The 57671-nt window shown below is 43.8% G+C and carries 51 protein-coding genes (2 of these 51 running past the window's edge); 29 read left to right on the top strand and 22 right to left on the bottom strand.

All coding sequences use genetic code 11. The features are described from left to right. Positions 1-1818, top strand: partial view of a methyl-accepting chemotaxis protein gene (locus AB4180_RS03930; protein ID WP_012600268.1) — the 3' portion only. It extends 54 nt beyond the left edge of the window; only the last 1818 of its 1872 coding nucleotides appear in the window; its start codon lies beyond the left edge, outside the window; its stop codon occupies positions 1816-1818. Between the two features lie 147 nt (positions 1819-1965). Here AB4180_RS03930 and AB4180_RS03925 read toward each other — a convergent pair whose 3' ends face one another. Both AB4180_RS03925 and ppiC read right to left on the bottom strand, forming a co-directional pair. Further along, positions 1966-3351, bottom strand: a complete 1386-nt coding sequence (locus AB4180_RS03925; protein ID WP_102249391.1) for an alpha-amylase family glycosyl hydrolase — start codon at positions 3349-3351, stop codon at positions 1966-1968. A gap of 283 nt (positions 3352-3634) precedes the next feature. Continuing rightward, a complete protein-coding gene (ppiC, locus tag AB4180_RS03920) occupies positions 3635-3916 on the bottom strand; it encodes a peptidylprolyl isomerase PpiC (RefSeq protein WP_277869273.1) in 282 nt (93 codons plus the stop codon). 280 nt (positions 3917-4196) lie between these two features. Here ppiC and AB4180_RS03915 point away from each other — a divergent pair, with 280 nt between their 5' ends. Beyond that, the gene (locus AB4180_RS03915; RefSeq protein ID WP_102249392.1) at positions 4197-5111 is read left to right on the top strand and encodes a chemotaxis protein; all 915 of its coding nucleotides are present in this window, start codon (positions 4197-4199) and stop codon (positions 5109-5111) included. Positions 5112-5164: 53 nt separating this feature from the next. Here the strand turns inward: AB4180_RS03915 and hutZ are convergent, their stop codons facing one another. From hutZ to hutW, 3 genes are all read right to left on the bottom strand, one after another. Next, the gene (gene hutZ / locus AB4180_RS03910) at positions 5165-5695 is read right to left on the bottom strand and encodes a heme utilization protein HutZ (protein ID WP_012600265.1); all 531 of its coding nucleotides are present in this window, start codon (positions 5693-5695) and stop codon (positions 5165-5167) included. Positions 5696-5836: 141 nt separating this feature from the next. Beyond that, a complete protein-coding gene (hutX, locus tag AB4180_RS03905; protein ID WP_017097072.1) occupies positions 5837-6358 on the bottom strand; it encodes a heme utilization cystosolic carrier protein HutX in 522 nt (173 codons plus the stop codon). 49 nt (positions 6359-6407) lie between these two features. Then, on the bottom strand, positions 6408-7817 hold the full coding sequence (hutW, locus tag AB4180_RS03900; RefSeq protein ID WP_017097073.1) for a heme anaerobic degradation radical SAM methyltransferase ChuW/HutW: 1410 nt from the start codon (positions 7815-7817) through the stop codon (positions 6408-6410). A 160-nt stretch (positions 7818-7977) separates the two neighbouring features. On the opposite strand from hutW, the gene AB4180_RS03895 reads away from it, so the two are divergent. The 6 genes from AB4180_RS03895 to AB4180_RS03870 all read left to right on the top strand — a co-directional run bounded on the left by AB4180_RS03895 (position 7978) and on the right by AB4180_RS03870 (position 12862). Next, positions 7978-8739, top strand: coding sequence for an energy transducer TonB (locus AB4180_RS03895; RefSeq protein ID WP_029223823.1), 762 nt, complete (start codon positions 7978-7980; stop codon positions 8737-8739). A 2-nt stretch (positions 8740-8741) separates the two neighbouring features. After that, complete coding sequence (locus AB4180_RS03890; protein ID WP_012600261.1) at positions 8742-9443, top strand: MotA/TolQ/ExbB proton channel family protein; 702 nt, start codon at positions 8742-8744, stop codon at positions 9441-9443. Next, on the top strand, positions 9440-9853 hold the full coding sequence (locus tag AB4180_RS03885; RefSeq protein ID WP_009845734.1) for a biopolymer transporter ExbD: 414 nt from the start codon (positions 9440-9442) through the stop codon (positions 9851-9853). The genes AB4180_RS03890 and AB4180_RS03885 overlap by 4 nt, the downstream gene beginning before the upstream one ends. A gap of 175 nt (positions 9854-10028) precedes the next feature. Continuing rightward, positions 10029-10919 carry a hemin ABC transporter substrate-binding protein gene (locus AB4180_RS03880; protein ID WP_017097074.1) on the top strand — a complete coding sequence of 297 codons (891 nt, stop codon included), beginning with the start codon at positions 10029-10031 and terminating at the stop codon, positions 10917-10919. A gap of 123 nt (positions 10920-11042) precedes the next feature. Next, positions 11043-12080 carry an iron ABC transporter permease gene (locus AB4180_RS03875; RefSeq protein ID WP_029223824.1) on the top strand — a complete coding sequence of 346 codons (1038 nt, stop codon included), beginning with the start codon at positions 11043-11045 and terminating at the stop codon, positions 12078-12080. Then, positions 12080-12862, top strand: a complete 783-nt coding sequence (locus AB4180_RS03870) for a heme ABC transporter ATP-binding protein (protein ID WP_102249393.1) — start codon at positions 12080-12082, stop codon at positions 12860-12862. The genes AB4180_RS03875 and AB4180_RS03870 overlap by 1 nt, the downstream gene beginning before the upstream one ends. A 387-nt stretch (positions 12863-13249) precedes the next feature. On the opposite strand, the gene AB4180_RS03865 is transcribed toward AB4180_RS03870, so the two are convergent. Beyond that, the gene (locus tag AB4180_RS03865) at positions 13250-13711 is read right to left on the bottom strand and encodes a TetR/AcrR family transcriptional regulator (RefSeq protein ID WP_009845738.1); all 462 of its coding nucleotides are present in this window, start codon (positions 13709-13711) and stop codon (positions 13250-13252) included. Between the two features lie 529 nt (positions 13712-14240). On the opposite strand from AB4180_RS03865, the gene AB4180_RS03860 reads away from it, so the two are divergent. Next, on the top strand, positions 14241-14540 hold the full coding sequence (locus tag AB4180_RS03860; protein WP_009845739.1) for a YfcZ/YiiS family protein: 300 nt from the start codon (positions 14241-14243) through the stop codon (positions 14538-14540). A 36-nt stretch (positions 14541-14576) separates the two neighbouring features. On the opposite strand, the gene AB4180_RS03855 is transcribed toward AB4180_RS03860, so the two are convergent. Next, positions 14577-14879 (bottom strand): YnjH family protein, encoded by a 303-nt coding sequence (locus AB4180_RS03855; RefSeq protein ID WP_012600256.1) that lies wholly within the window; start codon positions 14877-14879, stop codon positions 14577-14579. A gap of 101 nt (positions 14880-14980) precedes the next feature. On the opposite strand from AB4180_RS03855, the gene AB4180_RS03850 reads away from it, so the two are divergent. Further along, positions 14981-15580 carry a hypothetical protein gene (locus AB4180_RS03850; protein ID WP_017102755.1) on the top strand — a complete coding sequence of 200 codons (600 nt, stop codon included), beginning with the start codon at positions 14981-14983 and terminating at the stop codon, positions 15578-15580. Between the two features lie 146 nt (positions 15581-15726). Here AB4180_RS03850 and AB4180_RS03845 read toward each other — a convergent pair whose 3' ends face one another. Then, positions 15727-16833: a 1-acyl-sn-glycerol-3-phosphate acyltransferase gene (locus AB4180_RS03845; RefSeq protein ID WP_029223825.1), complete on the bottom strand. Its 1107-nt coding sequence runs from the start codon at positions 16831-16833 to the stop codon at positions 15727-15729. A 175-nt stretch (positions 16834-17008) separates the two neighbouring features. Here AB4180_RS03845 and AB4180_RS03840 point away from each other — a divergent pair, with 175 nt between their 5' ends. Next, positions 17009-17635 carry an AraC family transcriptional regulator gene (locus AB4180_RS03840; RefSeq protein ID WP_102249394.1) on the top strand — a complete coding sequence of 209 codons (627 nt, stop codon included), beginning with the start codon at positions 17009-17011 and terminating at the stop codon, positions 17633-17635. A 115-nt stretch (positions 17636-17750) separates the two neighbouring features. On the opposite strand, the gene AB4180_RS03835 is transcribed toward AB4180_RS03840, so the two are convergent. Together AB4180_RS03835 and AB4180_RS03830 are read right to left on the bottom strand one after the other, a co-directional pair. Further along, a complete protein-coding gene (locus AB4180_RS03835) occupies positions 17751-18254 on the bottom strand; it encodes a hypothetical protein (protein ID WP_102249395.1) in 504 nt (167 codons plus the stop codon). 22 nt (positions 18255-18276) lie between these two features. Continuing rightward, the gene (locus tag AB4180_RS03830) at positions 18277-18798 is read right to left on the bottom strand and encodes a nicotinate-nicotinamide nucleotide adenylyltransferase (protein ID WP_102249396.1); all 522 of its coding nucleotides are present in this window, start codon (positions 18796-18798) and stop codon (positions 18277-18279) included. Positions 18799-18907: 109 nt separating this feature from the next. Here AB4180_RS03830 and nadE point away from each other — a divergent pair, with 109 nt between their 5' ends. Then, the gene (gene nadE, locus AB4180_RS03825; RefSeq protein ID WP_102249397.1) at positions 18908-19738 is read left to right on the top strand and encodes an ammonia-dependent NAD(+) synthetase; all 831 of its coding nucleotides are present in this window, start codon (positions 18908-18910) and stop codon (positions 19736-19738) included. Positions 19739-19845: 107 nt separating this feature from the next. Here the strand turns inward: nadE and AB4180_RS03820 are convergent, their stop codons facing one another. Then, on the bottom strand, positions 19846-21687 hold the full coding sequence (locus AB4180_RS03820) for a hybrid-cluster NAD(P)-dependent oxidoreductase (protein WP_102249398.1): 1842 nt from the start codon (positions 21685-21687) through the stop codon (positions 19846-19848). A gap of 218 nt (positions 21688-21905) precedes the next feature. On the opposite strand from AB4180_RS03820, the gene AB4180_RS03815 reads away from it, so the two are divergent. The 4 genes from AB4180_RS03815 (at position 21906) to AB4180_RS03800 (ending at position 25825) form a co-directional block, all read left to right on the top strand. After that, positions 21906-22064 carry a YqaE/Pmp3 family membrane protein gene (locus AB4180_RS03815; protein WP_008215717.1) on the top strand — a complete coding sequence of 53 codons (159 nt, stop codon included), beginning with the start codon at positions 21906-21908 and terminating at the stop codon, positions 22062-22064. A 192-nt stretch (positions 22065-22256) separates the two neighbouring features. Continuing rightward, positions 22257-23285, top strand: coding sequence for a dihydroorotase (gene pyrC, locus AB4180_RS03810; RefSeq protein WP_012600249.1), 1029 nt, complete (start codon positions 22257-22259; stop codon positions 23283-23285). Between the two features lie 171 nt (positions 23286-23456). Beyond that, positions 23457-24674 (top strand): GGDEF domain-containing protein, encoded by a 1218-nt coding sequence (locus tag AB4180_RS03805; RefSeq protein ID WP_241909256.1) that lies wholly within the window; start codon positions 23457-23459, stop codon positions 24672-24674. A 224-nt stretch (positions 24675-24898) separates the two neighbouring features. Then, entirely contained in the window at positions 24899-25825 is a 927-nt protein-coding gene (locus AB4180_RS03800; RefSeq protein ID WP_102249399.1) for a M14 family metallocarboxypeptidase, read from the top strand. Positions 25826-26026: 201 nt separating this feature from the next. Here AB4180_RS03800 and AB4180_RS03795 read toward each other — a convergent pair whose 3' ends face one another. Together AB4180_RS03795 and AB4180_RS03790 are read right to left on the bottom strand one after the other, a co-directional pair. After that, the gene (locus tag AB4180_RS03795) at positions 26027-27634 is read right to left on the bottom strand and encodes a BCCT family transporter (protein ID WP_102249400.1); all 1608 of its coding nucleotides are present in this window, start codon (positions 27632-27634) and stop codon (positions 26027-26029) included. Positions 27635-28128: 494 nt separating this feature from the next. Beyond that, entirely contained in the window at positions 28129-28701 is a 573-nt protein-coding gene (locus AB4180_RS03790) for a malate synthase (RefSeq protein WP_102249401.1), read from the bottom strand. A gap of 467 nt (positions 28702-29168) precedes the next feature. Between AB4180_RS03790 and AB4180_RS03785 the strand changes: the two genes are divergently transcribed. Further along, positions 29169-30596 (top strand): NAD-dependent succinate-semialdehyde dehydrogenase, encoded by a 1428-nt coding sequence (locus tag AB4180_RS03785; RefSeq protein WP_102249402.1) that lies wholly within the window; start codon positions 29169-29171, stop codon positions 30594-30596. 229 nt (positions 30597-30825) lie between these two features. On the opposite strand, the gene AB4180_RS03780 is transcribed toward AB4180_RS03785, so the two are convergent. After that, entirely contained in the window at positions 30826-33009 is a 2184-nt protein-coding gene (locus AB4180_RS03780; protein ID WP_102249403.1) for a malate synthase G, read from the bottom strand. 155 nt (positions 33010-33164) lie between these two features. Further along, complete coding sequence (locus AB4180_RS03775) at positions 33165-34118, bottom strand: LysR family transcriptional regulator (protein WP_009845781.1); 954 nt, start codon at positions 34116-34118, stop codon at positions 33165-33167. 141 nt (positions 34119-34259) lie between these two features. Here AB4180_RS03775 and AB4180_RS03770 point away from each other — a divergent pair, with 141 nt between their 5' ends. Both AB4180_RS03770 and AB4180_RS03765 read left to right on the top strand, forming a co-directional pair. Next, the gene (locus AB4180_RS03770; protein ID WP_102249404.1) at positions 34260-35858 is read left to right on the top strand and encodes an isocitrate lyase; all 1599 of its coding nucleotides are present in this window, start codon (positions 34260-34262) and stop codon (positions 35856-35858) included. A gap of 216 nt (positions 35859-36074) precedes the next feature. Next, a complete protein-coding gene (locus AB4180_RS03765; protein ID WP_009845783.1) occupies positions 36075-36653 on the top strand; it encodes a hypothetical protein in 579 nt (192 codons plus the stop codon). A 122-nt stretch (positions 36654-36775) separates the two neighbouring features. On the opposite strand, the gene AB4180_RS03760 is transcribed toward AB4180_RS03765, so the two are convergent. After that, positions 36776-37168, bottom strand: coding sequence for a cystatin domain-containing protein (locus AB4180_RS03760; protein WP_102249405.1), 393 nt, complete (start codon positions 37166-37168; stop codon positions 36776-36778). A gap of 428 nt (positions 37169-37596) precedes the next feature. Here AB4180_RS03760 and luxM point away from each other — a divergent pair, with 428 nt between their 5' ends. Continuing rightward, entirely contained in the window at positions 37597-38784 is a 1188-nt protein-coding gene (gene luxM / locus AB4180_RS03755) for an acyl-homoserine-lactone synthase LuxM (protein ID WP_102249406.1), read from the top strand. Further along, the gene (locus AB4180_RS03750) at positions 38781-41438 is read left to right on the top strand and encodes a response regulator (protein ID WP_102249407.1); all 2658 of its coding nucleotides are present in this window, start codon (positions 38781-38783) and stop codon (positions 41436-41438) included. Before luxM ends, AB4180_RS03750 begins: the two co-directional genes overlap by 4 nt. 43 nt (positions 41439-41481) lie before the next feature. Here the strand turns inward: AB4180_RS03750 and AB4180_RS03745 are convergent, their stop codons facing one another. Then, complete coding sequence (locus tag AB4180_RS03745) at positions 41482-42408, bottom strand: LysR family transcriptional regulator (protein WP_102249408.1); 927 nt, start codon at positions 42406-42408, stop codon at positions 41482-41484. 130 nt (positions 42409-42538) lie between these two features. Here AB4180_RS03745 and AB4180_RS03740 point away from each other — a divergent pair, with 130 nt between their 5' ends. The 4 genes from AB4180_RS03740 to AB4180_RS03725 all read left to right on the top strand — a co-directional run bounded on the left by AB4180_RS03740 (position 42539) and on the right by AB4180_RS03725 (position 47561). After that, positions 42539-43327: a hypothetical protein gene (locus AB4180_RS03740; RefSeq protein WP_009845788.1), complete on the top strand. Its 789-nt coding sequence runs from the start codon at positions 42539-42541 to the stop codon at positions 43325-43327. A gap of 106 nt (positions 43328-43433) precedes the next feature. Then, entirely contained in the window at positions 43434-44945 is a 1512-nt protein-coding gene (locus tag AB4180_RS03735) for a DUF1214 domain-containing protein (RefSeq protein WP_102249409.1), read from the top strand. Positions 44946-45162: 217 nt separating this feature from the next. Continuing rightward, the gene (locus AB4180_RS03730) at positions 45163-46494 is read left to right on the top strand and encodes an MFS transporter (RefSeq protein WP_102249410.1); all 1332 of its coding nucleotides are present in this window, start codon (positions 45163-45165) and stop codon (positions 46492-46494) included. 185 nt (positions 46495-46679) lie between these two features. Further along, positions 46680-47561 (top strand): DMT family transporter, encoded by an 882-nt coding sequence (locus AB4180_RS03725; protein WP_102249411.1) that lies wholly within the window; start codon positions 46680-46682, stop codon positions 47559-47561. Here the strand turns inward: AB4180_RS03725 and AB4180_RS03720 are convergent. Next, positions 47548-48738: a GGDEF domain-containing protein gene (locus AB4180_RS03720; protein WP_102249412.1), complete on the bottom strand. Its 1191-nt coding sequence runs from the start codon at positions 48736-48738 to the stop codon at positions 47548-47550. The two genes, AB4180_RS03725 and AB4180_RS03720, sit on opposite strands and share 14 nt — an antisense overlap. 596 nt (positions 48739-49334) lie before the next feature. On the opposite strand from AB4180_RS03720, the gene AB4180_RS03715 reads away from it, so the two are divergent. Then, positions 49335-50123 (top strand): phytanoyl-CoA dioxygenase family protein, encoded by a 789-nt coding sequence (locus AB4180_RS03715; protein WP_009845792.1) that lies wholly within the window; start codon positions 49335-49337, stop codon positions 50121-50123. Between the two features lie 119 nt (positions 50124-50242). Then, on the top strand, positions 50243-50584 hold the full coding sequence (locus AB4180_RS03710) for a hypothetical protein (protein ID WP_017081414.1): 342 nt from the start codon (positions 50243-50245) through the stop codon (positions 50582-50584). Positions 50585-50730: 146 nt separating this feature from the next. Here the strand turns inward: AB4180_RS03710 and AB4180_RS03705 are convergent, their stop codons facing one another. Further along, positions 50731-51942, bottom strand: coding sequence for a radical SAM protein (locus AB4180_RS03705; RefSeq protein WP_009845794.1), 1212 nt, complete (start codon positions 51940-51942; stop codon positions 50731-50733). A 30-nt stretch (positions 51943-51972) separates the two neighbouring features. Next, positions 51973-52248: a hypothetical protein gene (locus AB4180_RS03700; RefSeq protein WP_009845795.1), complete on the bottom strand. Its 276-nt coding sequence runs from the start codon at positions 52246-52248 to the stop codon at positions 51973-51975. Positions 52249-52444: 196 nt separating this feature from the next. Here AB4180_RS03700 and AB4180_RS03695 point away from each other — a divergent pair, with 196 nt between their 5' ends. Beyond that, positions 52445-53431, top strand: coding sequence for a zinc-dependent alcohol dehydrogenase family protein (locus tag AB4180_RS03695; RefSeq protein ID WP_009845796.1), 987 nt, complete (start codon positions 52445-52447; stop codon positions 53429-53431). 84 nt (positions 53432-53515) lie between these two features. Here the strand turns inward: AB4180_RS03695 and AB4180_RS03690 are convergent, their stop codons facing one another. Together AB4180_RS03690 and AB4180_RS03685 are read right to left on the bottom strand one after the other, a co-directional pair. Then, a complete protein-coding gene (locus tag AB4180_RS03690; protein ID WP_009845797.1) occupies positions 53516-55696 on the bottom strand; it encodes a bifunctional diguanylate cyclase/phosphodiesterase in 2181 nt (726 codons plus the stop codon). An 18-nt stretch (positions 55697-55714) separates the two neighbouring features. Next, the gene (locus AB4180_RS03685; protein WP_232281795.1) at positions 55715-56575 is read right to left on the bottom strand and encodes a phosphate/phosphite/phosphonate ABC transporter substrate-binding protein; all 861 of its coding nucleotides are present in this window, start codon (positions 56573-56575) and stop codon (positions 55715-55717) included. A 551-nt stretch (positions 56576-57126) separates the two neighbouring features. Between AB4180_RS03685 and AB4180_RS03680 the strand changes: the two genes are divergently transcribed. After that, a protein-coding gene (locus tag AB4180_RS03680) for an ABC transporter ATP-binding protein (protein WP_102249414.1) crosses the window boundary here: on the top strand, positions 57127-57671 show its 5' portion. 154 nt of this gene lie beyond the right edge of the window; the window shows 545 of its 699 coding nt (coding positions 1-545); the start codon lies at positions 57127-57129; its stop codon lies off the right edge, out of view.

The raw sequence follows: 57671 nt of genomic DNA, 5'->3' as shown, positions 1-57671 counted from the left end.
GTATCATTGCTTTCAATACAGCAACTTTACACCGTAAAAAGTGCTGTAGAGAACCACGTCAATGCAAGCCTGAAAGAGATGGTCTCTGGGATTAAGAACACCGTAGCATCAGAGATGAATGCTAAAAAAGCACTGGCTCAGTCGACGACTGAAGTCATCGAAATCAACCCTCAAGATCGTACATACGTTCAAAACATCCTAGAAAAGCCAAAACTTAAAGGCAGCTTTCTCGCGGTTGGTTTTGGTTATGACGCAAACGGTTTCGTTATTGAAAATGATGATGGTTGGGAAGCTGGCCCGGATTACGACCCACGAATCCGCCCTTGGTTCATTGATGCTAAGTCCAAAAACAGTTTAGTTGTTACCGACCCTTATGTGGACGTATCAAGCAAAAAAGTCATCATTTCAATTGGTACGCCAGTGCAAGAAAACGGCCGTTTCACTGCAGGTATGTTCTACGACCTAGAACTAACCAACCTTGCGACCTTGGTAAACCAAGTGAACTTGTTTGACGCGGGCTACTTATTCCTAGTCACTGCCGACGGCACGACGATTGCTCACCCTAACGCTAAGAACAATGGCGAAACGCTATCAAGCTACCTGCCACAAGCGACTATTCGCGAGGGATCTCAACAAATTGAAGTCGACGGTAAAAAGTTCCTAGTGAACTTCACTCACATCCCAAGTGAAGATTGGTACATTGGCGCAATACTTGATGAAGAGATCGCATTCCAAACGGTTGAAGATCTGAAAAACAGCTCGATAATCTACTCTTTAATTGCGGTTATTCTCAGCATCATTGCATTAACCGTCCTTATTCGTGTGTTAATGCGCCCGCTTGAGACGCTTAACCAAGCCATTCAAGATGTTGCGAGCGGACAAGGTGACTTAACTAAACGTCTAGATACCAATACAGATAAAGAGTTCTCTGACCTTGCGAAAGGCTTCAACACCTTTACTGAAAACCTGCAAAATCAAATCATTCAATCCAAAGCGATTGGTGTTGAGATTAAACGTGGCACTGAAATCACAGTAAAAGGCGCGGGTGAGTCAGCGAATGCGATGAATACTCAGCTGCAAGAGCTTGAACAGCTAGCCACCGCAATGAACGAGATGGCCGTTACCGCAACGGAAGTAGCAAACAACGCTCAAGGCGCAGCCGCCGCGGCTCGTGAAGCTGACGATGCGACACTAGACGGTACATCTGTAGTAAGTGACACGACTCAAGCGATTGATAACCTTTCAGCACGTATCGACCAAGCGGTTGCAGAAGTACAAGTACTTGAATCAGCAACAGCAAATATCGAGACGATTCTTAAAGTAATCAACGATATCGCAGACCAAACCAACCTACTTGCATTGAATGCTGCTATTGAAGCGGCGCGTGCTGGTGAATCGGGCCGTGGTTTCGCTGTCGTTGCCGATGAAGTTCGCACACTAGCGCAACGTACTCAAGAATCGACCACAGAGATCCGCAACATGATTGAGCAGCTCCAAGCGGGTGCAAGCTCTGTATCTAACGCGATGAATCAAAGTAAAGACACAGCCACTGACGCCGTTGAACGCGCTCAGCAAGCGAACTCTTCACTTGACCGCATCCGCGACGCGATTCAGCGCATCTCTGATATGAATATTCAGATTGCTTCAGCAGCTGAAGAGCAGAGTTTAGTAGCGGAAGAGATCAACAACAACACAGTTAAGATCAAAGACCTTTCAACACAGGTATCGAACGCAGCTCAAGACGCAAACACAGCAATGCAGGTTCAAACTGACAATGTTCGCCAACAAGACGAACTATTAAACAAGTTTACGGTTTAACCGCCTTACCGTTTAGCTAACACCCTGTTTAACTAACACATTGTTTAGTAAGCAATAAACAGCTTTAAATAAAAACCCCACTTACTGGCAATCAGTAAGCGGGGTTTTCTTTGCAAAATTTGCTTTCTAACTCGTAACAGGCTCGAGCTAATTGGTCGTCAGCATCATGCACTGGTTGGATTCAACCTTAATAGTTAAGTCCTTACCAACACATTCGAACACTTCGCCAGACAACAGATCCGTCACAGCGCCTGTCCAATTTAATGAAGCCGTCTTGCTTCGTTTCGATTTATTAATCACCACAATGCCTTTATCGCCACGAACAAACACCAACAAGTCATCATTGGCTTCAACCACCCGCATCGCTTCGCCATGAACATGGTTATGGAATTGAATCATGTTTTTCATGTAAGGCGCTTGCCAGTCGTTCAGCCAACGAGGTTGGCCGCTCTTGTCCAGAATACCGCTGGTGCTGAGTTCACTGTAAACAAGTGGCACACCGCCATCTCGTCCAAGAATAAAGGCGTGAGCTAATTGCTCGTCGACTTCATCCATCACATGTTCCAAAAACACCTCGTTATTTGGAATGTCATGAGTGACAGCAAAAGTGATCGCTCGCATATTCGACAGAGCTTGACCAAAACAATATGGGTTGATCAGAGATTTAAAGCTGCCCTGCTCTTCAAAAGCTTTGAAAATGGTATTGAACAGCGGAAAATCATACGCCCCTAAACGAGTGTGTTTAAGGTAAGGCTCAAGGAACAGTTCGTACTCTTCTTTGGTTGCACCACCGTCAGTAATGATCTCGCCAAATATATGCATCTCTTCACATATATCATCGGTCCAAACCTTACGTAGATGTGACAGTGTCATGTGTTTCGCTGCATCGATGCGAAACCCTTTCACACCAATCACTTTCAAGGCTTTTAGGTAAGCTCGCTGCTGCGCAACCACATTGTCGTTGTCTAAAAGCGTTGGCAGGCCTGGGTCGCTTGCTCCACCAGTAATACGCCCGTTTTGCACTTCCCAAGTGTCTTTCCAGTTCTTGATACCAAACGCTTCGACAAAGTCGTTCTCATCAAACAAAGGTTTAGAAAGATCACCAAACAAACGAACGGATTCGTAATACTCAGAATCTTGTTGGTAAGACGCCATGTCTTGTTGATTTGGATACGTCAAATCGCCGCGGATACTCGATTCGTTGGCCATGTGGTTAAACACAACGTCCACATAGGTACGAAGCCCATGTTGCTTTAACGTGTTCACCATTGCAGTGAAGTCTTGCGTATCACCAAGCTGATTATCGATCACACGATAATCTTGGGGTTGATAGCGCTGCCACCATTGGGTACCTGTATCTCGATCACAGCCTTTAGGCCCTCGTAACGACTTCATTGCCGGCGAGACTAAAACAGATTTATAACCCAACTCTTGAATCAGAGGGGCGTTCTTCATTACGTCAGCGTAGCACCAGTCAAAAGCATGCAATATAACATCTGTCGCTGGGGTGCTTAACATAGCTGAACTCTCCATGTTGTTCTCCTACCAAACTCGTTTACAGCTTTCTAGATAAATACAAAGGCTAAAAGGCAAAGCTGCATAAATTTCCTTAAGAATGGTATTTATTATATGAGTTACTCATTAAAACCCCTCCTCCTCCCACCGATTAGTCAAGGTGGATAGTTAAGGGCGTAGCGCCAATTATCGCATAACGTCCGGGATGAACACTCAGCCATAATGTTTTTAAATGCGCCCAAAAATGACAAAAAAGGAGCGTATCTACGCTCCTTTTATTCAATCTAACACATATTAATAACTAAGTTCGGTAAAGAACCTTCACTACGTGCCAGCCAAATTTTGTTTTTACCAGGTGTGGTACAAGCGTCTCGCCAGAGAAACAAATCTTATCAAACTGAGGCACCATTTGACCTTTTTTGAACTCGCCTAGGTCGCCGCCCTTTTTACCTGATGGACAGGTTGAATGCTTCTTCGCTAGCGTTTGAAATTTAGCGCCCTTTTTAAGCTGCGTCATGATGTCTTCTGCTAATTCTTTATGCTTCACCAAAATATGAAGCGCTGCTGCTGTTCTTGCCATGATAATTCTCAGTTTGTTGCTGCCAGTTTATTTGTGATGATTACGTAGAATTCATCAGAGTACTGACTGTTGTAATTCAGCTTACGGCTAACGACTTGTCGACAAAAGTCCATCAAACGCCTGCGTTTAGCGTGATTTTAACCCAAGAATCATCATTCTTCACTCTATAACCGAAAACAACCCCCTTAAAGATCTTTAAAAACCGCATAGTGACTTGCTGCGGATGCCATTTCCCTTTAAATTAATCCTTATAGATTAAGCGCGTATTAAGTAGGAGCCACTTATGGCCAAACCGATAAGTAAAGCGAGTCAGTCACAGGGAATGCTGATGTTCAAGTTATCCCTCACTCAAAGTTTTGCGATAGGCACGCTTAAGGTCAGAGAAATCGTTCCTTTCCAGCCAATGACCCAAATTCCTTACTCTCATCACCATGTGATTGGTACCATCACGATTCGCGATCTTACGGTTCCAGTTATTGATATGTCCGCAGCTATTGGGTTTCGGCCGATCACACCGACGGAATACCAAGACTGTGTGCTCATCGTGACAGATTGCTTAAGAACCGTTGTAGCATTCTTGGTTCGTTCGATTGATAAAATCATTGAATGTGACTGGAAGAGTATTGAGTCGCCACCCGCAAGTGTAGGAACCAATGTGTTTGTTACCGGCATTACACGTTTTGAAGAGCGTATCGTGCAGATGCTCGACGTAGAGTTATTACTTTCTAAGATTTACCCTGCTTATGAAAACGCACATATTCCGATGCTGACTGATGTCGAGAGAGAACGCCTAAAAGCTCTGAACATTCTATTGGTTGATGACTCTTTGATTGCACGAAAGCAGCTGTCTGATGCCTTAGACAGCATCAACATCCCTTATAGCATTTGTAACAACGGTTTAGATGCTATTGACCTGATGCGAGGTGAAGCAAGCAAAGGCACTGCAATTGATCTTCTCGTGAGTGATATCGAGATGCCCGGACTCGATGGCTATGAACTTGCATTTGAAGTACAAAACGACAGCGCACTCAGTCATGCCTACTGTATTTTACATACTTCACTATCCAGTGAGATATGTGTTGACCGAGCCAATCAAGTGGGAGCACATGAAGCGCTAGAGAAATTCAATGCAGGCGAATTAATCGAAGCCATGTTGCGCGGAGCGAAAGTCCTAAACGACGCGGCTATGACTGCTTAGACACAAAAAAGCCCTCACATTAGAGGGCTCCTAAAGTAATCCGTTAAACGAGCTTACTCGTTAGACACTTTTTTGTGACCTTCTTGCAGGTGAACGAAATCCACTAAGTCGTCGCCAGATACTTGGTATGCCTGACCGAAACCTTTTACGAACAGGCCATTCTCTGCTTTAAGGTTGAATAGAGAAAAATCTTGAAGTTGGCTTAAACCATCAATAATCTCACCAAAACGTTCTTGCATCTGGCCAATAACTTGAGTCCAAAGCTCCGTTTCACGCTCTACAACACTTGCTTGTGCATCAAAGGTTAGACGCTTACGTGCATAAAGCTGCTTCGAGCTCTCTTCGTCTTCAATCATCATCAAAGAGACTTGTGGGTTCGCTTTTAAGTTACGAGCATGACGAGCAACGTCAGAAATTAGAACAAAGTAACCTTCTTGGTTCTGTACGAAAGGCGCGTAACTTACGTTCGGGCGACCGTCTTGATCAACTGTTGCAAGTTGAAGAGTACGGCGCTCTTGGCGAAACTCTTTGATTTCTGGACCTAGCCGACCTTGTAGGCGTTCTTGTTTTACTTGTTGTTCCATCGATAATTCCTTTCTTCACTTTCTCTTATTTATTATTTTTACCCGAGGTTGAGCGTTCATTAGTAAACTAAGTGGACCTCGAGCATTCATATTTTCTTTAAGCTAGCTGGCAATCTTATTTAAGCTTGATGTTGACTGTACTTAAGCTCGTTCTTTTAGTGCTTTGAAGCGTTCAACTTGGTCGACAATCAGCTCTCGCTTTTCATTGCGACCTAGGTAAATCTTAAAAATGTTTTCGCCTGTTTCACTGAAGAAACCGAAGTAATGACTTTCACGCCCCATGAACGCCTTGCTCACCAAACCAATATGTTTGATGTTATCCAGTTTTAAGTGGCCATGCAGCTCGCCTTCTTTACCCATCAGATTGTAGTAACCACGCGCTACTTTGCCTTTAGGGAACGGCGCCTTTACTTCGAAGATTGAGCCAAATGAATGCATAATTGTGGTCACTGGGCCCCAACCAACCAAACCTTCTAGAATATCTTGAGCACGGCTGCCATCTAACATCACCGCCATGTCTCCAGGAAAAGCAGCGACAACTTCAACCTCTGAAACACCTAGCTTCTCAGCAATCGCAGTAGGAAGCAGTTTTGGTTCTTCTTCTAGAATGCGTGCGACACGTTGTTCTAAAGTTTCTGTCATTGCTAATGTTGTATCTGTCATTGAATAGATTTCCGTATAAACAAGTAAGTTATGAATTAAAAATTCGAGACTAAGCGTGCTTCAAACTTGCATGCGGGTGAGCACCCAAGCCAGAGGCAGTTGGTGCTGGGTGCAAGGTCTGATATTCAGTGTTAAGCACTTGAATCACACTCTGTGCAAGGCTTACCGCCCAGAAACTGCCAGCTATAGTCAGGCTCAGGTAATCTTCCGAAAGATCAACTAGGCCATTCTTTTCCCAATGTGAAAACAGAGGCTTCAGGTAGTCAAACGTGTCTTGCCCCATAAAACTCGGCAACGTACTTCTTCTTACAACACCAGAATCAAAACCGGCTTTCAATGAAGAGAAGGTTGGCTCTAGTGAGCTTTGCTTGGTCATCATGGCTATTGGCAATTGACCTTGCTTTATAGACTCCATGTAGCTGTCTAAAGTTCGATGTTGCATCACACCATGACCACCGATGTTACCACCAGCGCCACAACCAATGGGTAGAACTTCGGCATAAGTTTTCGCTAAGCTGTTGTAAATACTGCGTTCGCGGTTATCACGAGTCCAGTGATTCACGCTCAGTTGCTTAACCTTGTGCTTTGCCATGAACTCAACACCCGCCAAGTACATACTCGCCTTATCTGGCGTATTAGCCGGTGGTGGGATTTTTCCTTTCTCAACAAGATTAAGCATAGGCGCGTTGCCCGAAACAATCAGTTGGTAGAGGTCAATACCGTGTGCGCCAGTCGACATGTAGTCTTCTAAATCTTGTTGAAATACTTCCATAGACTGGTGTGGCAACCCGTATAGCAAATCAAGAACGATAGGCGCTTGTTCAGTGCGACTCAGTGAACTGATACGTTCCAACACAACTTCTCGGTCATCCAAGCGCTTAGCACTACGTCGAACTTGAGTATTGAAACTTTGAATACCGAATGAGAAACGATTGAAGCCACCTTCCAGCGAACGATCAAACATCTCGTCGCCAAATCGATTAATACGCCCTTCTAAGGTCATTTCCACATCGTTCGCTAATGGGAAGTATTGACGAATAGCCTTACCTAACAGCTCAACTTGTAGAGGAGATAAATCGGTGGGTGTTCCACCACCAATATAGACGGCGTGAAATAGTCCAGACTGAGCCCAAGAGGTTTTAGCTTTTTGCTTTAGCTCAACCATCAGTGCATCAAAATACTCATCCACTAATTTACGGCTTGCGGCATTTTGGAAGAAATTGCAGAACGTACAGCGCACGCGACAAAAAGGAATATGGATATACAAACAACGTTTATCCTGTTTCTTTCCTTCACTCAGCATCAATTCATCAAAGATTTCCAATTTCTTGCTCGGGTCGACCGGGATTGAGCTTCCCCCAGCATGTGCAGATTGCTTTTTGGCAAATGCAAAACGAAGTGGGTCTGGGCTAGAAACGCCCAGAATTGATTCGTCAAACTTATACATATCAACGCTCATATAATCCCTCTAAACACTTATATAGCAAAGCCTGGAAGACTGTTTACTAAAACTGAGAGAATCATAAATAGACGCAAATGATAATGCAATTGATAATTGATCTTATTTAGATTCTGAGCAATAATCCGATACATATTTTAGATTTGGTGAAGGATTGAATGTGAACGTACCTAGATATGTTATTGCAGGCGGTGCATCGTTAGTGATTCATGCGGCGATGTTATTTGTCGCTCAAGAATCCAAAGTCTTTGCAATGCCAGCAGGTAGCCAATCGAACACGGTATCGATCAACTTCACTCCAAAGAGCGTTCCCTCACAAGCTCAGAAAAAAACCGTTACAGAACCAGTTGAGCCTGAGCCAATCAAGGAAACGCTCTCACACCCAGAACCTAAACCTGTCGAACCGAAAGCAGTAGAGCCAAAGCAAGCTAAACCTGCACCAAAGAAAAAAGCGATCACCAATAAACCTCAGCCCAAGAAAGTAGAGAAAAAGGTTGTGGAGAAGACAGCCGAGAAAAAGCCGATTCAAAAAAAACCGGTGACTCAACCAGAAAAGCTGGCCGACAAAAAAGTCGATAAAAATATGGACGAGTCCGCCAACCAACCTCGACAAGTTAATCAAGGCGTATCTAACCAAGAGCCGGTGTTAATCACTAGGCCCTCTTTTTCAGCTCGTCCAACGCCACCAAGCTACCCACGCCAAGCAAGGCGCCGAGGCGTTGAAGGTGTCGCAACTTATGAGATCTGGTTAGATGCTGAAGGAAAACAAATTAAACAGGCATTAGTCAACTCATCAGGCGCACTAATGCTCGACAACGCTGCCTTGAAAGCCATTAAGAAATGGAAGTTCTCACCTCATACTGTAAATGGTCGAGCAATTGCTCACCGTGTGCAAATACCTGTTCGTTTTAAGTTGGATTAACCATGCAACAAATCAGTTACTTACAAGATCAACTTGGCCTAATGACATGGCCTCTTCTTATCTGTTCAGCATTAACAGCAATGATCATCGCAGAGCGTATCTTCCAAGTCATGCTAAGCATTGGGGTTGGCAAACGCGCTATTCGTCATGAGCTCAATCAGATTTCACCAACCAATAGCAAAGAAATCGAAGCATTAGCACAATCTATTTCTGGTAAACGACCTCTGCTGTACAAGGGCGTGTCGATGCTGCTTGCTCACCACTCTTTCTCAAAAGGTTTACGTGAAGATGCAGCAGGAATTTGGCTACAAGAGAAACGCCACCAGCTTCATGCAGGTTTAAGACTGCTTGGCTTGATCGGCGTCATCAGCCCGCTAATTGGCCTGCTTGGCACAGTACTTGGGCTTATTGAGATGTTTAAAGGCGTTGCCGCTACAACAGGCAGCATCACGCCTAATGATTTGGCAGACGGTCTTGGATTAGCAATGAGAACCACTGCTGCGGGTTTGATGATTGCGCTTCCTGCGATTTCAGGAGCTCAACTACTCGGGTTATGGGCCGATCGAGTGCTAGCTCAGTTAGAACACACTCTGAATTATGTGAATGTTTGGCTAGAAGGCATGTCAATTCAAACCAGTCAGTCTGGCGACACTCAAGGGACTCCTGTCAGCAAAGCCTCTATCGGTGATGTGAGCCAAGCATGATTAAAACGCCCCACTCATCTCAAACACAGAGCTTAGTTCCGGATTTAACACCCTTACTGGACATTATATTTATCGTGATGGTTTTCCTTCTACTGACAGCATCAGTGAAGTTGGAGTCATTAGAGGTGGAGCTTCCGAGTTCTGATATTAAAAACGTTTCTGAAGTTCATAAAGATTCGATTAGCGTCAATATCTTAGATCACGAACCTTACTGGGCGATCAACGGCCAAGAGTACATCGACTGGGAAAACTTCAAGATCGCACTGTTAGAAGAAACAGGCACATCGGATAAGAAACCGATCATCATTGGCGCCGATAAAGCAGCTAACGTTGAGAACTTAGTGAAGTTGTTGTCGTTCTTACAAGAAAACGGTATTCCAGCAACCCAATTACTCACGGAGGAAGGCTAGAACGACTCTTAAATTTTCATGAGACCTAGCACCTTTTATGAGATTGGATTCTTTATTGATAAGACCAAATAACCAAAGCCAGCTCTCTATCGATTCAAACTCAACATGCGGACAGGCTGATCACAAGCCATCTTCGCGATTACTCTCCATCAAAAGAAAGTACAAATAAATTATTATGAAAGACTTAAAAGTGCTCAATAAATTAAAGAACAACAAACATTTACTCGCAATCGCCGCGATGGGGTTGGTACTTGCAGCACCTATCGCCAATGCTGACGACGCAAAACAACTTAGAATCATCAGTGCTGGCAGCGCCGTTACCGAATTAGTTCTTGCTCTGGGTGCTGAAGAGCAGTTGATTGCAATTGATGTGACCAGTCACTTACCTCAATCAAAAAAGCTGCCAAAGATTGGTTATCACAGAAACCTTTCTGCAGAAGGATTGATTGCCTTATCGCCAACGACGCTCATCGGCTCAGATGAGATGGGGCCAGACAACGCCATTTCTCAATTAAAATCTGTGGGTATCGATGTCGAGATCGTTAACACCGAAGCAAACGTTGAAGGGCTACTAAAGCGTATCGACCAAATTGCAAAGATTACCCATACCGAAGCTCACTCACAGCAAGTGAAAGCCGAAGTGAATCAAAAAATTGCGGCACTGAAAGCTAACCAAGTACCCAACAACGAAGCGAAGAAAGTTCTGTTCCTATTACTGCATGAAGGCCGTCCTGCAAATGTTGCTGGCGGTGAAACATCACCCAACGCGATCATTGAATTGGCTGGTGGTGTTAACCCTGCGGCTAAAAGCCTGACCTCTTACAAACCACTGTCGATGGAATCACTCGTTGAAATGCAGCCTGATGTCATCTTAGTGAGCGGCCGTAGCTACCAGAAAATAGGCGGCGCTGATGCCATTCTTAAATCGTTACCTATGCTAGCGGCAACGCCAGCAGGCATGAACAAGCAAATCATTACCGTAAAGGGCAGCGCTCTAGTTGGAGGGCTTGGTCTTGAAAGCCTCTCTGAAGCGAAGCGAATAAACGCACTTATCTATCCGCTATAACTTATCTACCCGCTATAACTCACTACCCTATTTTTACTGTTACTTGCTCAATCCTCACTACCGCGTCGCTTTCGTAAAGTTGGCTACGAGGATTGAAGCTAGTGATAGACATTGAGGCTCTTTATGTTGTTACGATCCGTCCCACTAAAAACATCGATGTTAGGCTTTGGCGCCATCCTAGTCTTAACCGCGCTGTACTCGGTCACCGTTGGGCCTATGGACATAAGCTTAGCTGACAGCGCAGCCAGCCTATTCCGACCCAGCAATGACTTAGCTCCCCACATCAATTTGGTGATTCAAGAGATCCGCTTACCGAGAACCATCTTATGTATGCTAATCGGCGCGATTCTCGCATTATGTGGTGCCGTCATGCAGGGACTGTTTCGAAACCCGCTTGCAGAACCTGGGATCATCGGCGTCTCTGCCGGAGCTGCATTAGGCGCGGCGTTGGCTATTGTTCTTTTCTCTGAACTTTCACTGCAATACCCTGCTTTTATGAACTTTGCGGCCGTGCCAGTATTTGCCTTTTTAGGTGGCGCTTTAACCACCCTGCTAGTTTATAAGCTAGGTACGGGAAAATTCGGTACCTCGGTGACCATCATGTTATTAGCGGGTGTTGCGATCAGTGCATTGTCAGGCGCAGGTATTGGCTTCTTAAACTTCATTGCTGATGACCAAATGCTGCGTGATCTTTCATTGTGGTCGATGGGGTCTTTGGCGGGCGCTAAGTGGTCCGGCATTTTACTTGCTGCTGTCACACTCGTTGGATTGTTTGTTGTTTTCTACCGCCAAGCGATGTCATTGAATGCTCTATTACTGGGCGAATCAGAAGCGCAACACCTTGGCATCCCAGTACAGAAACTCAAGCGAAAGCTGATTCTACTGACGGCTGCGGGCGTTGGTATCACGGTTAGCTTGTCTGGCATGATTGGCTTCATCGGACTGGTTATTCCTCATTTAGGTCGTATGTTGGCTGGCCCTGACCACCGAATTTTGTTGCCACTATCAGCAGTGTTAGGCGCGTTACTATTAACAGCTGCAGACATGGCCTCACGCGTGGCACTGGCTCCAGCTGAATTGCCAGTTGGTATTGTCACTGCAATCATCGGCGCTCCATTTTTCTTGTATCTACTATTTCAACAGAAAGGGAGAATCCTTTAATGTTTCCTGCAGCGTTAAAAGCAACCGACATCGAAGTGAAGTTCGGCAACAAAGTGATTTTAGATGGCGTTTCTATTGAGATTGAAGCAGGAAAGGTAACCACACTACTTGGACCAAACGGCGCAGGAAAAAGTACGCTGCTCAAAGCTTTATGTCAGGAGATATCGAGCACTGGTGATATTCAGTATTTTGGACACACCAAAGACAAGTGGTCTTCTCAAAAGTTGGCTAAGCACTTGGCGATGCTTCCTCAACATAGTACGTTGACCTTCCCTTTTCTGGCACACGAAGTTGTCGAGCTTGGTGGTATCCCGTTGCAAGAGTCCAACAAGAAGCTCACTAGCATAGCTAGCCAGAAAATGGATATTGCCGATGTGTCTCACCTAAGTAAAAGACTCTACCCTTCTCTATCTGGCGGTGAAAAACAGCGTGTTCACTTGGCTCGAGTGCTAACCCAACTTCACTATTCTGGTGACCAATGTATCTTGATGCTTGATGAACCCACATCAGCACTGGATCTTGCCCATCAGCACAACACATTAAAAATCGCGAGAGAGCTAGCCGACAACCACAATGCCGCGGTTATCGTAGTTTTGCATGATCTCAACTTAGCCGCGCAGTATTCCGATCGATTGGTGGTATTGAAAGATGGCAATTTGGTGTGTGATGGCAAGCCTTGGGATGCGCTGAAACCTTCGATGATAGAAGATGTGTATGGTTACAAAAGTATTGTCGAAAAGCACCCAACCATGAGCTTCCCTCAGGTTCACCCCGCACAATAAGTCCGATTAAGAACAGGTTTGTTTTGAGTATTCGCTTTCTCTAACAACCACACCATTCAACGCCTCGATTTCTTCGAGGCTTTTTATTGTCTCACAGTCCCTCTCTCGCCTTAAAATCAATTTTGTTAGTTACCATGGCAATACCCCTTAAAACGGCTCACCTTGAACGTTTGAGGCTCTAGAAATAAACACCATCAGTTAATGTTAGTAAGCTTTTAGTTACTCAGTAAAATGCAGGCGAAACCCTAATCATCTAAAAAGAAATAACCTTACTCAGCACAAAGACAAGATAACGACAACGGCGTGAGAGCTAGAGAAAAAAGAAAGAAAAGTGAAACTACAGGTACAAAAAAAGCCCCCTCAGGAGCTTCTTTCATTGCGTGTTGATTATTGGCTCATATGAATCAATGATTTACCAATCAACCACTCTAATTCTTTACCACTAGCATCACCAAACTGAGTTTCAGTTAGCTTGTACAAGCGGTCGATACCGTTTGCCGCGAACTCATGTGCATTCTCAGCAGTAACGATATGATGGAAAAGTAAACGTAAGATCGCTAGGAACTCAGCATCTTCAAGTGCCGCAACCCAGCTAGCCGAAAATGCATCAAGGCCATTTTCAAAGTCAATGTGTTCCATGAACATCTTGAAAATACGACCGTCTAGAGCAGCAGTAAAATCCGTTTTCTTTGGAAAGTGATGACTTATACCTGTACGAGAAACGCCTGTTTGTTGACTCAACGTCGTGTATGACATTTTGTCGTAACCCAATCTCAATAACTGGTCTACAACGGCATCCATGATCTTCTGGATCGTGATTTCTGTATCTTCTTTACTACGCTTTGGCATATTCAGGTTCTTCTCTTTGTAAATCCATCTAACTCAACCGAATGAAGTCAGAATGAAAATCGTTATCAGCATTATGTGAGCAAGGTATTTTTTCGCAAGTATTTCCATTAAATACCCACAAATACTTTGTACGAACAATTTTACAGTGTTGCCTCTTTGGGCACTTTGTTTAATTATTCTTCGAAAATCACCTTACAATCCTAAGTCGATAAGTTTAAATAACTACTTAGAATATGAAATACCCAACGAAAAATTCATTGTATAAATAACTGTCAAGCGATAGATACTCTTATAAAATCAATCCTGGCGCAACTAAGTGAATGATATTCTGACAAATAAATAACGTACCTCTTCAGGAAAACGTGATATTAATCACATACATATTTATCGTCGCGAATATACATATTCATTAAATATCCTATCAAACAGCATAGCATACTAGTAAAATTTAGTTCAAAGATTTTGATTTTTGTAGATACAGTTCAAATTGCTCGCTAGAATAACCGCAGACTTTGTAAGAGGATTATTTATGAGCCAAGATATTGGTAACAATGATGTATGTGAGGCTTGCGGCTGCGCAGGTGAAATCGGGTTTATCATTAAAGAAGGCGACGATGTTGCCGAAGTAACGGTTTACGGTAACTCTAAAGCACTCATTGAAACTGAGTTTGCTAAGTACGTTGAGCTTGCTAAACAAGTGTCTAGCAACGTTGAGTTTGAAGCATCAGAACTGACAGAAGAAAGCACAGAATTAAATGCTCGCTTTAAGTTTGAAGTCAGCGCTGAGAAGATTATTTTCGAACTTAAGACTCGCTCTCTAGCACGTTAATATAAGCACCAACACTCATACCAATGAAAGACGAGTTTATTTCTCGTCTTTTTTTATAATCTCAATCCAGCCTAGAGCACCATTGGTCTCAAAATCATTTTCGGCAGCACATCGAATCAACACTCCTGAAACTTCAACGACCGCACCTAGGCTATAGGCCTTATCATCATAATAACAAACTCGTTGCTGTGAACCACTCTGAGTGACGACGACTGCAGCCTTAGCGGGCGTTGATATTATTTTATTAGCATTCGCTGATGCTGAACAAAATACAGAAGTTACAATCACAAAGCCTTTTAGAATTTGACGCTTTATTTCAATCACAGATTCGCCTTTCATTGTGTTCTATTCTTTTTTACCGACTAACAAATGAGTAAAACACTATGCGAGAATAATTTTTTCATTATAGTGTTAACGTCTATCGTAATAAGAAGCTTGTTATGCTCCGAATAATCGTACTTATTATTGGTTCTTTAACCATAACAAATGTGACTGCAGAACCACTCGATCAGTATCAAATATTGAACCATCTGGATAATTACGGAAACTTATATTTACGAAATAAGCCCTATACATCACTACCGACAGGATTGGTCGTCGATGGCAATTTAAATATAGAAAACACCGCAATCACTCGCCTTCCCAAAGGGTTGGAAGTTAACGGAAGCCTTAAAGGCGGTAACAGCCTACTAGCCCGAGTTCCATCGGGCGTAAAAATAAAAGGCTACGCCGACTTGATAGGAAGTAAGATTACCCGTTGGCCAAGAGGTGTGAGAGTGGGTGGATTCATCAACCTCACTGATACCCCCCTAATACGGCTTCCCAACGGCTTTAGAGTGAAAGGAGACCTAAGCGTGATCCGTACTCCTTTAACCGAGCTGCCAAACGGGATAGTGGTTGATGGCGATTTATATATTGGCGGATCTGCAATTACAGAATTTCCCGATACCATGACGGTCAAAGGCAATATCTACCTAGGTGGTAACACGATTACCACGTGGCCGACCCAATTAGATCTTGGTGGTGCTGTTGCTCGCTAACCTGCCGTTCGATTGATTGATTGATTGATTGATTGATTGATTGACGGTAATAGCAGTACTTAGAAAAAGACACCTATACCGCTATAAAAAAAGGAGCCTTAGGCTCCTTTTTCAATTCAATCAACGAACTTGTTTGCTAACGCTCATTAACCAATATTCTTCACTGGATTCGCATAGCTATCGATCAAGTACTGACGAGCACCTTGTGGCAAACTCGATAGTTTATCTTCAAACTCTTGCTTCACCGCAGCTGTAATCGACTCGTCTTCTTTTTCTGCAGCCAGTAAGTTCACAGGAAATAGTTTGTAGTTATCATGAATCTGGCGGTCAATCTCTTGAGCAAGTGCTTCAGGCGTATCGAAATCTTGGTCAATAACCTGACCAAAACCAACATGAACACGCCCTTTATTACCGATGATGCCTTGAATGATACTTTCGATATCTTCAAACTCACCCTTTTCGTAACTGCCGTTTACGTCTTTTTCAAAAAGCTCTATTGCTTTCGCGGTGTCACATGGATCGTTTTCGTATGAAATAGCCACAGGAACGATCTTCAATGATTTCACGTACTCAGGAAATACGATTTTTTGCTTACGCCCTTCAACATGGAACATCTTCAGAATTGCTGGCTCTGTGAAGTCATTGCCGTCTTTTGCACGACCTTCTTTCTGAGCGATCCAAATAGAGTTACCTGTTTCTAGAGAGTGCTTAATGTACGAAGACAACTGCCCTAGCGCTTTCATCATTTCACGTGGCCCTTTTAGAGAACGCTTTACGATGAAGCTTTTGTTCAGACGCATCAATTCAGTCGCACATGGCTTCTTTAGTAGGTTATCACCAATGGCAATACGGCAAGTTTGATGATTTTTCAGATGCAAAGCGTAATTAACTAACGCTGGATCCATAGCAATGTCACGATGGTTTGATACAAACAGGTACGCTTGGTTCGCATCCAGTGACTCTAAACCCGTGTATGTCACCCCTTTAGTGGTTTTAGCGAGCGTATCGCGTAAATACTTTTTCACTTCAATCTGAATGGATTCAACGCTAGTCAGCTTGCTCCATTTCATTTTTAAGTACACACGCAAAATCGGGCTCATTAATGCTTTGAACCAAGACGCATGGTTTGAAAAACGGTAGTGCAAGATTGCACTGATAAATTCTTCATCATTAATAAGACGGTTTAGTGCCGCAGGAATTTCATCATCGCCGTAAGGACGAATATCAACATATGGATCGGTTGGAGAGGTCATTTTTTCATTCATATAATAAAAAGCTGGCTCATTCTACGCGTTGTTTTGACTTATCGCAGCTACAGAGCCCATACTTTTGACAAGGTCAGACCAGAAACATCGAAAATGCCCTGTTATTATTGGCATTCTTTAAGATTAACGGTAATCTTGACGCCCCAAGACTAAGGTACTATCTATGAACTTCGCTATTGAATATACATCGGCTTACTTTTCACACCTGGTGATTACACCACGCAAAAAAGTACTTAAGCATAGCCTTGTATCGGTTCAAAGTGGTTTGGGTTTGATTAAGCTGGGCAAACAAGAGTATGCCGTCGAGCCAGGTCAGAGCGTCTGGGTTCCATATGACTGCCTAACATCACTGACCTACTTTCCAAACACACAGATTAATCGTGTCGACTTTTCTGTGCGCTTGACGGATTCATTCCCAAGACAAGCGGGATACGTCACGCAAACGAACCTCTCTTCTGCGTTACTAGAAAAGCTAGAAGTTACTAAGTCTCGTAGTGTAAAAACGAATAATACTGAGCAAGCGTTTAAAGATATGCTTACTGTATTGAAGCAAGAGGTGTTGGCGTTTAAGCCACTGCTTTGTGAAAGTGCTCTGTCTCAGCGATTCAATCAATGGAATGTTGATGACTCAAACTTACCGCAAGAGCACACATTGGTGATGGTAATGCGCGAGGCGAAGAAGCGCATGCAATCAGGTCAGAAACGTACTCTTGTAATTGATGATCTGTTCTCAGGCAAAGAAGAAGAGTTCGAACAACTGTGCATGCTCGTGTTTGGTGAAGATTTATAACCTGGCGATAGCTGATATTGAAAGCAACAGACTAGATACTAAAAAGCCGCAAAAACTGAGTTTTTGCGGCTTTTTTAATTCTTAGCACTTAGACAGAAAAGAATGAACTACCTGTCTAGAATGGCAGCTCAACCTGCATCATTAAGTCTGCATCACTAGAGTCATGCCAACGGTAATCAAAACGCATACGCGGCTGCCCTTCAACTTTATCACCAAAACCGATGCTCAGCTGAAGACCATGGTTCATCAACCACTCTTCTGTCGACATATTATACTGTTCATCTTCCAGCTCTTCTGGAAACCACATACCGAGACCAACATAGTTAGACTCAAGGCTCTGAGTTAACAAAGGCGCATCTTTGCTTTGAATAACCCAATCAGACCAATAGTCTGGCTTTGATTCAGATTCAGGTTCAGGTTCACCTTCATTTAACCCACTGAGCTCAATCATACGTTGACCGAAAGATTCAAGGCTAGTAGAGAAATCCAAGCAGCTATTTTCGTCATCAGAAGTCAGCATTACCGAATCTAGGCTAAAAAAATCACACTCAGCATATGCAGGTAAACTGCATGCTGCAATGATCATCGTCGCTGGTATCGCGCGCTTTAGCATAGTCATCAGACCTCTTAAGTGAGTGAATCTACATTATTGTATACAGTCCATTATCTTGCAATATCTTTGTAACTGACTTTGTACTCAGTTTTGCAACATCGCTTCCACTTATCAGCGCATTGCGGATATCAGTACTACGAATTTTCACTTTTTCAGGGCAAGCCATTACAGACCACTGCTCAGTAATCTCATCTGATTTATAAAAAGATGAGAACTTAAAGAAGTTGTCAGGACCTATAACGAACGTGAGTTCCGCATCACGATATAACTTCTGAAGTGCGCTGAGCACCGCATAAGTCGTTACGCTTTCACCTGGAGTAAATAGGCTCTTTTCGACCAAAGAAAGCTCCACTTGATCCAATGAAAGATCGCTAATAAATGCGTTAACTAACTGACATCTCGTATCAAAGTCTAGCATCTCTTTTCCCCAAGCATGGGCAATACTTGGAACGAGCAGGATTTTGTCAAAGTGAGTCAATGAATCAATCACACTTTTATGCCCTAAACTCGGTGGATTAAACGCACTACCGAAAATGGCTATTTTTTCCATTACTTATTACTGCCTTCTCTTTCTAAGCTTGTGCAAAGAGGTTTTTAAATCGGATGATTTAGGTATGATAACACTAGATTTTTAATTTGCTTGCAGGAAAGGAATACGAATGGAACAGTTAATTCGTGACGAAATGCGCGTACTACCTTCAATTGACCCTCACTTCGAAGTGACTCGTCGTGTGGAGTTTATCAAAACGAAACTTCAACAGTCAGGATGCAAATCACTGATCCTTGGTATCAGTGGTGGTGTCGACTCAACAACCTGTGGCCGCTTGGCACAGATGGCCGTTGATAGCCTAAATGAAAGCGCTGGTAGCGACGAGTACCAATTCATCGCGGTTCGTCTACCTTACGGTGAACAAAAAGATGAAGACGAAGCACAGCTTGCTCTCTCTTTCATTCAGCCTTCTCAATCTGTTTCTGTCAACATTAAAGCGGGTGTTGACGGGCTTCACGCAGCCTCTCACGTTGCTCTTGAAGGCACAGGTCTACTACCAACAGATTCAGCAAAAATCGACTTTGTGAAAGGCAACGTGAAAGCTCGTGCTCGCATGATCGCACAATACGAAATTGCTGGTTACGTTGGCGGTCTGGTGATTGGTACTGACCACTCAGCGGAAAACATCACTGGTTTCTACACTAAGCACGGTGACGGCGCATGTGATTTAGCACCACTATTTGGTTTGAACAAACGCCAAGTTCGAGAGCTTGCAGCAACGTTGGGCGCTCCAGAGCAACTTGTTAAGAAAGTACCCACTGCTGATCTAGAAGAGCTTGATCCACAGAAAGCCGATGAAGCAGCATTGAACCTTTCTTACGATCAAATCGATGATTTCCTTGAAGGTAAAACAGTACCTCAAGACGTATCCGATCGCTTAGTTGGCATCTACAAAGCAACACAGCACAAGCGTCAACCAATCCCAACGATCTACGATTAATCTTTGAATTAGCTCAGAATCAAAAAGGCCGGAAGCTCATTTACGAACTTCCGGCCTTTTCTATTTAGTGTTCTTTAATGCGTTTTTCGTAATGATCTAACGAGTCGTTAATCTACAACTTCGATATCGGTTTGAGGCACGCTACAACACGCCAAGATCTGCCCCATATTACGTTCATGATCTTGCAATGCAGGGACATCCGGTTGATGAACTTGTCCGGACTCAAGCGTCACTTTACAAGCACCGCAGAAACCCGCACGACAACTTGAAGCAATAGACACCCCCGCCGACTCCGCTTGCTCTAGCAAGGTTGATTGATTATTACCTTCGAACAGGTAGCCGTTCACACTTAACTGTAGCTGCTTCACCGTCTCTTCTGTTGACTGAGCGACACCAAACGCTTCTTGATGGTAATGCTGAGGGTTGAGCCCCATTTGAATCAGCAGTTTCTTAGCATTATCCATAAAGCCGTCAGGGCCACACACGAACGCTTGGCGCTTGTGTAACTCTTCAACTTTAGCGACATGCGACACGCTCAAACGGCCAGACAGACCATCCCACTCTTTGGTTGGTTGGCTTAATGAATAAATCACACGAAGACCCGCGTGCTCACTGGCGATCTTATCAATCTCAGCTTGGTAAGGGATGTCTTCTTCACTGCTACACTGATGGTAGAAAACCACATCACCAATCTGGCCATGATCGGCCAAATAACGAAGCATCGACAACATTGGCGTAATGCCGCTGCCTGCAGACAAAAGCAGTAACGGGTGAGTTGGATTCGCTTCTAAGTAGAACGCACCATCTGGATTTTGAGCAACCAAAGTATCACCTACTTGGAAGTGATCATTTAACCAGTTAGAGATTTGACCATCGTCCACTCGCTTCACTGAAATCGCTAAACGACCCGCTCGTGAAGGACTAGAAGATAACGTGTAACGACGAGAAACCTTCTCGCCATCAATCACCATCTCAATCGGAAGATGTTGCCCTGGCTGATAACTTGGCAATGAATGGTTTTCTTTGGCAGGCTCTAACCAAAAGGTCGTAAAGTCACGAGCGATCTCTTCACGCTCAACACACGTTAAATGTAACGACTCAACCCAAGTGTCTTCGTAGTGTTCTTTCTCTTTGGTTTCGAGTACTTCAACCACATCACCCGCTTTAACCAAACCTTCATTTTTAGCCACAAGATTCTGACCAAAGAAAACGCCACCACGCTCGTTAGCTCTGAATGTAGAGAAGGTATTAAGAGGCTCTTTTGTTGATCTAAATTCGCCACGCTCAACATCAACTGTCGTTAGGATACAACGCTCGCAAGGCTTCACCGCTTCGAACTCAACCTCACCGATACGGATACGCTTCCAACCATCTTCAGCAAAAGCTTCTGTATTCGAAACAACAAAGTTGGTCCGGAACTGATCCATAGAGTGAACTTCAGGGCTGCGGCGATTAAGCTCATCTAGAGAGGCTTGGCTGATCACTAACATTGGATAGCCGTCAGCGAAACTGACATTATGGCCAAGCTTTTCACGCACTCGATTCGATTGCTCACCAGAAAACAGCAACTCAACACGAACTCCGAGCACATCACTGAACCAATCATCGGCTTCATCATTGGTGGTGTAAGCCGTAAAATTGTCTTTCCAAACCGTTGCTGGTGCTTCTTGCATCTTGAAATTTGCATACTTTAGACGCAGCGGCTCTTTACCTTCATAAGTAAAGATCAAACCGTCTGGTTGCAGGCTTGAAGATACCTTGACCATTTTCGGATACTTACGCGCTGTCACCATTGAGCCATCAGCCAGTGCCAACATAAAACGTCTGTCGAAAGTAAGACCCTGTTTTTCGACCCAAGCAGAAGAGAGTGCGATCCCGCCCACTGATTTAACCGGAAACAAATTGATTTGAGATAAAGAGGGAGCTTGATCTAAAGGTGACTGCGACATAACGATTCCAATGTTTTGTTGTTTGTCCCAATGCTAACAAATGGTTATAAATAGATAAACTGGCAGGCATTAAACACTTGATACTAAGCTAATATCTTGAGATGTTTAAATCACTGCCTTGTATACATTAAGACAGCAATGCATTAACACTCTCTATACGTTCTATAATATGAACACGGTTATCGCATTGAACTTTCATTGAATAAAAAGGATTTATCATGAACAAACTCGTCATTATCATTTTATGTGTATTGCTTCCGCCCGTTGGTGTGTTCTTCGCTCGCGGTGCAGGTAAAGATTTGCTGATTAACATCGTCCTGACCTTCTTCTTCTGGGTTCCAGGAATGATCCATGGTCTGTGGGTAGCCACCCGCTAACCCTTATTAACAAATAGATACCGAATAAAATATCCATAAAAACAAGCTCCTAACCCTGAAGAGTTAAAAATAGGATGAAATGAAAGTGCTTTTCCACTATCATCCTGTCGCCTAAACGTAAGCGATTGCTTTCACAGATTTCGCTGAGTTTAGGCTCCAACTACATAACACTTCAAATGGTGGGAGCCTTCAATGACACAACTTACGATTACTCGTCCTGACGACTGGCACGTTCATCTACGCGATGGCGAAGTATTAAAAGATACAGTCCGCGATATCAGCCGCTACAATGGTCGAGCGTTAATCATGCCAAACACCATCCCACCGGTAACCGATACCGAAATGGCTCTTGCTTACCGTGAACGCATCATGGCAGAGCAGCCAAGTGAACAGTTCCAGCCTCTAATGGCACTTTACCTAACAGACAACACAACACCTGATGAAATTCGCAAAGCGAAAGAATCTGGCGCTGTTGTAGCGGCGAAGCTATACCCTGCTGGCGCAACGACAAACTCGGATTCAGGTGTAACTTCAGCTCAAAAGATCTACCACGTACTAGAAGCGATGCAAGAAGTGGGTATGTTGCTGCTGGTACACGGTGAAGTAACGGCTCACGATGTTGATATCTTTGACCGTGAAAAAGAGTTCCTAGACACGGTTCTAGCACCGATTGTTAACGACTTCCCTAACCTGAAGATCGTTCTAGAGCACATCACGACTGCAGATGCAGCGACTTTCGTTAAGAACGCTAACGAGAACGTAGCGGCAACCATCACAGCTCACCACTTGCTTTACAACCGTAACCACATGCTGGTTGGCGGCATTAAGCCACATTTCTACTGCCTACCTATCCTTAAGCGCAACACACACCAGTTAGCACTTATCGAAGCGGCAACAAGCGGTAGCAAGAAGTTCTTCTTGGGTACCGATTCTGCGCCACACGCGAAAGGCGCTAAAGAGTCAGCATGTGGTTGTGCAGGTTCTTACACAGCACACGCTGCGGTTGAACTGTACGCTGAAGTATTCGATTTAGAAGGCAAGATTGAGAACTTGGAAGCGTTTGCAAGCCACAATGGTCCGGATTTCTACGGCATGCCACGTAATGCAGACACCATCACGCTCGTTAAAGAAGAGTGGAATGTTGCTGAAACCATGCCTTTCGGTTCAGACATCGTTGTGCCAATCCGTGGCGGCGAGACGATTGCTTGGGCTGTAAAATAGTAGTCCGATGTTGTAAAGCTTAAGCGCTCATTACAACTTATAAAACACTAAGCCCTTCACATAAGTGAAGGGCTTTTTTATTATCTCTTAATACCCTTGATTCTAGGCAATTAGCACCTAACCTTACCTTATAACCACCCAAAAAGTACGGTTAAAAATCAGCGGTAAAATATGACTCTAGACTTAGATATTCGAACTTTGTGTTTAATTATGGTGTTTTTGTCTGGTACGTACTGTATCGGTCTAGTAATCAAACAACAAAGCCAAGCTCGTATTCTGGGAATGCGCAGTTTTTTCTGTGCCATATTTTTATTAATGGTAGGGTTTTCATTACTGAGTTTTGGCTCCCACATTTCACCTTGGCTCTCAAAAATAACATCAAATATGGCAATAGCCGGCGGATTCGCTTCAATGGTGTTTAGCCTGACTCAATTAAGACAATCGCCCTCGCTCTATAGCGTTTGCGTTTTCTTGGGATTACCAGTCGTCATCGTTACCTTGATTTACTTCACCCTCTACGATGCATCAACCAATGCGAGAGTGATAACGATGAGTTTTTATATCACGTTATGTACTGTGGCCAGTGTATTGGTCATAAAAACAGGCACTGTCGCTGATGTCAAAGCAGCGCTTGTACTATTGATGAGTGTATTCAGTGCTCACTCTATTTTCATGCTAGTTAGGATCTGGATAACCCTTAAGGAACCTAATATTGACGACTTTTTACAAGCAAGTAGCATCCATCAACTTGCGTTCATCATGACTGCTATTTTGCTTAGCACGATCGGCTTCACTTACAACTGGCTTCTAAACGCCAGATTGATGCAATCACTTTATAGCTCATCAATGAAAGACAGCTTAACCCAGTTGTATAATCGCCGCGCTATGAATGAAATGTTAAGACGAGAATGGATGCGCAGCGTAAGGCATCATCACCCCTTATCGGTGATCATTCTCGATATCGACCACTTTAAACAGGTCAACGATCAACATGGTCACCAGACTGGCGATCAAGTATTGAAAAAAATAGGCATCATTCTCCAACACAACCTTAGAGCCGCAGATATACCGTTCCGCTATGGCGGCGAAGAGTTCTTGATTGTATTGCCTGATACCCGTATCGGTGAAGCATGTAAGGTAGCTGAGAAGTTACGAATAATTATCGAAGAGACCAAGTTTTGGCGACAGCAAAGTGCCAATCTGACAGCAAGTTTTGGGCTGTCTGAACTTTGGGCTGAAGACAAGGTTCCCAGTATGATTAAACGCGCGGATGAAGCCTTATATTACGCAAAAGAAAATGGTCGAAATACGGTCTGTGCTTTAACTGATGAGCAAGGAAAATTGACAAAGCAGGACTTACCTTCCCTTGCTTCACCAGTGCAACACTAGTTTTATAGAAAGCACCGATTTCGGTATCGGACGTTAGCATTTGATATAACCTAGAAAAAGGAAAAACTCATTACAAAAAAAGCAGCACAGCAAACAAGGCTATCCATAAACAACATTAAAAATACCAATCGCTTGTAACATAAGTCCACTCAATAAGAGTTGCACGATACTCTTCTGCTGATTATTCTCACTCAATCGCAACTTACCCCACAGAGATAAAAACAATGGAAAGTACTTACACCTACCCTATCGGCAAACCGGGACAAAAGTGGCAACAAGCAGAACGTGAAGCATGGTTTGCTCAAAGAACGGTTAAGCGTGAATATCAACAAGAAGTTGTGCCAAAGATTAAAGCACTTGCAGACCGTTTTGATATCGAACAATACGGTGCACTGAGCTACGACGAAGCTCGCTTCCCACTTTTTGTAATTAAGAGCAAAAACTGGGACGAGTCAAAGCCGACCATTCTCGTTACAGGTGGCGTTCACGGTTACGAAACCAGTGGTGTGCATGGCGCTATCAAATTTGCAGCGACCCAAGCAGAGAAATACACAGTGCACTTCAACATTGTAGTAGCACCTTGTGTAAGCCCTTGGGGTTACGAAGTCATCAACCGTTGGAACCCAAATGCTGTCGATCCAAACCGCTCTTTCTACGACGGTACGCCAGCAGAAGAATCAGCAAACCTACGTGCATTAGTCGCTTCTTTACCAGAAGTGTTGGTTCACGTTGATCTACATGAAACGACAGATTCTGATGAGACAGAATTCCGCCCGGCACTTGCTGCTCGTGATGGTATTGAGTACATCGAAGGTATGATCCCAGATGGTTTCTACACGGTTGGCGATACAGAAAACCCGCAACCAGAATTCCAAGCGGCAGTCATTGCTTCAGTAGAAAAAGTAACGCACATTGCGCCTGCGGATGACGAAGGCAAGATCATTGGTTCAGATGTCACTCAACACGGTGTGATCAACTACCCAATGAAGAAGCTTGGCTTATGTGGCGGCGTGACCGACTGTAAGTACGGAACAACCACAGAGGTTTACCCAGACAGCGACAAAGTGACTGACGAAGAGTGTAATGACGCTCAAGTTGCTGCTGTAGTCGGTGCTCTGGATTACGTTATTCAGCACGAACTGAACGCGTAAGCTATTAGCTAAAGCTGCTCCCTAAAACTAAAAAGAGCCATAAGTGACGATTCACTTGTGGCTCTTTTTTTATCTTTTCTACTTGTCTTTGATTTCTTCTTGGGCATAAAAAAGCTCCCTTGCACACAGTACAAGAGAGCTTTGAAATAACACTGAATAAGGAGTAATTAGCGAACTATATACTCCCCATACTCGATTACTTTATTTAGCGGTTTCGCTAACGTTTTCTTGTCCTTTATCTACTTCAGTCAGTAGACCTTTCAACAAGCTAAAACAGCCAATAAGAAGAATGATCGTAAACGGCAGTGCAGCAATGATCGTGATCGATTGCAGAGCTTGGATAGATTGAGTACCACCAATCCACAACATCACCATCGCGATAGCACCTGAGATAACCGCCCAAACCACTTTCTGTTTCACTGGCACTTCTAGTTTACCACCCGCTGTCATGCCATCGATAACGATAGAGCCTGAGTCTAGCGTTGTAACGAAGAACACAATGATCAGTGCGACTGCGAGAACTGACAGAATGCTACCGAACGAGTAAGCATCTAGCATGTAGAACAAGCTTAGAGATACGTCTGTAATGCCTTGGTCGAGGCCAAGTTGTCCCACATGGTTAATTACTTGCTCGATAGCCACGCCACCGAAGATCGACATCCAAGCCGACGTTACCAATGTTGGGATAATCAGTACGCAAAGTAGGAACTCACGAACCGTACGGCCCTTAGAAATACGCGCTACGAACATACCGAAGAATGGTGCATACGCAACCCACCATGCCCAGTAGAACACAGTCCAGCCATGCAGCCATGTTGTGTCTTCACGACCCGCACTTTGGCTCAAAGCTACGATGTTTTTCACATAGCCCGTTGCCGCAGTCGCCACAGAATCAAGCACTGTCGTAAAGTTCAATACAGCGATAAGACCAAGGAATACGAACGCAATAACCATGTTCAGGTTACTTAGGAACTTAACACCACCGTCCATGCCACGCATAACAGAGATGATCGCCAAGCCCATAATCAAAACGATAATAGATTGCTGAAGGTAGATGTTGTTTTCCAAGCCAAACACGTGGCTAATACCACTTGCTGCTTGCGTACCACCTAGGCCTAATGAAGTCGCAAGGCCAAACAGAGTAACCAGTACCGTTAGTACGTCGATCACATCACCTGTTTTACCCCAAACTCGTTCACCCAGTATTGGGTAAAACACAGAACGCATTGATAGCGGTAAGCCTTTGTTGTAAACAAAGTACGCTAGACAAAGCGCCGTCATGCCATAGATAGCCCATGCATGAAAGCCCCAGTGGAATACGGTTGCACCTAGTGCTAGTTCACGGCCTGCTTCTGTAAAAGGTTCCGCATCTAATGGTGTGCCGAACCAGTTCGTGAAGAACGCGGTTGGCTCAGCAACACCCCAGAAAATAAGCCCGATACCCATACCGGCTGCGAATAACATCGCAATCCAAGATGACATCGAATAGTCCGCCGTCGCATCTTCGCCACCTAGACGAATCTTGCCCAACGGTGAAAATGCTAGAACAACAGCAAACGCTAGCATGATGTTAGCTCCCCACATAAACAGGAAGTCAAACTTTGATAAAACAGCACCCTTAATAGAATCAATAGCAGCTTTAGCCTCTGCTGGAGGAAGAGCAAGAAGAGTGATGATGAAGAGAAGAGATAAGCCTACTGAGGCTATGAAGACGGTGTTGTGGACATCCATGCCCCATTTACTGACGTTATCTTGACCAACTTGATAGTCAGTAGAATCGATACTGTATTTTTTTGATTTAAAACTCATAAATTATGATGTTCACATATCCGAATCAACGAATATAAGGACGCTCTCCATATCCAATTACTACTTGATTGGCTCGCCGCACCACCTAAATAGAGGCGATAAAAATCACAATGGTTGGTGAAAAATGGACTTACTGGCTCAATCCCAAGGCACGCATTATAGCACAGGTCGAAGCATTTTGACTGAGTTTTAGCTCAATAGTTACCCAGACTACCATTGATAGTGATAGTTAACCCAATAAAAGCAGAATAAAACAAACAGACAAAAACATTAAAATACAACATGTTAAATTAAAATGACGCACCGTAAAATCTCATGCAAACTTTCTACAGATAATATTAACAATAGCCTGATTTATTTATAGCTCTAATAAAAAAGCCCCGCTATAGGGGCGGGGAAATTACCAAAGGTAAAAGAGAAATCAGTATTTAAATGTCAGTGCTATGTCTTGCTACGCTTCTCGCCACAGAACTGCACATTTCAAAGGCAGTACATTAAATCGCGAAGCAAAAGCCTAGGTTGTAATCTTCGCCATTCTTTTCAGTGAACTCTTTATCTTCACTCGATGCGCTTGGTCGGCCGCTTTCATCACCCTTCACTAAGCTAACCCAGTGGCGAATACCAGAAGAGAGGTTCGCTTCAGTTTGGCCAAACGTGGTGCATGTCTCTAATTGAATGTCTTCGATGTTCACCAACTCTAAATTACCAGTGCCTTTGCGAGCACCTATTGTCACTTCAACATGAGTCCCGCTCTCGTCTCGAAATAGAATTGACGATGGTTTAGATTTATCACCCGCATAAGCGACAAAGTGCTTCGCTCTTTTCAGGCCAGTGTGCTCGCCGTTTTTGAAGTAAACCTGAACATGTCGATAATCAATCTCGTAGCTCACTGCATCTTCGTGTGAACCCGCTTCTAAAGGGAATAGAGTATCAAGCAACTGTTTCGCCATTTTTTGTTTTTCGAGTTGCTTGTCTGCTTTCACCATTTCTACGGCAAAGACAGCTTCAGCAATAAATGTTGAATGGTTTCTGTGAAGTTCTGTTCTGTCTAGTGTCAGCATATTCATAGTCTTTCCCTCTTACGGCTTTGAATTTCATGTAGGTCAAAAATCCTGATTGACCCTTTTCAAAATTGTTCTTTACTGTGTTGCTTCCATGTATTTCATACTACTTGTATTTTAGAAACAATTTCACAACAAAAATTTCACAGTGTTAATTTTACTAAATTGCTTTTTTACTCAAACCGGCATTTTGAGCCCCCAGCCCTTTATTTAATTGGGCTGAGAGCTCATTAGACACACTTTACGTGTTGTTTGAATTTGTGTAATAACCGATTCAATCACAGTCAACACGCAGCGCTATGGTAATCATTTCAAGAAAAAGGGTAGGTGTTTCATCTTGAAAACAAGAAACACTGTATTATTGAGTAGTAACCACAATCTTCGACCAATCAATATTTGGTCGAAGTCATTTCAACACACGCCACCCCGCACATAAGCAACACGTCTAAAGTAATCACAACAAAGGAATCACGATGCTAAACATTAAGAACCAGCACTTACTCTCTTTTATGGTGACAGAAGCGAACAACGCAGTTGCAGTCACAAACCCAGCAACGGGTGAGCTTATTGGCCACGCACCAATCTCATCTGAGGCAGAGTTAGAGAGTGCTATCGAACGCGCTCATGTTGCGCAGAAAGAGTGGGCAAAAACTCCCGCTAAATCCCGTGCTGCATTGCTAAGTGGTTGGCATCAACTGATCCTTGAAAACAAAGAAGATCTGGCTCGAATCATGACGATTGAGCAGGGTAAACCGTTAGCAGAAGCGACAGGCGAAGTCGTGTATGGCGCGAGCTTTATTGAGTGGTTCGCAGAAGAAGCCAAGCGTACTTATGGTGATTCTATTCCTAGCACAGTCGCAGGCAAACGCTTGGTGACCATCAAGCAGCCTATTGGAGTCTCGTGTGCAATTACGCCATGGAATTTTCCTATTGCAATGATCACTCGTAAAGCAGCTCCAGCCTTGGCAGCCGGTTGTAGCTTTGTCGTAAAACCTTCAGATGAAACACCGCTTTCTGCGTTTGCTGTGGTTGAATTGGCTTACCAAGCGGGCATTCCTAAAGATCTACTCCAAGTCGTACTTGGCGATAGCCCTGAACAGATTGGCGAGCTTTTCACATCACACCCACTGATTAAAAAAATCTCTTTCACAGGCTCGACTCGAGTAGGCAGTATCTTGATGGCTCAAGCGGCAAAAGGCATCAAACGCACTTCTATGGAGCTCGGTGGCAACGCACCTTTTATTGTGTTTGACGATGCAGACATCGACGCGGCGGTTCAAGGCGCAATGGCGTCAAAATTCCGTAACGCGGGACAAACATGTGTCTGTGCAAACCGATTCTACGTTCACAGTAAGGTATACGATGAGTTCGTGGCTAAATTCGATAAAGCGGTTCAACAGCTTAAGATTGGTAACGGCTTAGATGAAGGTGTCACCATTGGTCCTGTTGTCAGTCAGAATGCGAAGAACAACATCCAAGCATTAATAGACAGAGCGGTAGAACAAGGCGCGACACCTGTGACGCCAACTCAAGAGCTTGATGGGCTTTTCCTTCAGCCTGTCATTCTTAAAAATGTGAAACACAGCATGGACATTGTTCAGCAAGAGATCTTTGGTCCTGTCGCTCCTGTGATGCAATTCGAGACAGACGAAGAGCTTATTGAGATGGCAAACGACACCATTTATGGATTAGCGTCGTACTTCTACAGTCAGAACATTCATCGAGTATGGAACATCGCAGAGGCACTTGAGTACGGTATGGTCGGTATTAATGATGGCCTCATCTCAACCGAGGTCGCGCCCTTCGGCGGTGTTAAGCAATCAGGTATTGGCCGTGAAGGCGCAAAAGAAGGCATCGATGAATACATGGATATTAAGTATCTGTGTTTTGGTAGTAACTAGGTCTCGGAAGTAGTTAGGCTTGGTCGTAACTAAGCCTGACTCTTAGACATCAGCAAGCTTAAACATCGAATAGCCCTACTAACACCTCTCTTCTGAGATTCCCCCACACACCAGAAAAACAGCCAAAAAAAGCCGCGCTATAAAAGCGCGGCACCTTGGGCTCGGTTAAAGGGGGTTTCTTTTTTTTTTAGTATTTTACATTCTCTGTTTTTGTTATTGGGTTGCTTCTCTATCCCTGCGCTTTCAGTTTTAGACGCATAGCATGCAGTACTGGCTCAGTGTAACCACTAGGCTGAGCACAGCCTTCGAATACCAACTGACACGCTGCTGAAAATGCAATGCTGTTTTCAAAGTCAGGTGCCATATTACGGTAGCTCGGGTCGCTAGCGTTTTGCTCGTCAACTACTGCGGCCATGCGCTTCATGGTTTTCATTACTTGGGCTTCATTACAGATCCCATGACGTAACCAGTTCGCAATGTGTTGGCTCGAAATACGCAGCGTAGCGCGGTCTTCCATCAAACCTACATCGTTAATATCTGGCACCTTAGAACACCCGACGCCTTGGTCAATCCAACGCACTACGTAACCAAGAATACCTTGCGTATTGTTGTCCAATTCGTTTTGGATATCTTGAGCTGTCAGCTTTTGATTACCTAATAGCGGAATAGTCAGAATATCATCGACGTTCGCTCTCACTCGCTCACGAAGCTCTTTCTGACGACTTGGTACACTCACCTTGTGATAGTGCAGAGCATGCAAAGTCGCAGCAGTTGGAGAAGGAACCCAAGCAGTATTTGCGCCCGCTTGAGGATGTCCGATTTTCGCGTCCATCATCTTGGCCATATTGTCTGGCTCTGGCCACATACCTTTACCAATCTGGGCTTTACCTTGCAGGCCACAAGCTAAGCCAAGATCAACGTTCTGATCTTCGTATGCGCCAATCCAAGTCATGGTTTTCAGCTGTGTTTTAGGAGCAAATGGTCCCGCTTCCATACTGGTGTGAATCTCATCACCCGTTCGGTCTAAGAACCCTGTGTTGATAAACACAACACGATCTTTAGCCGCTCGAATACACTCTTTAAGATTGACTGAAGTACGACGTTCTTCGTCCATGATGCCGACTTTAATCGTGAATCGATCTAGCCCTAATGCATCTTCAATACGGCCAAAAAGCTCATTGGTGAACGCGACTTCTTCAGGACCATGCATCTTAGGTTTAACAATATTGATGCTGTTCGCGGTCGAGTTTTGGTACGCGCTGTTACCTTTTAAATCATGCATCGCGATTAGCGAAGTGATCATGCCATCCATAATACCTTCAGGTACTTCATTACCGTCAGCATCAATAATGGCAGGGTTGGTCATTAGATGGCCCACATTACGGATAAACAACATGCTGCGGCCTTTCAGCGAGATCTCGCCTCCCGTCACGCTGGTGTATTGACGATCTGGGTTGAGGTTACGAACGATGGTTTTGCCGTTTTTCTCTAGCGACTCTTGCAGGTCACCCTTCATCAAGCCTAACCAGTTACGGTAAGCCAGTGCTTTATCTTCACCATCAACGGCAGCTACTGAGTCTTCGCAATCCATAATCGTAGTCAGTGCCGATTCCACCAACACATCTTTAATACCAGCCACATCAACGCTGCCAATTGGCGCGCTCGGGTCAATTTGAATTTCGATATGGAGATTATTGTGCTTAAGCAGAATGCTTGAAGGCGCACTCGCATCACCTTGGTAACCAATGAACTGGTTGCGATCGATTAGAGTGACTTCTTCGCCGTTATCTAAGGTCGCTGTTAGTGTATTGCCAATGCTGACGTTGCTGATGCTGTATTTGGTTACGTCTTTATGGGAAACACCGTTGAGAGGTGCAGCATCATCAAGGAAACCTCGAGCGTAGCTCACTACTTTAGCGCCACGTACAGGGTTAAAACTTCCACCCTTTTCTGCACCATCACTTTCACTGATGACATCGGTACCGTAGAGCGCATCGTATAAACTGCCCCAACGCGCATTAGCCGCGTTAAGTGCAAAACGTGCATTCATAATAGGCACAACGAGCTGCGGGCCTGCTTGTGTTGCAATTTCAGGCTCAACACTTGCGGTGGTTACTTGAAAATCTTCGCCCTCAGGGACTAAGTAGCCAATCTGTTGCAAGAACTGTTTGTACTCTGCTGCATCTAGGGTCTGGCCTGCACGCTCTTGGTGCCAGACGTCAATTTGATGTTGAAGATCGTCGCGCTTGATAAGCAATGCGCGATTCTTTGGAGCCAAATCTTCAAGGATGGTTGCAAATGATTGCCAAAAGTCTTCAGCGACAATGCCTGTTCCAGGAATGACCTGATCATTAATTAATTGGTAGAGGGTGCTATCAATGTTCAAGCTTCCCTGTTGAATACGACTGCTCATAAAATCTCTCTCAAGCTAACTGATGACTACTCAATATATTTACTTAACTGACTTAAATTTCAATAACTCATTTAAACTTACTTAACGGGCGTAAATTTAGCTAATTTATGCCAGTTATACTGGATATTCATATAAAAAATACCCTACAAACTGTGTTATTCCGTCACACCACTCTCTATTTCATTGGCGACGCTTTTAATCAATCGGCGCATCCACTGATGGTCTGGATTGGTTTGTAGCAATGGACTCCACGCCATCTTCACCTCGAAGGGTTCAATAGCAAATGGCGCAGGTTTGATTAACAACCGAGGGTTGTTGCGCTGCAATTGTGCTGCTTTGGTTGGAATGGTCAGGATCAGGTTCTTCTGTTGAGCGAAGAGAATCGCCGACAGGTAGTGTCGTGTGAACACCGTGATATTACGCGTTTTGCCAATGCGCATTAATGCTTCATCTATCCAACCAAGCTTTTGCGCTTCGCTTGGGTTAATCCCAACGCCGGTGCCCATACCCGTCTTACTTACCCAGATATGTTGCGCCTTTAGATAAGACAAAATATCGAAGTTGTCCGCTATCGGGTTATCACAACTAAATAGGCAAGAGAACCCGTCGTGCCAAAGGCTCATCTGATGGAACGACTGTGGAATATCGTCAAAACGGTTGATGATAATATCAACAGTGCCTTGCTCCACATCCTGATAACTCACGTCACTTGGCGTCATAATATCCAAGCGTATTTTCGGTGCTATCTCGCTCAACTTTTTTAATAGCGGCTGAATAATGGTCGACTCAGCATAGTCACTCGCCATGATACGAAACACACGTTCACTGTCTTCTGCATTAAATTCCGTGGTCGGCTGCAATGTCTTTTCTACATTCGCCAAGATGTTTCTAATCAATGGCTGCAGTTTATGTGCTCGCTCGGTCGGTATCATCCCTTCACTGGTTCTCACCAACAGCGGGTCTTCAAATAGATCACGTAATCGACGCAGGCCATTACTCATGGCTGGCTGAGTGATTCCTAACTGATTTGCTGCTCGTGTTACGTTTCTTTCACGTAGCAACATGTCTAAATACACAAGTAAATTAAGGTCTATACGAGCAATATTCATAAGAAAAATACCGAATATAATAACTATAAATTAACAAAATTATCACATATATGGTTATTCTTTGTCCATGGTTAGATTTAATCCAAATCAAATGACCTCGCCAAATTGGCCAACATGTCCACGTGAAACTAAGGAATAGTTATGTCGCAAATTACACAAGATATCGAAAAGATTGAAGTTGCAAAAAGCGCTGCTGGTGCTCCATGGGATGCAATCAACCCTGAATCTGCAGCTCGTATGCGAGCTCAAAACAAATTCAAAACAGGTCTGGATATTGCGCAATACACGGCAGATATTATGCGTGCAGACATGGCGGCTTACGACGAAGACAGCTCTCAATACACTCAGTCTCTGGGTTGCTGGCACGGTTTCATCGGCCAACAAAAGCTGATTTCTATTAAGAAGCACTTTGATGGCAAGACAGACCGTCGTTACCTATACCTTTCAGGTTGGATGGTAGCAGCACTTCGCTCTGACTTTGGTCCACTTCCAGACCAATCTATGCATGAGAAAACATCCGTTGCAGGCCTAGTAGAAGAGCTATACACCTTCCTACGCCAAGCCGATGCTCGTGAGCTAGGTGGTTTATTCCGTGAATTGGATGCAGCTCGTGAAGCAGGCGATGTGAATCTACAAGACCGAATCCAAGACAAAATCGACAACCACGTAACACACGTAGTACCAATCATTGCGGATATCGATGCAGGTTTCGGTAACGCAGAAGCGACTTACCTAATGGCTAAGCAGATGATTGAAGCGGGTGCATGTTGTCTACAAATCGAAAACCAAGTAGCCGATGAGAAGCAATGTGGTCACCAAGACGGCAAAGTAACGGTTCCTCATGCTGATTTCCACGCAAAACTTCGCGCACTTCGTTACGCTTTCCTTGAACTAGGCATCGACAACGGCATCATCGTTGCTCGTACCGATTCACAAGGTGCTGGCCTAACAAAAGAAATCGCGGTAGTGAAAGAGCCAGGCGACCAAGGTGACATCTACAACTCTTACCTAGATGTTGAAGAGATTGATGTTGCAGATATGGCTGAAGGTGATGTTTGCTTCAACCGTGACGGCAAGCTAGTTCGTCCTAAGCGTCTGCCTTCAGGCTTATACCAATTCCGCGAAGGTACAGGTGAAGACCGCTGTGTATTCGACTGTATTGAAGCAATCAACGCGGGTGCTGACCTTCTTTGGATTGAGACTGAGAAACCACACATCGGTCAAATCAAAGAGATGATGGACGGCGTACGTGAAGTACACCCTAATGCGAAACTGGTTTACAACAACTCTCCATCATTCAACTGGACATTAAACTTCCGCCAACAAGCATACGATGCAATGGCAGCAGAAGGTAAAGATGTATCAGCTTACGACCGTGCAAGCCTAATGAGTGCGGAATACGATGAAACTGAACTGTCTGCAAGCGCTGACGAGAAGATTCGTACATTCCAAGCGGACGCATCTCGCGAAGCGGGCGTCTTCCACCACTTGATTACTCTGCCGACTTACCACACAGCAGCACTGTCTACCGACAACCTTGCAAAAGAATACTTCGGTGACCAAGGCATGTTGGGCTACGTTGCTAATGTTCAACGTAAAGAGATTCGCCAAGGTATCGCATGTGTTAAACACCAAAATATGTCTGGTTCAGACATGGGTGACGACCACAAAGAATACTTTGCTGGTGAAAATGCACTAAAAGCAGCGGGTGAAGCGAATACGTCTAATCAATTTGATTAGTCGCTAACGCTCTTGATTAATCGTTAACGCTAAAGCCTCCCCCGCCCTTCTCTCTTACTTAGGTAAGATCCGGGGGAAGGCTTTGAGATAAAGCTTGTACTGCCAGCTTTATCTCAAAGCCTCAGATTTGTGTTCCACACCACGGTTAACCGAACAACTTCTGTTTAAGCTAACCACATTGTTATTTTTTGAGATTCTTATTTGTTGAGAGTGCCTATGACTTCAATACCAACACACCTACAAGATGCAAAAACACTGTTATCAGAGAATGGTTTCGCGACGGGTGATACTTGGTATCACGGCACATCTTCAGCTTTATTGGCTTCTATTCAAGGCCAAGGCCTAAAACGCTCTGGTGACAAAGCGCTCAACGAAGCAGCTTCAAAAACCATGGCGACCATCGGCAACAACTATACCGAATCGGTTGAGCCAGTGTTTCTCACTCAGAGTAAAGAACTGGCGTATTACTGGGCTCAACAAACCGTTCGTGAGCGAGGTGTTCGCTTCGAAGGTGAAGAACAGCCTATCGTGTTAGCGGTAAACCTATCGGAAAAGCAACGTGCCAAAGTAAGGCCGGACGTGGGCGCAATGAGCCTATTGATGATGAGTGTGGGTGAGCAATTCATGTCTCACCTCACTGAAATTTATCAAACCAACAACATTGCAGGCCCCGACATCGAGCTTCGCACTGCGGATCGTATGGACTATCTGAATAAACTTGGGATGGCCTACATTGATGAAGACATCAGCCGAGCTTGTGTTCAAGAGTTATCGGAACCCGCATTGGCAAACTAATAACGTTTAAAAACGCCTCTAAGTAGAATAAAAATGGCTCCTAATTAGGAGCCATTTTTTATGTGCGAAGTTATTTACATGCTAGTTAATCAATAGACCAGTAAATTTATGGACCAGTTGATCTATGGACACAGACGACCTTGCTGTGCAGGTTGCGTCATTTCAATGTCACCTTGTAGTGAGCGATACACAACGGTATTCCACACTTCACCATTATCCATTTCAAACTCAATAGCGTAATTCAAACCCGCGACAACCTGAGTTCGCACACTCAGAATCTGCTTTAGCTCAGCTGAAGTGTTCATTTGGCCAAGAACTGCATTTAAAGCTTGCTTAGCTTGTGGTGTGATAGCGCTTTGCGACCAACCACCTGTCAGGTTTTTAGTGTTACAGATCGGATTCGCTTTCTCTTGCGGTTGCACGGGAGCATCAGACTCCTGACTGCATCCAGCTAACACAGCAACACTAAACACAGTTGCTAATCCAAGTAATGATGTTAATCGTACTTTTTTCATAAATCCTCTCTACATCGTTCATTCAGTCAGTCATTTACGAGAGATTACCCGTAATGATGTTTCATATGCAGGCAAGCTTAAACCTCGAATGTCATCACTTCATCAGAGATTATGGTGTAACTAATCTATAAATACAGAGCACTGTCAGAAAACCAAAGCCGGACAATAAGCAGACAAGTAAGTATTTGAGAATACACTAATTTAGGGGTTCATGAATTGATTGAAAAATGGCGAAACCATGTTGTTTAGGATTAGTACAAGTAGTAAACTCCCACTTTAAATGCAGCTTGTTTTTGAGAAACGAAACGCACAAAAAGTTAGGACAACTTTATAAAGTAACTACTCTCAAACATCAGCCATAGATACATCTCTCATAAACGGGTACAAGTCACATAAAAATAATTAGATAAACTTAGGCGGTTCACTACATGGAATTAATGTCGTCTTTAGGTTCAATGTTGGCTAGCAGCCTGCCTATCGAAAAAAAACAACACGCTCTGGTTGAACTCGTACTCGACACTTATCAACCGCAACAGCGCACGGCTCTTTTCAAAACAGTGGCAGAACATCGTCGAAGCCAAATAGAATTGCTTTTCCCTGAACATCAAACAAAAAGCGACTCAGTAATGTTTGAAGTGATGGACTACCGCGATCTGGTTCAGCGCTATCCAAATACCTTATCCGCAGAAGTTGCTCTCTTAGAGGAAGCTGTAGGGCAATGCTATATACATTGGTTGGACTTTTGGTGTGAATGTGAAATTTCCGCAATCAAAGCAAAATTACCATTAAGCACCCATGCCCTTTATCCTATGGATCTACCCATTAAAGATAGTGCTTACTATGGTGTGATCATTGACCAAATAGAAAATAGTCAACTCATAGTACAAACGCCAACTCGCCCTCAAGGACTACCAATCAGCGATGCTATTGCTTTAAGCAACCTTGAGGTTTTTATTAAAGGTGAGAAGTGGTATGAGATGCTACCTTTACTCCACTTATCACAAACAGGTAAGCACTTTATTCTACTCAAACACCCAACAGATGAAGCCTTTCCAACCCTAGTCTCTTCAGCCCTAATTCAAGATTGGTCAAAATATGAAACTTGGCTAAGCTACGCCCCCCCTTTCTGTAACGACAAATGGAAGTACAGTTTATCCAGATGTGGCTATGAGGGACTTGCAGAGCTACATATTTTTACTCCGCCGGCCCTATCAAAGTGTGACTCTATTCCAGAGTTCGATAATAAGTTCCAATTACAATTAGCCGAAATGCAAGCTGTATGTGAAATTCTACGCCTAACCGTGAGTGGAAATATTCAACAAAAAGTCTACTTCCTTTATCTTGCTCAAAAAGAGATGCTCAACTTGTTACATCAAGCGGGCTATAAAATTGGTTTCACCATTATAGATCAACCTTTGATACTCGATTTTTACAAGGCTATCGAACCACAAGCATACTTGCCGCTAGGGTCTTGTGACTTGAACGAAACGAACTTACTGACTTACCGCGGGTTATGGAATATTGAACTGATGTTGAAGGCATTCAATCATGTCAACTTTCGAGACTATAGACGGTGCCTCCGTGAAAATAAAAATACAGCGTGGCAAATAATATGAAGACGTTTGATCTTGGGCTAGAGGCGATATTCTATGCTAAAGCCATCACTCTGCTTGCAACGGTCGCTGTTGTTGTAATGTGGCTGTTCTACTATTGTTATCGCCTTAAACAAAAGAACGAAGCGATAGTGGGGACACACCATGTACCTTACATCGCATATTCCATCTGTATTATTACGTGGATCAGCAGTAATGCCTACTTCCACACTGGCTTGTTGCCAGGACTTGGCACCACAGCAGCCATATTCGCAGCAAAGTTGGCCAACCTCAGCTCTTTCCTTGCTTTTGCCTTTGCGTATTACTTCTCGTGTCAGCTCGCAGCCCAAAACCGCAGTGGTAAAATCCATAGGTGGCAACAAACTACTCTCGCGAGCATGACGGGCTACTCTTTCTATATCAATTTGACCCCAGGGTTAACGGTAGAAGATGTCACCATTACGGCTCCAAGCCAATTCGTGATCGAGTTTGGCCCGCATACACCCTACTTTTTCATTGGGGTTATCAGCTTGATTGCCCTTACACTGACTAATCTAGTGACCATGCGTGCCAATAGCAGCAAACTAACATTAGCCAAAACCAACTACATGATTACAGGTATCTTGGTATTCATGCTATCTACAGCAACGATTCACATTGGCGTTGCCTATTTCCTACGTGATTTCTCGCTCACCTGGCTCCCCCCAGCGTTGTCGCTCAGTGAGATGTTGTTTGTAGGCTATGCTCTGCTGACCTCTCGCTTCTACAGTTTTAAATACCTTACATACATAAGCCTTAATGTGCTGCTGGTGTGTGCAATTTTAGTGATACCTTTTTGTACGGTATTTATTCCCCTAACCGACGGTAACCAATGGCTATTAGCGATACCCATCTGCGCGATTATCGGCATTACATGGAGTCCAATCTACAAACGTGTAAGTCCTTACTCCTCATTGCTTGTCTATAGAAACAAAAAGACACCGGTACAACAGATACTCGCATTAGAAGAAGGCTTTAAGTTGTCGATTGACGATGCCATGCGTCGTTTAGGTCGCCAACTGCAAATCCCAGAAGATAAGCTTCGACTAGTTAACAGTAATTACAACGAAACCTTCTACGAAGATTACCTATCTAGCAAAGAGTCCGTTCTAGTGTTCGATGAGCTTTCTGAAGAGCTAGATGATACTGCGCTCGCTAAACGGTCGCTAAAAGCACTTTATGACAAGATGAGTTCGAACAACACCGCGTTGGTAATACCACTATTCGGACACAAAAAATCAGTCACACACTTGCTAGTATCATCGCACAAAAGCAACAATCGTATGTTCTCTAATGAAGAAATCTCTGCACTGCAAACCTTGTTAACGCGTGTACAAAGCACCATCGAAGCCGATAGACGAATTCGCCAAAGTCGTGCTCTTGCTAACTCGATCGCTCATGAGATGCGTAACCCACTCGCTCAAGTGCAACTGCATTTTGAGGTGTTAAAGCAGCACATTGATAATCAAGCACCAACTCAACAAATCTTGACTGACATTGAGAATGGCCAAGCAGCGATTCAACGCGGGCGGCAACTGATTGATATCATCTTACGAGAAGTCAGTGACAGCTCGCCTGAGCATGGACCAATCACCATGACATCTATCCACAAGGCCGTGGACCAAGCCGTCAGCCACTATGGCTTTGAGAACGAGAAGATCATTGAGCGAATTCGTTTACCACAACACGCTGATTTTGTGGCAAAACTAAATGAAACTCTATTCAACTTCGTCATTTTCAATCTGATACGCAATGCAATCTATTACTTTGATTCTTACCCAGACAGCCAAATTGAGATCAGCACCAAAACAGGATCTTACGAGAACGTTCTCACATTTCGTGATACCGGCCCCGGCATTGACGAAGCCATTGTTCATAAGGTCTTTGATGACTTTTTCTCTTTCCAAAAAAGCGGTGGTAGCGGCTTAGGACTGGGTTATTGCCAACGAGTGATGCGCTCATTTGGTGGCAGAGTGGAATGCCATTCCAAACTTGGTGAATTTACTGAGTTTCACCTGTACTTCCCTATTGTACCCAATGCTCCAAAAGCGGAGACGCTGCGTACGCCTTATTTCAACGGTTGGAAACACAACCAATCGACGGAAGATAAAGCCGAAGCTGATGTAAAACCAGAGAGCCAAACTCCAAGCGGTGATATAGAACCTGAACCGGCAAGTACGCTAACAGAAAGTAAGCAAACAGAACGCTCGCAAGCAGAAAATCAACCAGCATCAAGCCATCTTGCACCGACGGTACTTATTGTTGATGACAAAGAAGTGCAACGCACGCTTGTTCAGATGTACCTGAGCCGACTTGGCGTAAATAGCTTGCAAGCTAAAAACGGGGAAAATGCTGTCGAGCTGTTCAGATCACACAAAGTTGATTTGATCTTAATGGATGTACAAATGCCGATAATGAATGGCTTTGACGCAAGCCAGATCATCAAGGCGCGCTCACCTCAAACACCAATTATTGCTTTGTCTGGTGAATCAGGACAACGAGAGCTAGACATGATCAGAAAACTGATGGACGGTCGCCTAGAGAAGCCAACCTCTTTGAACGCACTGCAACACCTACTGGACAACTGGCTAGAGAAAGGCTGGGCGCCAAACGCTTCTAAAGAAACAGAAAATGAATAGCTGACTACGGTTAAGTGAATCAATTAAAAAAAACGATTAGAACTCACTGATGGTTGGCCTCAATCATCGCCGTTTCGATCAAATCCAGTAACCACTTGTATTTGGCAGAATGTTGGTTTTTCTTATGAAGATAGGCAAATACCTCCATTTTCTCTGCATCTTCTTCTAATCCTTCAATCACAATCGAGCGCAATACTCCCTTGTGCTGTTCGATCACCGGAGGCATGCAGGGTGCGATCATGTTGGAATGCTTAATCGTTTCTATTAACCCAACAACTGACGTCGTTCGAAGCGCCATATTAATCGATTTACCTTGGCTTAAAACTTCTTCTTCCAATCGCGAGTGTTTGTTTTGATCGAAGTAAGCAAGGTCAACATGCGCAAATGGAAAGGACAACAAATCATCAATCTGTGCTACATCCTCTTTAAAAGGATGGTCGACTCTTACTGCCAATACAAATTTTAGGGTCACGAGAGGCACAGCAATGATCTCGGCGGGCAGGTTTTCAGCTTCAAAGTGAATAACAAAATCAATCTCGTCACTCTTAAGTCTTTCCAGTGAATCTTGGGAGCTAGTATGACTAATCAACCTCGAAAGTGGACTTTCATCTGAGAGTTGATGAAACAGAGAGGGTGTTAACCAAGGCAAAAGGTGCGGGTTCGCCTCTATCTTAAAATCTTCGCTTAGTTCGGCAGGAGTAAACTGTTTACCCTCTTCTATCGCCGTGAGCAACCCGTCCAATAGTGGAAATACACGTCGATACAGTTCATCAGAATAAGGCGTCGGGAGAAACTGCTTATTGGACAAAACAAATAGCTCTTCACCTAATGATTCCTTAAGCTTTTTGACGCTTTGGCTTACCGCTGGTGTCGAGACAAACAGCTTTTCAGCTGCTTTGCGCAAGCTTTTTTCCTGATACACCACCACAAACACTTTCAATAAGTTCAAATCGACATTATTCAGTTTCATACCCAAACCATAAACCATTACTTAACGAATGATTAAGTTTATATGAATTAACTTAACGATGTCCACTTTGTATAGTTACCTCACCTTCACGCAGTACACGGATGTAGTGAGATAAATTTATGAGGCATCTATGTTATTACAACGTTCAATCCTTTCTCTAACTCCTTTGTTTCTGGCAAGTGTCGCGTTCGCGGAAGAAGCCGAAATTCAAGATATGTCAGACCCGTTAGCCGTCTATACACAAGGTGGCTTCGGTTACACAGACAAAGGCTTAAACCTGAAAATCGGGCAAACCTATGACACTGGTAGCGATACGACCATGGGTATGAATGTCTTCGAAGTCAAAGGCATCGCTGGTGAAGCCATTGGTTGGAATGACCGAGGCGCAGATGACAGTATCGATTCGATTCGTTTCAGAAACTTCGGCGTAGACTTAACCAATGGTCGAGGCACACAAGTCGATATGTCTTGGGATTTCGATAGTAATCAAGGTAGTGCGTCATACAGCTTTATACAGGCTCTTCCACAAATGGGCATGTTTAATTTCTATCCGCTTGCGGGTGTCGGTGTTGCTGCAGGTGAGGAGTTGGTTGAAGGCTCTGGAGGCAACCTCGACGCGGATCAACTTCGTGATCGCTACAACATGCACGGTACTTTCTACGTGGCGGGTATGTACGCAAAAATGCAACTTACCGACAAGATTTGGTTGAACTATAACCCTATGTATTTAGGCACGATGTCTGGTTCATCAACGTTCAAAGATTATGGATTCGAGGGCAGTGATTCTGTACTCGCACATGAGTTTGCTGCGAGCTACCAGATTAACCCAAGGGCGAACGTTCGTTATTTTGCAAATTGGACAGAAAACACCAGTATCGAAGACGGTGATCACCGCATCGAATTTAACTATCAGTTTTAAGCAGTCACTTTCTGCTTGGATGAGCTCTTTCAGTTTGAACCAATGATTTCTGTTCGACGAGCCATTCCCGTTTTGACGAATAATTTTGATTTTTTGAGGACACATTATGAATATGATATCTAAAGCCTTTGTTGGTAGTTTCACTTGCCCATTACGCTCAGCTGCCATGCTAGTTTCTGTAACAGCCTTGTTTTCAGCCACAGCGATAGCAGGCAACGGTGATGCGACAGAAACGATCCAAACGCGTGCAGGTGACTTTACTTTCGAAACCGACTTTCTTCATGGCATTCCAACACAAGAAAGCTCAGCAAAACTGTTCGAACTGATGGACTATCAACGCGCGTCACAAGCTTACATTTGGTCTGTGCCTTTGGTGTCAAACTACGCATGGAAACAAGCCTATGCCGACATGGGTGCAGAGGATGGTCAAATTACTTATGTTGAGTCTCATGAATCTAAGCTAGGAGGTTTAACTTACAATACCTCTACGCCTTACGCGATTACTTGGTTTAACGTAGAGAAAGAGCCCGTTATTATAGAAATCCCCACAAATGAACTGCGCGGCGCAGTACACACTATGTGGCAAATCGGTATTTCTCAGATGACTGAGCCGGGCGTCTACGTGGTAAAAGCCAAAGGTTCTGAAACGCCGAGTAACCTGCCAAAAGGCGCAAAAGTATTTGAGTCTGATACCAATAATGTTTTCTTGGGTGTTCGCTTAATGGCTAAGTCAGATCAGCAACGTATGAAAGACTTAGAAGCATTAAAAATTACTGACCTTAACGGCAAGCCGCTCAGTAGCAAAGGCGTGAACTTCCCTGAACGTGGTGACGATGCTAAGCACCCACGTGGTATGGCATTTTGGGATACGTTGAATGAAGCGATCCAAGCCGAACCTGTGGCAGAGCGCGACCGCATAATGCACGACATGTTACGCCCACTAGGTATTGAAAAAGGCAAAGCATTTACCCCATCAGCTCAGCAGCGTGACATCTTAGAACAAGCTGTAATCATGGGGGAAGCTATGGTTAAGAATATCGATTTCAACAAAACAGAACGTCTACCACATGCGGCTTACGGTAAAGAAGGGAATTCGTGGGAAATCGCAACGGCTTCAACACCAAACCAAGACCGTCACTATGGTATGGACCTCGATGGACGTGCAGCTTGGTTTTATGAAGCCGTCACTAACGACATTGCAATGCACGGTTTTGAAAATGGCGGTTGGGGACAGATCTACCTAGACAACTACCGTGACGACAATGGCAAAGGGCTAAATGGCAGTAACCACTATACTTTGACGCTAGATGGAGATGTAAATTTCGCCGATTTATTCTGGACCATCACTGTCTACAACGTCGAGAACCGCGCCATCATCGACAACGAAATTGAGCGTGCCGACGTGGGTTCTAACATTGAAGGGACAGTTAAAGATTCGCAAGGCAATTACACCTTCCACTTCTCGCCAACTAAGCCTGCTGGTGTAAATGAAGCGAATTGGGTGCAAACCCGAGAAGATGAAAACTGGTTTGTTTACTTCCGCGCTTACTCACCAAGTAAAGCATTTGTAGCGCAACAGCCAGAAACCTTATTGCCTAACTTTAAGCGCGTGGACTAGCCGTTAAGTCTATGTACTAACGATAAAGTTCACTGCGGCCTACGATAAAAGAGGAGCCTCAGCGCTCCTCTTTTTAATCCTGCTACCTTTCTAGCCTTCAAAGGCGCTGCGAAATAAACTCAACTAGTTGTTTTTCTGATTCTTGAAACAATTCCATGATTTAAAAGAGTAAAAGGGTTATACATAATAATGTGTTATCTAAATTACTGAAATTATCATGACGCTCAAAGAGATCCTTAACATTCCCAATGTCCGCTACTTCTTAATGTTTAGAAGCAGCTACTTTGCGCGTTTTTACTACCCTATATTCACCCTACTTTATTTAGATTACGGGTTAACCCTGTCTCAATTCGCGATGCTCAATGTAGTTTGGGCGGCCACCATTGTGCTTGCTGAAGTACCGTCGGGTGCATTCGCCGATACCTTAGGCCGCAAGAAACTGGTGGTGCTGTCTTCGATTGTGATGTTTGTTGAGATCGCCATGATAGCGCTAGTACCAACCGGAAACCCCGACTTGGTATTCATAGTCTTTCTAATTAACCGGATTCTCAGTGGCTTAGCGATGGCACTGGCCAGCGGTGCTGACGAGGCATTGGCTTACGACACCTTAAAAAAACAAGGCAATGAAGAGTTGTGGCCGCGAGTGCTGCAAATTCAGCTTCGTGTCGCCTCAACGGTCGGTATCTTTGTCACACTAATTGGCGCGGCGATGTACGACGTGAACTTTATGGCGAACATCTTTCATTTCCTTGGACTATCTGAACCAGAAAGCACTAAAGATCTGATGCGTATTCCTGTGTTCGCCACCCTATTTGTAGCGATGATCGCCATCTATGCCGCGATTAATATGCGCGAAGAGAAAAAGGTAATGCCAAACGACCAAATCAAATTGGCAACCACCATCGCCAGCCTTAAATTAACAGCTGACACAGGTAAGTGGGTACTTACTACGCCTTACGTGCTGTTCATGTTGTTGTATTACAGCCTGTTCGAACACACCTCAAGAATGTTCCTAACCATGAACAGCCAATATTATCTCGCCATCGATATTCCTATTATCTACTTCGGTTTTATTGGCGCGGGGATCAGTTTGCTTAAAATCATATTGGCGGGGCAAAGCCGTAGGTTGGCAGAAAGCATCGAACCTAAAACCTTCATTGTGGTTATGGGTTTAGCGAACATGGCGACCTACTATTGGATCAGTTTAGGTTGGTCGGTCTATGGTGTGCTCCCTGCACTGGTACTGATCTTTATCATCATGACAATGAACATATTCATCAGCTACCATCTGAACAAAAAAACGGAATCACACAACAGAGCCACCGTTCTCAGCTTCAAAGGCCTGATGTTTAATCTCGGATATGGGCTGATCGGCATTTTGTACGCTTACTACTATAAACTGGTGTCTCAGGGCTACACCGAACAAGAAATAGAACAGAACCTCGCTTTCTTAGCTTCACTGTCTTCGTTTTTCTATTACTTCACTCTGCTGTTCATTACGATCAGCGCACTGTTCTATTTCAAGAACCGAAAAGCGCCCATTTTTTGAGGCGGCTAGCTATATTGTTTTGAAGTTCAATGAACTGACTCTTCAAAGGTTAGCTCGCACAAAGTTCTGATTTACCCAAATAGACTATCGCCTGAAAATAGACGCTCAATAAACAAACAAGCCCCTTCTTCTATTGGTTAAATTTGTTAATATAATCATAATTTTATATAACACACGGAAGCGTCATGTCATTTAGTTGGATAGCCTTTACTCTTCTCGCAGCCTTCAGCCAATCTTGGCGCAATGCCTTTCAAAGCAAGTTAAGTGGCACCATGAGTGTGGCTGGCGTGACGTTGGCGCGTTTTATTTGGGCTGGCCCAATCGCCCTTATTTACCTCTACGCCCTCTATCAATGGCAGCCAGTCTCCGCACCGGATTTTTCGGGTGAGTTTGTTTTCTACATTATTGCAGCAGCCATTATGCAGATCCTCGCGACCGGGTTAATGGTGATGTTATTTAAGCTCGAAAACTATGCGATAGGAGCAGGCTTAGCCAAGTGTGAAGCCCCCGTATCTGCTGTGTTATCCGTATTGTTTTTTGGTACTGCTTTGACACTAACAGGTTGGGTCGGCGTGCTTATTGGCACGTTAGGCGTACTAATCATGAGTAGCGCTTCTGGCTGGCGAAGCTTGTCTCCGAAAGTATTTTTGTTAGGTATGGCGTGTAGTACCGCTTTTGCTTTAACGTCTCTTTGGGTACGTGAAGCAAGCTTGAGTATCGGGTTACCCTTCCCTCATAGCGCTGCATGGGTGCTGTTCCTCGTCATTTCCCTTCAGACAGTGATTATCTGTACGTATCTCTTTTTCAGAGAGCGAGACACGCTGCGCCAGATATTCAAGAAGTCGAAACTAGTCATCATGACAAGCTTAGCGAGTGTTATCGGTTCTCTGGGTTGGTTTAGCGCGATGTCGCTTCAAGCCGTGCCGTACGTAAAGACACTCGGGCAAGTCGAAGTGATCTTCATGGTGTTGATATCCTATTTCTGGTTAGGGCAAAGCATCGCGCGCAAAGACATTCTTGCGCTCATCTTGCTTTCTATCGCAGCAGTATTGGTTATGTGGCAGTGACGAGCTCGTTAATATGACTAGGACAAATTGAAGTCATATTGCGACCGTTTGTTTTCGCTTGATATAACGCTTTGTCGGCTCGGCTAATAAACCCATTCCAACTCTCATGTGGGTGAAGCTGAGCAACACCAAAACTCGACGTCAGAAACATCTCATTTCCTTGCACTGCTGAGATCTCTGAAATAGACAATCGCAGCTTACAAGCAATAACCTGAGCTTGTTGAAAATCGACATTAGGCAATAAAATCATTATCTCGTCTCCGCCAAAACGAAACGCACTGGCTTTGGGCGATGTTTTTATCGCACTTTGAACCATTTCAGCAAAAGACTTGATCACGAGATCACCCACAATGTGTCCGTGTTGGTCATTGATCGACTTAAAATTATCAATATCCATCATAATGGCACTGACAGGTGTACTCCCCGCCTGCTTCATGATGACTGGTACCATTTCATCTAATGCTCTGCGGTTTCCAAGTGCCGTCAAAGGGTCACTGTAAGATAGGTCATGAATAGACCTAAGCAACCTTGCATTAATCAACCAGAGCATCGTGAAGCTCATCGATACGATAAGAACAATACTCACTAAAAAGGCAAGCTGATGAATGAGTGCAGCCGCCATGAAATCCTGCAACTCAGCTGAAAATAGCGTCACCATTACTCGGAAAACCATAAACCCGCCATATATCGTAAATGACAAGGCCATCATCCGAATACCTAGGGTCAAGTCATCACGCCGGCCCTTTAATACCGCAAAGGCAGTGCAAAGAGTCACAAAAGCCAGATATAAACTAATGAGGATAATTCGAGCCTTGATGGAAGGCTCATAGAACGTGAAGTAAATAAAACATGGCAAAAGAGCCAACATCATTAGACTACTGAGGTAGGTGCATTTGAGAGAGTATTCTCGAAACAGACATAAGCTATACAAAGCGAGATGAAAACCAAGCGCAATGACCATATTGGCACCAATAACGGTGATCCAATCAGGGAACTCCCCTCTTAGGCTTAACATCAACGGCCCAGTTCCGATAACAAATATTGAAATGGAAAAGATTGAAAGCCCTTTAATCGGCTGTTGCGTGAATTGAAATAACAATAAGCCAATACAGTAAATGAAAGAGAACAAAATAATAATAAAATTAAGTGTTCTCATATCCAGCGAAAAACCATCCATGATTTTCTATCTTCCATACGCAACCAAATTTCAACATGGTTAATAATCATACAAACCAAAGAAACATTCACTATATGAATCTTTGTATTTTATAAAATAAGGGATAGATCACATATGCAGAGATTCTTGTCGCATGAGTCCATGATCTGAATAGGCATGTAAAACTCGTCCACATATGGCTTCATAGCATCACGGAATCTACAGGCTTCTGCACTCGTTACTTGGTTGAATGACGACTGTCTGGCATTATGCGCCCAAGAAATCTCTAGGGGCTGTTGACCTTTCGAGCTGGGTTTTGCAGCATCTTGTGGGAAATTTATACAAGGAAGAGGCTTTGACGTGTAGCTGGCCTACATGAAAAGCCGATAACGCAGTAGAAATGAACCACAAGAGCTGCCCGAAGGGTTCGAGCTAGGCGCCCCCACAAAAATCGTTTTATGCTTTGTTGAAGAATATTTGCTTAGAGTGACTAGGCTACATACTCTTCGCCGCGCCTAAAACGATTTTGACTAGGCGTCCCCATCCGAACAAAACTTAACCACGAAAGGTCAACAGCCCCTAGTTATTACACAGCAAAGAATGAACGAAGGTAATCAGTGGTAGAAAACAGCCAACAATTAAGTGACCGTTACGACGAACATGGTTACTTTGTTATCAGAAATTATTTCGATGAAGCTCAAATTGCATCGCTTAGAAAAGTCGTGCTGAAATTCCATGAATCATGGAAAGCAGACAACGAAGAATTCTATAAAGAAGAAGCATTTAACTCGTCTTTAATTACGGGAAGCGAATATTTGCTCGCCGACGATAGAAGCGTGCTTTTCGACTTCATCAGCTCGAAGCAAGTGATGAACGTGGTTGATGCGGTGATTCCGAACAAACCAGCATTCATGAATACACAGCTGTTCTTCAACCCGGTAAATCCGCAACAAAAAGACTTCTGGCATCGTGACTGTCAATACGACTACGACGTTGATGACCAAATGAAAGTCATCATGGAAACCCAGGTATTGCATCTGCGAGTGCCCCTTTTTGATGAGCCCGGTATGGAGCTTATCCCCGGCACGCACAAACGTTGGGATAACGAAGAAGAGTACAATGTTCGCCAAGAAGAAAACGGCAAAGTGAGCAGCGATGACATCTCTGGTGGTAAGCAGATACCATTAGCCGCCGGTGACTTATTGGTTTTTTCAGCGGATATGATCCACCGAGGCCGATATGGCTTGGATCGTTTGGCTTTGGATATTTTGATCTTTGATTCGGCGGCAGACTATGTCGACTACGTTGATGATGACTGTTTACCAACACCAGCCATGTTGAGCAATATTACCGATCCAAGATTGTTTATGAACACGCTGCATTTGAAATCGATGTTGTGCTCGTAAACGATGAAAGCAGTTACATCAAAAGTCACATGACTTGAAAATAATAACAAATATGTTCACATTTATTTCATAGCGCTCGCAATAAGATAGCTTCATATTCAATATTCGAGATAAGCAATATGAAAAAATTAATTACTAGCATGTCACTACTTACAGCACTTGTTTCGGGTGCTGCTTTAGCCGAAGTGAATGGTGAAGATTTTAACGAATTCCCTAAGCAAGATGCGGCTCACTGTTTTGGTTGGGCGGCAGGCTTAGATAAAGACCAAGATTACGCTAAGTTTATTGTCGAGCTATCGAAAGATCGCACAGTGAGTGTCAAAGAAGATCCTTATATAATGGAAGAGTTCGGCACTGCAATGGGTTATTCAGAAGCGATGTTAGAATTTGCTGGGAAAGAAGCTGCGGATGCTAAATATAAACTAGTCTGCGATCCAATCAAACAAAGCTATGGCTTTTGATCGCGGGGTTTCAACGCTACGTCAAAAACTTGATGCAAAGGCTCCACATGGAGCCTTTAAAGTGTACTGACTCAGTCAGGCATTCCGAATAGTAAAACTTATTTATGAGCCTTCGCGATTTTCATTCCATGTATCCAGAACAAATTTTAATTGAACCAGGCAACAACTCGTTCTTTCAAGCTCGCATTCTTTCTCCAAATCCAATACAAGCCTTCCTCTAGCTCTTCAACGCTCATACGACTTGGCTGATAAACCGGATGGCTACCATCGTACTTGGACCAATCTTTAGTAAGAAGTCGTCCTTCTCGCTCTAGCTGACTAAAAGACTCCGAACCGGGAAACGGAATCATGTAGTGCGGGATCACCTTATCAACCTTGATATCTTCGACGAACTTCTGCGTTTGTTTGAAGATAGAAGTGTCATGTTCATCAAAACCGAACAAAAAATCTCCCCATACTTCAATACCATGAGATCTTATCTCAGCGATGTACTCTTTCATTTTAGATGGTTTCACAAAGCCTTTTTTCTGAGCCTTTAAAGCCTCTTCAGATGGCGTTTCTATGCCTAATAATACAGCTTTGAACCCTGACTTCACCGCAGCACTAAGCAATTCGGTGTCACGAGCAATCAAGACTGTCGTTTCCCCATAGAAGCTCATGTTAAGCGGCTCAATGGCCTTAAATAGTGCCAAAGCATATTCACGGTCATGAGTGAGATTGTCGGAGTGTAACTCAACCCACTCAATACCTAATGTCTTGAGATCCGCTAACTCGCTGACGATATTTTCGATTGGCCTTTTCTGGAACTTATCAAAGAACCTTGGCACTAAACAGAAGTTACATTTAAATGGGCAACCTCTTGTCACAACTACTGACCATGTATAATTGTACGCTTCAGGATTGATGATATTTGTTGGGTATGGATTGAGCATACTGAGATCGACAGGCTCGGAGCTTTCATAAATAGGCTGTAGCGAACCAAACTCAGCGTCACGGAGTAACTGAACCCAGTAGTTCTCAACTTCTCCCATCGCCAAACAATCCGCATATACTGCCGCTTCTAAAGAGTTAAACTGAGTATGTAACCCCCCGAGTATGACTGTTTTGCCTTTTTTCTTATATTTAGAAGCTAGCTCATAAGCCCGATAAGCATCTGGAGTCGACATAAATATCACCACCAAATCAGCATCATTATAAAGGTCGGCTTTTGCACCTATGGTCTCATCAACCATATCTAACTTGTACCACTTTGGTGTCGCAGCAGCGGCGGCAAAGATGTTTTGTGGAGGTCCCCCCGTAGAGGCTTTGTATTTTGAGTAATCGCTGCCAGCAGACGCTTTAATTAAATAGATTTTCATAACGTATCCTAATTATTAAATTTTGCTTTGCTACAAAGAGCTAAAAAACTCAAAGACTCTATTGTCCATATAGAAATATACCCCTCCCATCACAAACCAACTGATGATGATTAAGGTAAACAAAACTGGATGTTCTTTTAGCTCAATACGTTCAACAAAGAAGGCTTCTTTTGCGCGAAGATTTTCCCATCCCCAAAACCAACAAAATAACCCCCAAATCAGAAGTAGATGAAACTTAAGAGCAAACAAGGCCATGGTCAGAGCCAGCAATGTTTTCCACTTAGACATTACTTCAGGCACGTTCATCTTTCTTAACTCCCAGTTATTAAACTAGGAATCATTGTAAATAGGTGTTGGTCAACTTTTGGTTAACTAATTTCAATTTAAACAATCGATTGCCAACAACATCGATGTTAAGCAATATTAGCGACCCAAGATTGTTTATGAACACGCTACACTTAAAATCAATGCAGTACTCATAATCCATAAAGGTGCCCTAACTATGACTGACACTAAGCAAAATACCCGAATTAGCCAGTTCCGTTTCGGTCAGCCAAAAGAATCTCTCAAGTTAGAACATGTCGCTTTAGGGGCGCTAGACAAAGATAAAGTTCGCGTACAAATTGAAGCGACTAACATCAACCCTAGTGATCTGTTGTCGATTTATGGTGTGGGCCAATACAAACATAGCCACCAGCCGCCGAGAGTACCGGGATTTGAAGCGGTAGGAAGAGTTGTAGAGTCCAGTCATACTGAGTTTGCGGTAAATCAGCGAGTGCTCGTAGCAACCAGTGGAACATGGCAGACCTATGTCGATGTATCACCTGATGACCTGTTCCAAATTCCTCAGCATCTAGAAAATGGCTACGCCTGTCAGTTGTACATTAATGCGCTAACTGCATGGGTGTTGACGACAGAAGTGGCTAAGCTGACCCAAGAAGATGTGTTGATCATCAACGCGGGCAGTTCAGCCATCGGTAAGATCTTCTCCCAGTTATCAGCATCACTCGGCTTCAAAATCATTGTCGTTACATCACAGCCGACACAATACCCAATCACTTCCAGTTGGGTGTTAGATGCAAACGACGATTTAGCTTCTCAAATTAAGGCTTTAGGCTTGCCGATGCCAACCGTTGCCTTTGATGCAATTGGCGGCTCACCCGGAACCGATCTTATTCACACCCTTGGCAACAACGGGCGCTTTATCAACTATGGGACGCTGTCTCTGGATTTTTACGAACCACGCTTCTTTGAGTACGCGAAAAGCCAACACATCGATTTCAGCACCTTCTTCTTACGTTATTGGGAGGAAGCGGAAGGTAAAGATGTTCGCCGTGATACGTTCACGACCATGCTAGATCACTTCATCACAAACGACATACAGCTCGACGTCGACCGCTACCTGCCATTCGATGAAGTGCAAACCGCGATTGATCTTATTGAATCGAAAACCACACGATTAGATGGCAAGATCATATTGCTTCCTTAGTACATCGTTGATCGCGATAACTTGCGCTCGTGTTAGGTAACCCTCCTAACACTGCGTTAAACGGGGGAGTTTAAAAAGACGTAATCACTTCAAATAAATAACGTTTGTATGTTTCGGTTTGCTCAACCCAGTTTCAAGTTTTTTCGACAGCGTTTCCGCACACATAGGTTTGGCTAAGAGATAACCTTGTCCGTAGTCACAGTCCGATTGCGCTAAGAAGCTTGACTGGACAGTTGTTTCAATTCCTTCAGCAACGACCTTAATACCTAGCTGGTGAGCCATTGAAACAACTGCCGCACATAAAGCTCGGTCATTCATATCGTACTCAAGATCATTGACAAAGCTTCGGTCAATTTTCAAACCATCAATATTGAACTCTCGTAAGAACCCTAGTGAAGAGTATCCGGTGCCAAAATCATCTAACCAAACTTTGATCCCCATACTCCTAAGGTCGTCCAACGTTTTCTTTGCGCTTACCTTATCAAACATTAGGGCCGTTTCGGTTACTTCTATATGTAACCTTGTAACTTCAACTTGATGTTTTTGTGTTTGATATTGGAATGTTCGGAGTGCCTTATCGCCATAGAGCTGCTTTGGAGACAGGTTTATCGCAACATAAAATTCGGGAGGAAGGTGATGTCTTAAATCCCACTCCTGAATATCTCTGCAGGCTTGCATTACTATCCAATCACCAAGTGTATGAATAATATCCGTAGCTTCAGCAATAGGAATGAACTCAATAGGAGAAATATTGCCTTTTGTAGGATGCTGCCAACGTATCAGGGCTTCAACTCCAACGACATGCCCTGCTTTCAGGTCAAACTTTGGTTGATATAAGAGCCTAAACTGAGAGAAGTCATCGATAGCGGCTCTAAGCTCCTTTTCTATGACTCCCCTTGCTAGTATCTTCTGCTCGATTTTTTGGTTGAAGAAACAGTACCTACCTTTGCCGTTTTCTTTGGCGCTGTACATTGCCATATCTGCACTTTTAACCAAGTCTTCAGAGGCGTCTCCCGAATCAGGAAATAATGCAACACCAACACTCGCACCAACCACTACCGATTCACCTACGGAATTGAGGTAAATAGGCTGTTTTAGTGAGTACACAATATCAGAGGCAAACTTAGATACTGTCTCCTTTGTCTTAACTCCTGATAAGCGGAGTAAGAACTCATCCCCTCCAACTCTTGCGATCATGCATTGAGACTCTTCCTTTGTGGTCATTTGCCCCATTTTTTTTAATGAGTTAGTTAACGTCTTAGCCACTTCACTTAACAGCTCATCTCCAGCTTGGTGCCCAAGGTTGTCATTGACTCGTTTAAACTCGTCCAAATCGATAAAAAAAACCGCAAACACCTCTTTTGACTGTTTGCATCGATGAATACACCGTTCAAGACATTTAATAAACTGAGAGCGATTCGGTAACTTAGTCAGTGGATCGTTATAAGCTAAAAACTCAACTTCCTCATTCCGCTGCTTGAGGCTTGAATCCATACTATCAAACGCCTGAGCAAGTTCTCCGAGTTCATCACTGCGCTGAATGTTGTTTGGTACTTGGAAAATCCCTTTACTGATGCGTTTCGAATGTTGTAGGAGTTGATTAATCGGACGAATCATCGTCTTAGCTAATAACATGGAAAAGAGTAAGCTGACCAGACACATGAACATCGTCAAGGTTATGCTCAACACCGCGCTATAGCTTCGACTTGACTCAGTAATATCCTTGATAATGGTGTTATTTTTCTCGATGTCGTCTTTCACAGCCTTTAAGGAGTAGCTCATCACTATGCCACCTAACCGAGTCTTATTCATCGTGATTGGCCGCGCAACAATCAGTGCTGATGAATTGATTTCTGTGTAAGCTTCTTGCTTATTCAAGACATTTTCTTGCACCCTTGGCATATCCAAGTTGGAGCCATAACCGAGTACTACATCTTCTCCTGTATGAACTATCAGACCATTAGCATCAAAAACCTTTATGAATATGACATCTTTATTTTCAAAGGCAGGCTCTAAAATAGAGTTAATATTATCGATATCATAAAAATACATCGGATCAAAAAGTGCATCTGAGAGGTACTCAACCGTTTGTTCTGCTTGACTCTGAGCTTGGGAAGTAAAGTTCTCTGCAATATTCGTTGCCGTTTCTTCTAGAATTTCATCACTATAGTATGAAGATATCAGCCACTGAGACAAGGAAAGGCAGCCCATAGTCAAAACGACCATAAGCATGTTTCCGAGAACCAATTTACCTTTTAACTTCATAAGCAATAACTTCTCTAGTTAACGGGAGATGTATTCATCAACCAGTCGTTTTTGCGCTTCCGCCCAAGAAATGCTTTCTACAATCTCTGGTGTGATAGCATCAAACTTTTTCGTCTTCTTATAGGCTTTCAAAGCCAGTTTACCTTCCTCACTTTCATGAGCCGCAAGCAATACTAAGAGCATGTTTTGCTTAAGTTCGGAGGAGAGATCAGGGCGTATTAGTACTAGTGAGCGGGGAATCGCTTGAGAAGTATGGATTACCTGTAACTGTTGTTTTACCTGCTCGGGAATTTCTTTCTCCCAATCGAGATTACTAAATGCAGCTGACGCAACAATATTACGATGAACCCAGCTCATCATGTTAGATTCTCCTCCAGACTTTGAATATTCATCGGAGAAAAAATAACCCACCTTGTCTTTCGGTGGATATTCTCTAGGGGAGCTTAGCTCATAGAGCTTATATCCTTGCCCAAGCAGTATCGCCGCAGGGACAAGAAATGCACTAGTAGAACCGACATCCTCAAAGACAACCGTTTTGCCTCGCAGATCACCTAGGGAGTCTACCCCGTTATCGCGTTTGGAAAAGAAGATTGAATGATATTCCGCCACACCGCTTTTCCATCGTCTTGCTAAAAGTTCAGCACCCGAATATTGCATTAATTCCTGTGCTGCAAACACCGTTTCAGAAACCAGATCTACCTGACCGCTTTTTATCCAACGAGCCATTTGACGAGAGTCGCGGGCGACAACAACTTGGCCTGTTTTGATACCATAGTTAGATAGGTTTTCAGCTAAGTAATCAGCAAAAGGCTGTGCACGTTTGAATGCTTTTTTGGGGTTAGAGCTAATAACCCCTATGATTATTGTTTCTTCACGCAAGGTGCTTTTCGTGTCTGCACTAGCGGATACCGTGAAAAGCGAACAAACAATTACTGCTAGCAGTATAACAAACTGTTTACAAATGGACTGACAACTAAACATGCACGCACCAAAATGTGATATTTATCCCAATATTAAAACTATAATATTCGAAAATCATAGAATCTGCCATCTTGTATTAGCGATTAGTGGTGTAAGTACACAATCGCGAATAAATTAATCTCATTACGTTAACAACAAGTTGTTATTGCGTCTTCTTACGTGAAAATTTAGAGCAAATAGTCTTTACTCTAAGATCATAAACGTGGTCACGAACCATCTAACAACAAATTCGAAAACATCTTTGATGGCTTAAACATTCCCACCAACATCTGTATTCTCCCTCGCACTGATCTATTTCCCTCTTATCGAAGTACAAGTTATTAATAATTCGATATAAATCGCTCTATTGTTTGAAATTGTTGTCTACAGTTTTATAGAGCTTGTCGCTTCGATAATTGCCACAAGTAATGACACCTTTTGATGGTAAGTCTTGGTTATAAGGAAAGGAAATGGAAAGCCTAATTGTCACACTCAAGCACGCCAGCAAAAGCTTTGTTGATGGCAAAGATACCCATCACGTGCTGGAAAATGTCGACTTCGCTTTGGCGACAGGGGCAAGCGTGGCTTTGACTGGGGCGAGTGGCAGTGGAAAGAGTACTCTGCTTAACATTATTGCGGGGTTTGAACCTCTATCCGGTGGAGAATTGTGGCTTGATGGCGAGAACACATCAAATTGGAAAGATCCACAATGGAGCCGATTTCGTCATCAAAAATTGGGCGTTATCTTTCAACAGTTCAACTTATTGACCCCACTCAACGTAAAACAAAACATCGCCTTCCCTCTTCATTTAAATCAACAGAAATGGGGCGACTGGTGCGATTATTTAGTTGATGCATTGGGCATCAGTGAGCTACTCGAAAGACACGTATCCGCACTCTCTGGCGGTCAGCAACAACGGGTGGCAATAGCGCGTGCGCTTGCCCATAAACCCAAACTATTGCTTGCCGACGAACCCACTGGCAACCTCGACCAAAAAGCAGGGTTAGAGGTTAT

It is taken from the genome of Vibrio sp. 10N.286.49.C3 (assembly GCF_041469545.1).
Taxonomy (GTDB): Bacteria; Pseudomonadota; Gammaproteobacteria; order Enterobacterales; family Vibrionaceae; genus Vibrio; species Vibrio tasmaniensis_A.
Note: the sequence above shows the minus strand (reverse complement) of the source record. Positions and strands in the feature narration are given on the sequence as shown.

Excerpts from the sequence above, each read along its gene's own strand:
- AB4180_RS03925 (WP_102249391.1), bottom strand. The coding sequence starts at position 3,351 with ATGGAGAGTTCAGCTATGTTAAGCACCCCAGCGACAGATGTTATATTG.
- AB4180_RS03915 (WP_102249392.1), top strand. The coding sequence starts at position 4,197 with ATGGCCAAACCGATAAGTAAAGCGAGTCAGTCACAGGGAATGCTGATG.
- hutZ (WP_012600265.1), bottom strand. The coding sequence starts at position 5,695 with ATGGAACAACAAGTAAAACAAGAACGCCTACAAGGTCGGCTAGGTCCA.
- hutX (WP_017097072.1), bottom strand. The coding sequence starts at position 6,358 with ATGACAGATACAACATTAGCAATGACAGAAACTTTAGAACAACGTGTC.
- hutW (WP_017097073.1), bottom strand. The coding sequence starts at position 7,817 with ATGAGCGTTGATATGTATAAGTTTGACGAATCAATTCTGGGCGTTTCT.
- AB4180_RS03890 (WP_012600261.1), top strand. The coding sequence starts at position 8,742 with ATGCAACAAATCAGTTACTTACAAGATCAACTTGGCCTAATGACATGG.
- AB4180_RS03885 (WP_009845734.1), top strand. The coding sequence starts at position 9,440 with ATGATTAAAACGCCCCACTCATCTCAAACACAGAGCTTAGTTCCGGAT.
- AB4180_RS03880 (WP_017097074.1), top strand. The coding sequence starts at position 10,029 with ATGAAAGACTTAAAAGTGCTCAATAAATTAAAGAACAACAAACATTTA.
- AB4180_RS03875 (WP_029223824.1), top strand. The coding sequence starts at position 11,043 with ATGTTGTTACGATCCGTCCCACTAAAAACATCGATGTTAGGCTTTGGC.
- AB4180_RS03870 (WP_102249393.1), top strand. The coding sequence starts at position 12,080 with ATGTTTCCTGCAGCGTTAAAAGCAACCGACATCGAAGTGAAGTTCGGC.
- AB4180_RS03865 (WP_009845738.1), bottom strand. The coding sequence starts at position 13,711 with ATGCCAAAGCGTAGTAAAGAAGATACAGAAATCACGATCCAGAAGATC.
- AB4180_RS03860 (WP_009845739.1), top strand. The coding sequence starts at position 14,241 with ATGAGCCAAGATATTGGTAACAATGATGTATGTGAGGCTTGCGGCTGC.
- AB4180_RS03855 (WP_012600256.1), bottom strand. The coding sequence starts at position 14,879 with ATGAAAGGCGAATCTGTGATTGAAATAAAGCGTCAAATTCTAAAAGGC.
- AB4180_RS03850 (WP_017102755.1), top strand. The coding sequence starts at position 14,981 with ATGCTCCGAATAATCGTACTTATTATTGGTTCTTTAACCATAACAAAT.
- AB4180_RS03845 (WP_029223825.1), bottom strand. The coding sequence starts at position 16,833 with ATGACCTCTCCAACCGATCCATATGTTGATATTCGTCCTTACGGCGAT.
- AB4180_RS03840 (WP_102249394.1), top strand. The coding sequence starts at position 17,009 with ATGAACTTCGCTATTGAATATACATCGGCTTACTTTTCACACCTGGTG.
- AB4180_RS03835 (WP_102249395.1), bottom strand. The coding sequence starts at position 18,254 with ATGACTATGCTAAAGCGCGCGATACCAGCGACGATGATCATTGCAGCA.
- AB4180_RS03830 (WP_102249396.1), bottom strand. The coding sequence starts at position 18,798 with ATGGAAAAAATAGCCATTTTCGGTAGTGCGTTTAATCCACCGAGTTTA.
- nadE (WP_102249397.1), top strand. The coding sequence starts at position 18,908 with ATGGAACAGTTAATTCGTGACGAAATGCGCGTACTACCTTCAATTGAC.
- AB4180_RS03820 (WP_102249398.1), bottom strand. The coding sequence starts at position 21,687 with ATGTCGCAGTCACCTTTAGATCAAGCTCCCTCTTTATCTCAAATCAAT.
- AB4180_RS03815 (WP_008215717.1), top strand. The coding sequence starts at position 21,906 with ATGAACAAACTCGTCATTATCATTTTATGTGTATTGCTTCCGCCCGTT.
- pyrC (WP_012600249.1), top strand. The coding sequence starts at position 22,257 with ATGACACAACTTACGATTACTCGTCCTGACGACTGGCACGTTCATCTA.
- AB4180_RS03805 (WP_241909256.1), top strand. The coding sequence starts at position 23,457 with ATGACTCTAGACTTAGATATTCGAACTTTGTGTTTAATTATGGTGTTT.
- AB4180_RS03800 (WP_102249399.1), top strand. The coding sequence starts at position 24,899 with ATGGAAAGTACTTACACCTACCCTATCGGCAAACCGGGACAAAAGTGG.
- AB4180_RS03795 (WP_102249400.1), bottom strand. The coding sequence starts at position 27,634 with ATGAGTTTTAAATCAAAAAAATACAGTATCGATTCTACTGACTATCAA.
- AB4180_RS03790 (WP_102249401.1), bottom strand. The coding sequence starts at position 28,701 with ATGAATATGCTGACACTAGACAGAACAGAACTTCACAGAAACCATTCA.
- AB4180_RS03785 (WP_102249402.1), top strand. The coding sequence starts at position 29,169 with ATGCTAAACATTAAGAACCAGCACTTACTCTCTTTTATGGTGACAGAA.
- AB4180_RS03780 (WP_102249403.1), bottom strand. The coding sequence starts at position 33,009 with ATGAGCAGTCGTATTCAACAGGGAAGCTTGAACATTGATAGCACCCTC.
- AB4180_RS03775 (WP_009845781.1), bottom strand. The coding sequence starts at position 34,118 with ATGAATATTGCTCGTATAGACCTTAATTTACTTGTGTATTTAGACATG.
- AB4180_RS03770 (WP_102249404.1), top strand. The coding sequence starts at position 34,260 with ATGTCGCAAATTACACAAGATATCGAAAAGATTGAAGTTGCAAAAAGC.
- AB4180_RS03765 (WP_009845783.1), top strand. The coding sequence starts at position 36,075 with ATGACTTCAATACCAACACACCTACAAGATGCAAAAACACTGTTATCA.
- AB4180_RS03760 (WP_102249405.1), bottom strand. The coding sequence starts at position 37,168 with ATGAAAAAAGTACGATTAACATCATTACTTGGATTAGCAACTGTGTTT.
- luxM (WP_102249406.1), top strand. The coding sequence starts at position 37,597 with ATGGAATTAATGTCGTCTTTAGGTTCAATGTTGGCTAGCAGCCTGCCT.
- AB4180_RS03750 (WP_102249407.1), top strand. The coding sequence starts at position 38,781 with ATGAAGACGTTTGATCTTGGGCTAGAGGCGATATTCTATGCTAAAGCC.
- AB4180_RS03745 (WP_102249408.1), bottom strand. The coding sequence starts at position 42,408 with ATGAAACTGAATAATGTCGATTTGAACTTATTGAAAGTGTTTGTGGTG.
- AB4180_RS03740 (WP_009845788.1), top strand. The coding sequence starts at position 42,539 with ATGTTATTACAACGTTCAATCCTTTCTCTAACTCCTTTGTTTCTGGCA.
- AB4180_RS03735 (WP_102249409.1), top strand. The coding sequence starts at position 43,434 with ATGAATATGATATCTAAAGCCTTTGTTGGTAGTTTCACTTGCCCATTA.
- AB4180_RS03730 (WP_102249410.1), top strand. The coding sequence starts at position 45,163 with ATGACGCTCAAAGAGATCCTTAACATTCCCAATGTCCGCTACTTCTTA.
- AB4180_RS03725 (WP_102249411.1), top strand. The coding sequence starts at position 46,680 with ATGTCATTTAGTTGGATAGCCTTTACTCTTCTCGCAGCCTTCAGCCAA.
- AB4180_RS03720 (WP_102249412.1), bottom strand. The coding sequence starts at position 48,738 with ATGGATGGTTTTTCGCTGGATATGAGAACACTTAATTTTATTATTATT.
- AB4180_RS03710 (WP_017081414.1), top strand. The coding sequence starts at position 50,243 with ATGAAAAAATTAATTACTAGCATGTCACTACTTACAGCACTTGTTTCG.
- AB4180_RS03705 (WP_009845794.1), bottom strand. The coding sequence starts at position 51,942 with ATGAAAATCTATTTAATTAAAGCGTCTGCTGGCAGCGATTACTCAAAA.
- AB4180_RS03700 (WP_009845795.1), bottom strand. The coding sequence starts at position 52,248 with ATGAACGTGCCTGAAGTAATGTCTAAGTGGAAAACATTGCTGGCTCTG.
- AB4180_RS03695 (WP_009845796.1), top strand. The coding sequence starts at position 52,445 with ATGACTGACACTAAGCAAAATACCCGAATTAGCCAGTTCCGTTTCGGT.
- AB4180_RS03690 (WP_009845797.1), bottom strand. The coding sequence starts at position 55,696 with ATGAAGTTAAAAGGTAAATTGGTTCTCGGAAACATGCTTATGGTCGTT.